This window comes from Enterobacter sp. BIDMC 26, from assembly GCF_000534435.1.
Classification (GTDB): domain Bacteria; phylum Pseudomonadota; class Gammaproteobacteria; order Enterobacterales; family Enterobacteriaceae; genus Enterobacter; species Enterobacter ludwigii.
In genome coordinates, this window is record NZ_KI973182.1 from 3,298,803 (window position 1) to 3,356,473 (window position 57,671).

General features: G+C 55.9%; 53 protein-coding genes and 1 other RNA gene (2 of these 54 cut by a window edge). 32 read left to right on the top strand and 22 right to left on the bottom strand.

Features of this window, described 5'->3' with window-relative positions; translation table 11 throughout:
• The 4 genes in view from lsrB to lsrA are tightly spaced (each overlapping or abutting the next) and all read right to left on the bottom strand, a layout consistent with a single transcriptional unit that may run on beyond the window.
• A protein-coding gene (lsrB, locus tag L462_RS07875) for an autoinducer 2 ABC transporter substrate-binding protein LsrB (RefSeq protein WP_032679011.1) crosses the window boundary here: on the bottom strand, positions 1-65 show its start. Its footprint begins 937 nt before the window's first position; the window shows 65 of its 1,002 coding nt (coding positions 1-65); the start codon lies at positions 63-65; its stop codon lies off the left edge, out of view.
• Positions 62-1,045 (bottom strand): autoinducer 2 ABC transporter permease LsrD, encoded by a 984-nt coding sequence (gene lsrD, locus L462_RS07870; protein WP_014171712.1) that lies wholly within the window; start codon positions 1,043-1,045, stop codon positions 62-64. The genes lsrB and lsrD overlap by 4 nt, the downstream gene beginning before the upstream one ends.
• A complete protein-coding gene (gene lsrC / locus L462_RS07865) occupies positions 1,046-2,077 on the bottom strand; it encodes an autoinducer 2 ABC transporter permease LsrC (protein ID WP_014171713.1) in 1,032 nt (343 codons plus the stop codon).
• Positions 2,074-3,561: an autoinducer 2 ABC transporter ATP-binding protein LsrA gene (gene lsrA, locus L462_RS07860; RefSeq protein WP_032679012.1), complete on the bottom strand. Its 1,488-nt coding sequence runs from the start codon at positions 3,559-3,561 to the stop codon at positions 2,074-2,076. Before lsrA ends, lsrC begins: the two co-directional genes overlap by 4 nt.
• 215 nt (positions 3,562-3,776) lie before the next feature.
• On the opposite strand from lsrA, the gene lsrR reads away from it, so the two are divergent.
• From lsrR to L462_RS07845, 3 genes are all read left to right on the top strand, one after another.
• Positions 3,777-4,748 (top strand): transcriptional regulator LsrR, encoded by a 972-nt coding sequence (gene lsrR / locus L462_RS07855; RefSeq protein WP_020883581.1) that lies wholly within the window; start codon positions 3,777-3,779, stop codon positions 4,746-4,748.
• 33 nt (positions 4,749-4,781) lie between these two features.
• Positions 4,782-6,362, top strand: coding sequence for an autoinducer-2 kinase (gene lsrK, locus L462_RS07850; protein ID WP_032679013.1), 1,581 nt, complete (start codon positions 4,782-4,784; stop codon positions 6,360-6,362).
• A 160-nt stretch (positions 6,363-6,522) separates the two neighbouring features.
• A complete protein-coding gene (locus L462_RS07845; RefSeq protein WP_032679014.1) occupies positions 6,523-8,544 on the top strand; it encodes an NADPH-dependent 2,4-dienoyl-CoA reductase in 2,022 nt (673 codons plus the stop codon).
• A 61-nt stretch (positions 8,545-8,605) separates the two neighbouring features.
• Here L462_RS07845 and rlmG read toward each other — a convergent pair whose 3' ends face one another.
• Positions 8,606-9,742 (bottom strand): 23S rRNA (guanine(1835)-N(2))-methyltransferase RlmG, encoded by a 1,137-nt coding sequence (rlmG, locus tag L462_RS07840; RefSeq protein WP_014171718.1) that lies wholly within the window; start codon positions 9,740-9,742, stop codon positions 8,606-8,608.
• Positions 9,743-9,827: 85 nt separating this feature from the next.
• Here rlmG and L462_RS07835 point away from each other — a divergent pair, with 85 nt between their 5' ends.
• The 4 genes from L462_RS07835 to sstT all read left to right on the top strand — a co-directional run bounded on the left by L462_RS07835 (position 9,828) and on the right by sstT (position 14,109).
• Positions 9,828-10,331 carry a YgjP-like metallopeptidase domain-containing protein gene (locus L462_RS07835; protein WP_032679016.1) on the top strand — a complete coding sequence of 168 codons (504 nt, stop codon included), beginning with the start codon at positions 9,828-9,830 and terminating at the stop codon, positions 10,329-10,331.
• A gap of 70 nt (positions 10,332-10,401) precedes the next feature.
• Complete coding sequence (locus tag L462_RS07830) at positions 10,402-11,400, top strand: Gfo/Idh/MocA family protein (RefSeq protein WP_032679018.1); 999 nt, start codon at positions 10,402-10,404, stop codon at positions 11,398-11,400.
• 263 nt (positions 11,401-11,663) lie between these two features.
• Positions 11,664-12,632 (top strand): TerC family protein, encoded by a 969-nt coding sequence (locus L462_RS07825; protein ID WP_025202952.1) that lies wholly within the window; start codon positions 11,664-11,666, stop codon positions 12,630-12,632.
• 235 nt (positions 12,633-12,867) lie between these two features.
• Positions 12,868-14,109 (top strand): serine/threonine transporter SstT, encoded by a 1,242-nt coding sequence (gene sstT / locus L462_RS07820; RefSeq protein ID WP_014171722.1) that lies wholly within the window; start codon positions 12,868-12,870, stop codon positions 14,107-14,109.
• Positions 14,110-14,211: 102 nt separating this feature from the next.
• Here the strand turns inward: sstT and L462_RS07815 are convergent, their stop codons facing one another.
• Both L462_RS07815 and uxaC read right to left on the bottom strand, forming a co-directional pair.
• A complete protein-coding gene (locus L462_RS07815; RefSeq protein WP_032679020.1) occupies positions 14,212-15,699 on the bottom strand; it encodes a UxaA family hydrolase in 1,488 nt (495 codons plus the stop codon).
• A gap of 17 nt (positions 15,700-15,716) precedes the next feature.
• Positions 15,717-17,129 (bottom strand): glucuronate isomerase, encoded by a 1,413-nt coding sequence (gene uxaC / locus L462_RS07810; protein ID WP_014171724.1) that lies wholly within the window; start codon positions 17,127-17,129, stop codon positions 15,717-15,719.
• A 473-nt stretch (positions 17,130-17,602) separates the two neighbouring features.
• On the opposite strand from uxaC, the gene L462_RS07805 reads away from it, so the two are divergent.
• The 11 genes from L462_RS07805 to L462_RS07755 all read left to right on the top strand — a co-directional run bounded on the left by L462_RS07805 (position 17,603) and on the right by L462_RS07755 (position 24,861).
• A complete protein-coding gene (locus tag L462_RS07805; protein WP_014171725.1) occupies positions 17,603-18,901 on the top strand; it encodes an MFS transporter in 1,299 nt (432 codons plus the stop codon).
• A gap of 117 nt (positions 18,902-19,018) precedes the next feature.
• A complete protein-coding gene (exuR, locus tag L462_RS07800) occupies positions 19,019-19,795 on the top strand; it encodes a transcriptional regulator ExuR (protein WP_014171726.1) in 777 nt (258 codons plus the stop codon).
• Positions 19,796-20,139: 344 nt separating this feature from the next.
• Positions 20,140-20,802 carry a DedA family general envelope maintenance protein YqjA gene (yqjA, locus tag L462_RS07795; protein ID WP_014171727.1) on the top strand — a complete coding sequence of 221 codons (663 nt, stop codon included), beginning with the start codon at positions 20,140-20,142 and terminating at the stop codon, positions 20,800-20,802.
• 2 nt (positions 20,803-20,804) lie between these two features.
• Positions 20,805-21,188 carry an EnvZ/OmpR regulon moderator MzrA gene (mzrA, locus tag L462_RS07790; RefSeq protein ID WP_020883575.1) on the top strand — a complete coding sequence of 128 codons (384 nt, stop codon included), beginning with the start codon at positions 20,805-20,807 and terminating at the stop codon, positions 21,186-21,188.
• Between the two features lie 143 nt (positions 21,189-21,331).
• Entirely contained in the window at positions 21,332-21,700 is a 369-nt protein-coding gene (locus L462_RS07785; RefSeq protein ID WP_032679023.1) for a DUF1090 domain-containing protein, read from the top strand.
• Between the two features lie 29 nt (positions 21,701-21,729).
• Positions 21,730-22,035: an ElaB/YgaM/YqjD family protein gene (locus tag L462_RS07780; RefSeq protein WP_003862645.1), complete on the top strand. Its 306-nt coding sequence runs from the start codon at positions 21,730-21,732 to the stop codon at positions 22,033-22,035.
• Between the two features lies 1 nt (position 22,036).
• Complete coding sequence (locus tag L462_RS07775) at positions 22,037-22,435, top strand: phage holin family protein (RefSeq protein ID WP_013098867.1); 399 nt, start codon at positions 22,037-22,039, stop codon at positions 22,433-22,435.
• A complete protein-coding gene (locus L462_RS07770; protein WP_020883574.1) occupies positions 22,432-22,728 on the top strand; it encodes a YqjK-like family protein in 297 nt (98 codons plus the stop codon). The genes L462_RS07775 and L462_RS07770 overlap by 4 nt, the downstream gene beginning before the upstream one ends.
• Positions 22,729-22,937: 209 nt before the next feature.
• Positions 22,938-23,330 (top strand): DoxX family protein, encoded by a 393-nt coding sequence (locus L462_RS07765; RefSeq protein ID WP_006178691.1) that lies wholly within the window; start codon positions 22,938-22,940, stop codon positions 23,328-23,330.
• 72 nt (positions 23,331-23,402) lie between these two features.
• Complete coding sequence (locus L462_RS07760) at positions 23,403-24,389, top strand: glutathione S-transferase family protein (RefSeq protein WP_020883573.1); 987 nt, start codon at positions 23,403-23,405, stop codon at positions 24,387-24,389.
• Positions 24,390-24,495: 106 nt separating this feature from the next.
• Entirely contained in the window at positions 24,496-24,861 is a 366-nt protein-coding gene (locus L462_RS07755; RefSeq protein ID WP_014171733.1) for a DUF805 domain-containing protein, read from the top strand.
• A 40-nt stretch (positions 24,862-24,901) separates the two neighbouring features.
• On the opposite strand, the gene L462_RS07750 is transcribed toward L462_RS07755, so the two are convergent.
• Entirely contained in the window at positions 24,902-25,804 is a 903-nt protein-coding gene (locus L462_RS07750) for a LysR family transcriptional regulator (protein WP_014171734.1), read from the bottom strand.
• A gap of 103 nt (positions 25,805-25,907) precedes the next feature.
• Between L462_RS07750 and L462_RS07745 the strand changes: the two genes are divergently transcribed.
• Complete coding sequence (locus L462_RS07745; protein ID WP_020883572.1) at positions 25,908-26,609, top strand: pirin family protein; 702 nt, start codon at positions 25,908-25,910, stop codon at positions 26,607-26,609.
• Positions 26,610-26,651: 42 nt separating this feature from the next.
• Here the strand turns inward: L462_RS07745 and L462_RS07740 are convergent, their stop codons facing one another.
• The 12 genes from L462_RS07740 to garL form a co-directional block, all read right to left on the bottom strand.
• A complete protein-coding gene (locus L462_RS07740) occupies positions 26,652-27,953 on the bottom strand; it encodes an L-cysteine desulfidase family protein (RefSeq protein ID WP_032679024.1) in 1,302 nt (433 codons plus the stop codon).
• Between the two features lie 20 nt (positions 27,954-27,973).
• The gene (locus L462_RS07735) at positions 27,974-29,305 is read right to left on the bottom strand and encodes an SLC5/6 family protein (protein WP_032679025.1); all 1,332 of its coding nucleotides are present in this window, start codon (positions 29,303-29,305) and stop codon (positions 27,974-27,976) included.
• A gap of 262 nt (positions 29,306-29,567) precedes the next feature.
• Positions 29,568-29,978: a Spy/CpxP family protein refolding chaperone gene (locus L462_RS07730; RefSeq protein WP_014171738.1), complete on the bottom strand. Its 411-nt coding sequence runs from the start codon at positions 29,976-29,978 to the stop codon at positions 29,568-29,570.
• 151 nt (positions 29,979-30,129) lie between these two features.
• Positions 30,130-32,424 carry a formate C-acetyltransferase gene (gene pflB / locus L462_RS07725; RefSeq protein ID WP_032679026.1) on the bottom strand — a complete coding sequence of 765 codons (2,295 nt, stop codon included), beginning with the start codon at positions 32,422-32,424 and terminating at the stop codon, positions 30,130-30,132.
• Positions 32,425-32,439: 15 nt separating this feature from the next.
• A complete protein-coding gene (gene tdcD, locus L462_RS07720; protein ID WP_032679027.1) occupies positions 32,440-33,648 on the bottom strand; it encodes a propionate kinase in 1,209 nt (402 codons plus the stop codon).
• 30 nt (positions 33,649-33,678) lie between these two features.
• Positions 33,679-35,010 (bottom strand): threonine/serine transporter TdcC, encoded by a 1,332-nt coding sequence (gene tdcC, locus L462_RS07715; protein WP_014171741.1) that lies wholly within the window; start codon positions 35,008-35,010, stop codon positions 33,679-33,681.
• Between the two features lie 10 nt (positions 35,011-35,020).
• Complete coding sequence (gene tdcB / locus L462_RS07710) at positions 35,021-36,010, bottom strand: bifunctional threonine ammonia-lyase/L-serine ammonia-lyase TdcB (protein ID WP_032679736.1); 990 nt, start codon at positions 36,008-36,010, stop codon at positions 35,021-35,023.
• Positions 36,011-36,126: 116 nt separating this feature from the next.
• A complete protein-coding gene (gene tdcA, locus L462_RS07705; RefSeq protein WP_014171743.1) occupies positions 36,127-37,047 on the bottom strand; it encodes a transcriptional regulator TdcA in 921 nt (306 codons plus the stop codon).
• A gap of 685 nt (positions 37,048-37,732) precedes the next feature.
• Positions 37,733-38,111, bottom strand: an RNA gene (gene rnpB, locus L462_RS24050) — RNase P RNA component class A.
• A gap of 32 nt (positions 38,112-38,143) precedes the next feature.
• Entirely contained in the window at positions 38,144-39,289 is a 1,146-nt protein-coding gene (gene garK, locus L462_RS07700) for a glycerate 2-kinase (protein ID WP_032679028.1), read from the bottom strand.
• A gap of 60 nt (positions 39,290-39,349) precedes the next feature.
• Complete coding sequence (gene garR / locus L462_RS07695) at positions 39,350-40,240, bottom strand: 2-hydroxy-3-oxopropionate reductase (protein ID WP_020883565.1); 891 nt, start codon at positions 40,238-40,240, stop codon at positions 39,350-39,352.
• Positions 40,241-40,261: 21 nt separating this feature from the next.
• Complete coding sequence (gene garL, locus L462_RS07690; RefSeq protein ID WP_032679029.1) at positions 40,262-41,032, bottom strand: 2-dehydro-3-deoxyglucarate aldolase; 771 nt, start codon at positions 41,030-41,032, stop codon at positions 40,262-40,264.
• A gap of 407 nt (positions 41,033-41,439) precedes the next feature.
• Between garL and garD the strand changes: the two genes are divergently transcribed.
• Positions 41,440-43,011 carry a galactarate dehydratase gene (gene garD, locus L462_RS07685; protein WP_032679030.1) on the top strand — a complete coding sequence of 524 codons (1,572 nt, stop codon included), beginning with the start codon at positions 41,440-41,442 and terminating at the stop codon, positions 43,009-43,011.
• A gap of 34 nt (positions 43,012-43,045) precedes the next feature.
• Here garD and L462_RS07680 read toward each other — a convergent pair whose 3' ends face one another.
• The gene (locus L462_RS07680) at positions 43,046-43,855 is read right to left on the bottom strand and encodes a DeoR family transcriptional regulator (protein WP_020883561.1); all 810 of its coding nucleotides are present in this window, start codon (positions 43,853-43,855) and stop codon (positions 43,046-43,048) included.
• Positions 43,856-44,106: 251 nt separating this feature from the next.
• Here L462_RS07680 and kbaZ point away from each other — a divergent pair, with 251 nt between their 5' ends.
• The 11 genes from kbaZ to L462_RS07625 all read left to right on the top strand — a co-directional run bounded on the left by kbaZ (position 44,107) and on the right by L462_RS07625 (position 56,194).
• Positions 44,107-45,402 (top strand): tagatose-bisphosphate aldolase subunit KbaZ, encoded by a 1,296-nt coding sequence (gene kbaZ / locus L462_RS07675; protein ID WP_254067903.1) that lies wholly within the window; start codon positions 44,107-44,109, stop codon positions 45,400-45,402.
• Between the two features lie 19 nt (positions 45,403-45,421).
• A complete protein-coding gene (gene agaV / locus L462_RS07670; RefSeq protein ID WP_014171751.1) occupies positions 45,422-45,895 on the top strand; it encodes a PTS N-acetylgalactosamine transporter subunit IIB in 474 nt (157 codons plus the stop codon).
• Positions 45,896-45,905: 10 nt separating this feature from the next.
• Entirely contained in the window at positions 45,906-46,685 is a 780-nt protein-coding gene (agaW, locus tag L462_RS07665) for a PTS N-acetylgalactosamine transporter subunit IIC (RefSeq protein ID WP_020883559.1), read from the top strand.
• Positions 46,675-47,553 carry a PTS N-acetylgalactosamine transporter subunit IID gene (gene agaE, locus L462_RS07660; RefSeq protein WP_020883558.1) on the top strand — a complete coding sequence of 293 codons (879 nt, stop codon included), beginning with the start codon at positions 46,675-46,677 and terminating at the stop codon, positions 47,551-47,553. Before agaW ends, agaE begins: the two co-directional genes overlap by 11 nt.
• Before the next feature lie 15 nt (positions 47,554-47,568).
• Complete coding sequence (gene agaF, locus L462_RS07655) at positions 47,569-48,003, top strand: PTS galactosamine/N-acetylgalactosamine transporter subunit IIA (RefSeq protein WP_020883557.1); 435 nt, start codon at positions 47,569-47,571, stop codon at positions 48,001-48,003.
• A complete protein-coding gene (gene nagA, locus L462_RS07650) occupies positions 48,000-49,133 on the top strand; it encodes an N-acetylglucosamine-6-phosphate deacetylase (protein WP_032679033.1) in 1,134 nt (377 codons plus the stop codon). Before agaF ends, nagA begins: the two co-directional genes overlap by 4 nt.
• Positions 49,134-49,379: 246 nt before the next feature.
• On the top strand, positions 49,380-50,528 hold the full coding sequence (locus tag L462_RS07645; protein ID WP_032679034.1) for an SIS domain-containing protein: 1,149 nt from the start codon (positions 49,380-49,382) through the stop codon (positions 50,526-50,528).
• Positions 50,529-50,540: 12 nt separating this feature from the next.
• The gene (kbaY, locus tag L462_RS07640) at positions 50,541-51,413 is read left to right on the top strand and encodes a tagatose-bisphosphate aldolase subunit KbaY (protein ID WP_014171757.1); all 873 of its coding nucleotides are present in this window, start codon (positions 50,541-50,543) and stop codon (positions 51,411-51,413) included.
• A 118-nt stretch (positions 51,414-51,531) separates the two neighbouring features.
• Positions 51,532-53,103 (top strand): maltose/glucose-specific PTS transporter subunit IIBC, encoded by a 1,572-nt coding sequence (gene malX, locus L462_RS07635; RefSeq protein WP_032679035.1) that lies wholly within the window; start codon positions 51,532-51,534, stop codon positions 53,101-53,103.
• A 12-nt stretch (positions 53,104-53,115) separates the two neighbouring features.
• Positions 53,116-54,288, top strand: coding sequence for a MalY/PatB family protein (locus tag L462_RS07630; RefSeq protein ID WP_032679036.1), 1,173 nt, complete (start codon positions 53,116-53,118; stop codon positions 54,286-54,288).
• Between the two features lie 16 nt (positions 54,289-54,304).
• A complete protein-coding gene (locus L462_RS07625; RefSeq protein WP_032679037.1) occupies positions 54,305-56,194 on the top strand; it encodes an alpha-galactosidase in 1,890 nt (629 codons plus the stop codon).
• Between the two features lie 36 nt (positions 56,195-56,230).
• Here the strand turns inward: L462_RS07625 and rsmI are convergent, their stop codons facing one another.
• Positions 56,231-57,091 carry a 16S rRNA (cytidine(1402)-2'-O)-methyltransferase gene (rsmI, locus tag L462_RS07620; RefSeq protein ID WP_032679038.1) on the bottom strand — a complete coding sequence of 287 codons (861 nt, stop codon included), beginning with the start codon at positions 57,089-57,091 and terminating at the stop codon, positions 56,231-56,233.
• A 62-nt stretch (positions 57,092-57,153) separates the two neighbouring features.
• Here rsmI and L462_RS07615 point away from each other — a divergent pair, with 62 nt between their 5' ends.
• Positions 57,154-57,671 carry the beginning of a penicillin-binding protein activator gene (locus L462_RS07615; RefSeq protein WP_032679039.1) on the top strand. The gene runs 1,714 nt beyond the window's last position, so only the first 518 of its 2,232 coding nucleotides appear in the window; it begins with the start codon at positions 57,154-57,156; its stop codon lies off the right edge, out of view.

The window sequence follows — 57,671 nt, forward strand, 5'->3', positions numbered from 1 at the left end:
CGGTCCGCGGCCTGTGCCGACGCGAAGCTGAGTGCCATCGCCAGGACTATCAGTTTTGTTTTCATCTTACGCTCCGGGTATGTTTTGTGAGGAGAGAGCGCACCCATTCACGGTGCAAACTCAGTGAACGTCCCATCACCACCACAACCAACAGCGCCCCTGACAGCGCGCTCGACACCTGGTTGGGGATGCCGACCATCTGTAAACCCTGCTGCAGATACCCCACCAGCAGCGCCGCCAGGGCCGTACCGATTACCGACCCCGAACCGCCATAGATATTGGCGCCGCCGAGGACCGCTGCGGTCAGTGCAGGCATCAGTAAATCGCGTCCCAAATCCGAACGCGCCGAACCGAAATAGGAGACCATCACCAGCGCAGCAATGGCCGAAGCGACGCCCACCAGGCCATACAGGGCGTAGGGCATCCCGTTGACCGAGAGCGCCGCATAGCGCGCCGCGCGCGGGTTCTGCCCAATCAAAAACAGATGGCGGCCAAAGCGTCCGCGATGGGTAATCAGCCAGAAAAAGACGGTAATCACGGCGAACAGCACCAGCGGGATTGGCAACCCCAGGAACGTGAGGTTAGCGAACGCGGTAAAGCTGTCCGGGAAGCCACCGATACCTTCGTAACCGGTCGCCCCCGCCATGCCGGAGAGCAGCAGTGCGCCGCCGCCGTAGAGATAGAGCGTGCCGAGGGTGATAACCAGTGGGCTGATGCCGGTGTAGTGGATCAGCGCAGCGTTGACCAGACCGCACAGCAGGCCGAGCAGCAGCGTCAACGGTATGGCCAGCGCCATCGGCCAGCCCGCCTGCATCATCACCCCCAGCGCGATGGCACACAGGCCGATGGTCGAACCGAGAGAAATATCAATGCCGCCGCTGATGATCACCAGGGTGAGCGGCAGCGCCACAATGCCAATGCAGATAAAATCACTGGTGCTGAACAGCAGCATGTTGATATCGAGCATGCGCGGATTGATGGCCCCAAAGAGCAGGATTTCCAGCACCAGTAATATCAGCAGCGCGCTTTCCCAGTTAAGCTTCATTTACGCCACCTCTTTTTTGTGTTTCGTAAACGGGGTGACATGCTTCCCCCCTTTGTTACCGGGCTGGAAGCGGCTGTACTTAAGTGCCCGTTGATGCCGGGCCAGCGCCTGGCGCAAGCGCCCGTCGAGCACCAGCACACCGAGCAGCACCAGCCCGGCGATAAAGTCATTCCACCACGCGGGCAGCCTGAACAGCACCAGCACGGTGTCGATTTGAGTCAGGAAAAAAGCCCCCAGTAAGGCGCCAATAAGCGTCCCGGTACCGCCCAGCAGAGAGATCCCCCCGAGTACGCAGGCGGCAATGGCTTTCATCTCCAGCCCGCTGCCGGTCTGGTTTGGTACAAAGCCAATCTGCGAAGCGAAGACAATCCCCGCACACGCGGCCAGCATGCCGTTCAGCGTAAAAGCGATCATTCGCGTCCGGTTCACCGCCACGCCCAGCTGGCGTGCGGCGGTAAGGTTATCGCCCACGGCGTAGAAATCGCGTCCGAAGGCGGTGCGCGACAACGTCCATGCGCCGACCGCGGCTAAAAACACCACGCCCATTCCGAGCGGTGAAATACCCATAGCGGCAGGTTCAGAGAGCGATTTCAGGCTCGGCGGTAGCCCTTCAATCCACTTTCCTCCCGTCCACAGCAGCATCGCCCCGCGATAGAGGCCCAGCGTGCCGAGGGTGGCCACAATTGCCGGAATACGCAGCCCCACCACCAGAAAACCGTTAAATGCTCCCGCCAGTGCGCCAATCGACAGCGCAAAGAGGATCGATACCGGCAGGGTGTAGCCGCTGTTCAGGGCCACCCCCACGGCAATGGCAGACAGCCCGACGGTAGAGCCGACGGAAACATCAATATTGCGGGTCAACATCACCAGCGCGGCGCCGAGCGCCAGCAGGATCAGGATTTGCGAACTGGCGAAGATCATCCCCAGCGTTTGCAGGCTGAAATAGGCCGGATTGAGCCCCACCAGCACCGCGAACAACGCCAGAATGGCGATGAACGCACTCAGTTCGCGATTTTTCAGTAAGGTCTTCATGACTGCCCTCCGAATGCCAGCGCCATCATTCTGTCGAGACTGACCGCGTGCCGGGACAGCTCGCCGCTGAGCACGCCCTGGTGCATCACCAGCACGCGATCGGCAAGCCCGGGGAACTCATCCAGATCGCTTGAGATCATCAGCACCGCCACGTTCTGCGCCGCCACGCTTTTGATGAGCTGATAGATATCGGCCCGCGCCGACACATCCACTCCGCGTGTCGGTTCATCGACGATCAACAGCAGCGGATTCGCCTCCAGACAGCGCGCCAGCAACACCTTCTGCTGGTTGCCGCCGGAGAGCGTGCGCACGGTTTGATCCGCATGGTTAAGCTTGATCCCCAGCGCCCGGTGATAGCGCTCCACCACCGCCGACTCCCGTTTGCGCTGCTGCCAGACCGAGGGCTCATTCAGCGCCACGGTGTTCCAGCGAATCGGCGCATCCAGGAACAAGCCGGAAACCTGTCGGTCCTCTGGCAGGTAGACCAGCCCTTTCTCCAGCCGTGCCGCCACGGGTTCGCCGGTTATCTCCTGATTTTCCAGCCAGACTCGCCCACCGCGCACCGGGCGCAGCCCATACAGCGTTTCCGCAAACTCGGTACGCCCGGAGCCGACCAGCCCGGCGAGGCCAACTATTTCCCCGGCATAGATTTCCATGCTGAGATCGATAAACCCCTCACCGGTAAGCTCTTCCACCCGCAGCACCGGGAAATCCTGCGGCTGCGTGCGGCGATTGCCCGGCAGCGCCAGCCACAGTTTTTGTGCATCACTTAATCCTTTTTCGCGGCTCACCGGCGTCATGGCCGCAATCAGGGCGTTATCGTCGAACTGTGCAGTTTCACCGCTGAGCACAATCGCGCCGTCGCGCATTACCGAAACGTGGCTCGCCAGCTGGCGGATCTCCGGTAATTTGTGTGAGATAAAAACAATGCCGACGCCCAGCGCCTGCAACGCGCGGATCTGGCGGAACAGCCGTTCGGTTTCCCCCGGGGTGAGCGACGCCGTGGGTTCATCAAGGATCAGGATCTTCGCGTTACGCATCAGGCCACGTAGGATCTCCACCATCTGTTGATCCGCCACTTCCAGGGTGCTGGCGGTGGCATCAAGATTGAGCTGACACTGCAGCTGCTGGAGTTTCTCCGCCAGCCGTTCCCCCATACCGGCCTCACGCGGCAGGCGGAAAAGGATGTTTTCCCGCACCGTCAGGTTGGGGAAAAGCAGGGGTTCCTGCGGCACCAGATAAATCCCCAGCCTGTGGGCCTGCGCGGGCGAAAGCCGCGCAAACGCGTGGCCGTCAATCGAAAGTTCACCGCTGTCCGGCGTTTCCACCCCGGCGATGATTTTCATCAGCGTTGATTTTCCCGCGCCGTTACCGCCCATCAGCGCATGCACCTGACCCGCAAGCAGCGTGAAATGAATACCTTTCAGGACCGGTATACCGGAGAACTGCTTGCTGATATCACGTGCTTCGATAAGTGGCGTCATTATCGCTCCGCTATTGAACAAATGATTTTTAGATTTAATAATGTTCAAAAGCGTAGACGGTGAACTATATTTAGAACCGTGCAGGGATCACAAATTTATCGATTAAGATCCACACAGACACAAATCAATCTAAAAGATCTGTTTTGTCGCGTGGTTCACACTTTCTTTCTGCGCGATCACGAACATATGATCTAAATTTTTATAAGAGTTCAATTATGAGCGATAAACGCACTGCGGAAGAAGGTCGTTTTGCCGGGCTGGCGCTGGCGGAAGAAGAGCTGGTTGCCCGCGTCGCCTGGTGCTACTACCACGACGGATTAACCCAGAACGACATCGGCGAGCGGCTCGGACTGCCGCGCCTGAAGATCTCGCGTCTGCTGGAGAAAGGACGCCAGTCCGGGGTGATCCGCGTGCAGATCAACTCCCGCTATGAGGGGTGTCTGGCGCTGGAAACCGAGCTGCAGCAGCGCTTCGGGCTCAAGCTGGTTCGCGTGTTGCCGGCCCTGAATACCCCGCCCATGAATGTCCGGCTGGGCATTGGCGCAGCGCAATCGCTGATGGGCGTGCTGGAACCCGGCCAGCTGCTGGCGGTGGGATTTGGTGAAACCACCATGAGCAGCCTGCAGCACTTAAGCGGTTTTATCAGCTCGCAACAGATCCGCCTGGTGACGCTCTCCGGCGGCGTTGGGCCGTATATGACGGGCATCGGTCAGCTTGATGCCGCCTGCAGCGTCAGCATGATCCCCGCCCCGCTTCGCGTTTCCTCCGCCGAAGTGGCCGGGATCCTAAAACGTGAATCCAGCGTGCGGGACGTGATCCTCGCCGCCGCCGCGGCCGATGTGGCGGTGGTAGGCATTGGTTCAGTAAACCAGCGCCGGGACGCCACCATATTGCGCTCCGGCTATATCAGCGAAGGTGAACAGCTGATGTACGCCCGCAAAGGGGCGGTGGGCGATATCCTCGGCTATTTCCTGAACGCCGAAGGGGAATGCGTGCACGAGCTGGAGATCCACCGGGAGTTACTGGGCGTCACGCTCGATGAACTGGCGCAGTTGCCCACCATCGTTGGCGTGGCCGGAGGTGAAGAGAAAGCCGATGCGATTTATGCCGCACTCAAAGGCCGCCGTATTAATGGCCTGGTGACGGAGGAGACGACAGCCCGCGCGGTGCTGGCTCTGGCGAGCTAAGAGCCTGTCCTGCGCCTGACACGAGGCATGCTCATGAGTTACCTTTTAGCGTTAGATGCAGGGACAGGCAGCGTTCGCGCCGTAATTTTCGATTTGCAGGGCAACCAGGTTGCCGTTGGCCAGGCCGAGTGGAAACACCTGAGCGTGGAGAATGTGCCGGGCTCGATGGAGTTTGATCTCGACATTAACTGGCAGCTCACCTGCCAGTGTATTCATCAGGCGCTGGAGCGCGCCCACCTGAGCGCAGCGGATATCCAGTCCGTGGCCTGCTGCTCAATGCGCGAGGGGATCGTGCTGTATGACCGCAACGGCGACGCCATCTGGGCGTGCGCCAACGTCGATGCCCGCGCCAGCCGCGAGGTAGCCGAACTCAAAGAGATCCACGACTACCGTTTTGAATCCGAAGTGTATGACGTCTCAGGCCAGACCCTGGCCCTGAGCGCCATGCCGCGCCTGCTGTGGCTGGCGCACCATCGTCCGGACATCTACCGCAAAGCCGCCACGATCACCATGATAAGCGACTGGCTGGCGGCAAAACTGTCCGGCGAGCTGGCCGTTGACCCGTCCAATGCCGGGACTACCGGTATGCTGGATCTCTTCTCCCGCGACTGGCGTCCGGCGCTGCTCGACATGGCCGGGCTGCGTGCCGATATCCTCTCTCCGGTGAAGGAGACCGGTACCGTGCTCGGTGCGATCACCAAAGATGCCGCACAGCAGAGCGGCCTGCGCGAAGGCACGCCGGTGGTGATGGGCGGTGGCGATGTGCAGCTTGGCTGTCTTGGGTTAGGCGTCGTGCGGGCCGGGCAAACGGCCGTGCTGGGCGGTACCTTCTGGCAGCAGGTGGTCAACCTGCCGCAGGTACGCACCGACCCGGAGATGAACATCCGCGTGAATCCGCATGTGATCCCCGGCATGGCGCAGGCTGAGTCGATCAGCTTCTTTACCGGCCTGACCATGCGCTGGTTCCGTGACGCCTTCTGCGCGGAAGAGAAACTCATCGCGGAGCGGATGGGAATGGACACTTACTCCCTGCTTGAGGAGATGGCCAGCCGCGTGCCTGCCGGTTCACACGGTGTGATGCCGATCTTCTCAGATGCTATGCACTTCAAGCAGTGGTATCACGCCGCGCCGTCTTTTATTAACCTCTCCATCGACCCGGAAAAATGCAACAAAGCCACGCTGTTCCGTGCGCTGGAAGAGAACGCGGCGATTGTCTCGGCGTGTAACCTGACGCAGATCTCACGGTTCTCAGGGGTAACGTTCTACGGTCTGGTGTTTGCAGGCGGTGGCTCGAAAGGCGCGTTGTGGAGCCAGATTTTAAGCGACGTGACCGGTCTGCCGGTGCGCGTTCCGCAAGTGAAAGAGGCGACAGCGCTGGGCTGTGCGATTGCTGCCGGAACGGGAGCCGGGCTGTTTTCGGATATGGCGGCGACAGGCGAACGGCTGGTGAAATGGAGCCGCGAGTTCACGCCAAACCCGGCGCACCGGGAGTTGTACGACGGTATGATGCAGAAGTGGCAGGCCGTTTATGCCGACCAGCTTGGGCTGGTGGACAGCGGACTGACGACATCGATGTGGCAGGCACCGGGTTTAGTGCGTGCCCCCTCTCCCTGAGAGCTATAACGCCCCCTCTCCCTCAGGGAGAGGGGGTCAGGCCACACCAATATTTGAATCCCATCACAATCGCCGCATTCCCCTTTTCCCTTTTACTCATCGCTGGCTAAATTAGTAACTCATCCGACCACATAACAATAATTTTACACTGGAAGAGACTATGAGCCACTACCCGTCGTTATTTGCCCCCCTCGATCTGGGGTTCACCACCCTTAAAAACCGCGTGCTGATGGGCTCAATGCATACCGGGCTTGAAGAACATCCGGACGGGGCCGAACGTCTGGCGGCCTTCTATGCCGAGCGCGCACGTCACGGGGTAGCGCTGATTGTTACCGGCGGGGTGGCCCCTGCGCCTTCTGGCGTGGGGATGGAAGGCGGTGCGGTGCTGAACGACGCCAGCCAGCTGCCGCATCATCGCGTGGTCACTGACGCCGTTCACCGGGAAGGCGGGAAAATTGCCCTGCAGATCCTGCACACCGGGCGTTACAGCTATCAACCGAATCTGGTCGCACCGTCGGCCATTCAGGCCCCGATTAACCGCTTTACGCCCCATGCCCTCAGCCACGATGAGATCCTGACGCTGATTGACGACTTCGCCCGCTGTGCGGCACTGGCGCGTGAAGCGGGCTATGACGGTGTTGAGGTGATGGGCTCGGAAGGCTACCTGATCAACGAATTCCTCGCGGCCCGCACAAACCAGCGCGACGATGAATGGGGTGGCGATTACGCGCGCCGCATGCGCTTTGCAGTGGAAGTGGTGCGTGCCGTGCGTGAACGTGCCGGGGCGGATTTTATTATTATCTACCGCCTGTCGATGCTCGACCTTGTGGAAGGCGGCGGGACGTTCGACGAAACCGTGCAACTGGCGCAGGCGATTGAAGCCGCCGGCGCGACCATCATCAATACCGGCATCGGCTGGCACGAGGCGCGTATTCCGACCATCGCCACGCCGGTGCCACGCGCGGCGTTCAGCTGGGTCACGCGCAAGCTGAAAGGGAAAGTGTCTGTCCCGCTGGTGACCACTAACCGCATTAACGACCCGCAGGTGGCGGAAAATGTGATCGCCGCCGGTGATGCCGACATAGTCTCCATGGCGCGTCCGTTCCTTGCGGATGCCGAGCTGCTTTCCAAAGCGCAGAGCGGGCGTGCAGATGAGATTAACACCTGCATCGGCTGTAATCAGGCCTGTCTGGATCAGATTTTTGTTGGCAAGGTCACTTCGTGTCTGGTCAACCCCCGCGCCTGCCACGAAACCAAAATGCCGATTTTCCCGGCGGTGCATAAAAAACGCCTGGCCGTGGTCGGTGCCGGCCCGGCGGGTCTGGCGTTTGCGGTGAATGCTGCCTCACGCGGCCACAGCGTGACGTTGTTCGATGCTGCCGCTGAGATCGGCGGGCAGTTCAATATCGCCAAACAGATCCCGGGCAAAGAAGAATTCTACGAAACCCTGCGTTATTACCGCCGAATGATCGACCTGACGGGCGTGGATCTGCGCCTCAACCAGTTTGTAAACCCGGCGGATGTAATGGATTACGATGAGGTGATCCTTGCAAGCGGGATCGCACCACGCAGGCCTGCGATCGAGGGCATCGATCATCCTAACGTCCTGAGCTATCTGGACGTTTTGCGTGACAAAGCGCCGGTGGGGGCAAAAGTGGCGATCATCGGCTGCGGCGGGATCGGGTTCGATACCGCAATGTACTTAAGTCAGCCCGGCGAACCCACCAGCCAGAACATTGCCGACTTCTGCGTGGAATGGGGTATCGACACCAGCCTTAACCAGTCCGGCGGCTTGCGACCGGAAGGACCCCAGCTGCCGAAAAGCCCGCGTCAGATCGTCATGCTGCAGCGTAAAGCCAGCAAACCCGGTGAAGGACTGGGCAAAACCACGGGCTGGATCCATCGCGCAACCCTGCTCTCTCGCGGGGTGAAGATGATACCGTCGGTGAGCTATCAGAAGATCGATGACGCGGGGCTGCACGTGCTGATCGGCGGTGAGCCGCAGCTGCTGCAGGTGGATCATGTGATTTTATGTGCGGGTCAGGAGCCGAAGCGCGATCTGGTGGATCCGCTGCGTGAGGCGGGAAAAACGGTACACCTGATCGGCGGATGCGACGTGGCGATGGAGCTGGATGCGCGACGCGCCATTGCGCAGGGCACAACGCTGGCCTTGAGTCTCTGAGTGACGCAACGCTCACCGGGCCTGCACGCGAGGCAGGCCGGTGTAAACTCAGCGCCCCGCGTTAGCGGCGGCGACCCAGCTTGACGGATTTCAGCACCACGAACTTGTTGTTGGTGGCAACCGTGGTGCAGTTACCGAAGATCTTCTTCAGCTTGTGGAAGTAGTCCAGGTGACGGTTCGCCACGATATACAGCTCGCCGTTAATTTTCAGGCAGCGGCGTGCATGGTGGAACATCTCCCAGGCGACGTTATCCGTCAGGGCGTGTTTCTGGTGGAACGGGGGATTACAGAACACGGCATTAAAGCGGAACGGCTCAACGCCCGACAGCGCGTTATTAATCATAAACTCGCAGCGATCCAGCGCGTCCGGCATGTTGGTTTCAACGTTCAGACGACTGGAGGCCACCGCCATCGGCGACTCATCACTAAATACAACGCTCGCGTCAGGGTTCTTCGCCAGCAGCGTCAGGCCAATCACACCGTTACCACAGCCCAGATCGACGATTTCGCCTTCCAGGTTATCCGGCAGATTTTCAATAAAGAAACGCGCCCCGATATCAAGGCCGGTGCGGGAGAAGACGTTCGCGTGGTTGTGGATTGTCCAGTCAGTGCCTTCCAGCGTCCAGCTCAGGGTTTCTGGCGCGTCGGCCAGTTCGGGGGCACTGAAAGTACAGTTAATGAGACGCGCTTTTTTCCAGGCCAGCGTCGTGGTGGTTGGGCCGAGCACTTTCTCGAACAGTTCCAGCGTTGAGGTATGGATATCACGCGCCTTGGCCCCCGCGATAATACGCGTTTGTGGGGTAACGACGTTGCGCAGTGCGCGCAATTGTTGTTCCAGCAGCGCCATTGTTTTCGGCACTTTGATCAGCACCACGCCCGGCGCCTGCGGGTAGTCCGCGGTGCTGTCGAGGAACTTAACGCTGGATTCGTCGATGTCGTTGTGGCGCAGGTTTTCCCGCGTCGCCAGCTCGCTCAAGTAGGAATCACCGATGCTGTAAGGCGTGTGTTCTGCCAGAGCACAGCCCAGCGCGCCAAATGCGTCATTCAGGATCAAAACCGGGCCGCTGATTTCAGTGTCATCCAACTGTTGCAGCAGATATTCATCCGCCGCTTCCCACGCCTGAAGCGGGTTAACGTCGTCCGTTTCCGGGAAACGTTTAAGGTTGAGTGAACGGAAACCGTTGTCTAAGTGGCTCATCGGCCCTCCTGAATGGTAAAATTTCGGCGTTATCCCTGAAAAGGGTGCGTGAGTATACCCGTTTTATTGTCAAATTGGGGCGTTGATGAACCAACTAACTTATCTCCAGGGCTACCCGGAGAACTTACTTTCTCAGGTTCGCAGCTTAATTGCCGAGCAAAAGCTGGGCACGGTGCTGGAAAAACGCTATCCGGGGACGCATGACTTCGCGACCGATAAGGCGCTCTGGCAGTATACCCAGGATCTGAAAAACACCTATCTGAAGAGCGCGCCACCCATCAATAAGGTGATGTACGACAACAAGATCCATGTGCTGAAAAACGCGCTCGGCCTGCACACTGCCGTTTCCCGAGTTCAGGGCGGCAAGCTAAAAGCGAAAGCGGAGATCCGCGTTGCTACCGTGTTTCGTCACGCGCCGGAAGCGTTCTTGCGGATGATCGTGGTGCATGAGCTGGCACACCTGAAGGAAAAAGAGCACGACAAGGCCTTCTACTCCCTGTGCTGCCATATGGAGCCGCAGTACCACCAGCTGGAGTTCGATACCCGTTTATGGCTTACGCATTTATCGTTAAAGAGTAATGCGCAGTAGCGCACTGGTTTTGCAATAATCACGTGCTACAGTGGCTAAAGGTTCCCTGCTACGGAGTACGTAAACGTTTATGATACGTTTCGCAGTTATTGGCACGAACTGGATCACCCGCCAGTTCGTCGACGCCGCCCATGAAACCGGCAAATTTAAGCTCACCGCAGTCTATTCCCGCAGCCTGGAGCAGGCGCAGAGTTTCGCGAACGACTATCTGGTTGAACATCTGTTCACGTCGCTCGATGAGATGGCGCAAAGTGACGCCATTGACGCGGTCTACATCGCCAGCCCAAACTCCCTGCACTTTGCGCAAACGTCGCTGTTTCTCAGCCATAAAAAACATGTGATTTGCGAGAAGCCGCTGGCCTCGAACATTCAGGAAGTGGAAGCCGCGATTCAGCTTGCCCGCGACAATCAGGTGGTGCTGTTCGAAGCGTTCAAAACCGCCAGCCTGCCAAACTTCCTGCTGTTACAGCAGTCTCTGCCGAAGATTGGCAAAGTGCGTAAAGCGTTTATTAATTACTGCCAGTACTCGTCGCGCTATCAACGTTATCTGGACGGTGAAAACCCGAACACCTTTAACCCTGCCTTCTCTAACGGCTCGATTATGGACATCGGTTTTTACTGTCTGGCCTCTGCCGTTGCGCTGTGGGGCGAGCCGCACGGCGTCACCGCCACGGCCAGCCTGCTGGAAAGCGGTGTGGATGCGCACGGTATTGTGGTGCTGGATTACGGTGATTTCAGCGTTACGCTGCAGCACTCCAAGGTGAGCGATTCCGTTCTGCCCAGCGAAATTCAGGGCGAAGCGGGCTCACTGGTTATCGAGAAGATTTCCGAGTGTCAGAAGCTGAGCATTGTCCCACGCGGCGGCAAAGCGCAGGAGCTGACACAGCCTCAGCATATTAACACTATGCTCTATGAGGCAGAGGTCTTCGCCCGTCTGGTGGAAGACAACGAAGTGAATCACCCTGGGCTGGCGGTCAGCCGCACCACGGCGAAACTGCAAACCGAGATCCGCCGTCAAACCGGCGTGGTCTTCCCTGCAGATGGCGTGGGCGCAGAAGCTATCGCGTAAAGCTGTGTAATGAAACGGTGCAGACCATTGACGAAATCACTGGTCTGACATATTTTGTTACCTGCAAAGGGGAGTAACTTCCTTGCCGGTGGATCGTCATTACGATGCGTGCAAAACCGCATCCGGTCGCCGGGCAATCAAAAAGCCCGTCTTTTTGGTTGTAAGTGAGACCTTGCCGGAAGGCGAGGTCTATGCATAAAAAGCTAACGGCTATCGTCTTCTGACCATGGCCGTTTTTGTTTTTTATGTGTAAGGAAAATAGTATGCATTCTGTCGGCACTCCCATGTTGTGGGGCGGATTCGCGGTTGTCGTGCTCATCATGCTGGCGATCGACCTCTTTTTGCAGGGGCGTCGCGGCGCACATGGCATGACCATGAAACAGGCTGCGGCCTGGTCACTGGTGTGGGTCACCCTCTCCCTGCTCTTCTGTGCTGCCTTCTGGTGGTACCTGGCCTCAACGGAAGGCCGCGCGGTTGCCGATCCTCAGGCGCTCGCGTTCCTCACCGGCTATCTGATTGAAAAAGCCCTGGCGGTCGATAACGTCTTCGTCTGGCTGATGCTGTTCAGCTACTTTGCCGTGCCTGCGGCCCTGCAGCGTCGCGTGCTGGTGTACGGCGTGCTGGGTGCGATTATCCTGCGTACGATTATGATCTTCGCCGGAAGCTGGCTGATTACGCAGTTCGAATGGCTGCTGTATGTCTTCGGCGCATTCCTGCTGTTCACCGGGATCAAAATGGCGCTGGCAAAAGAAGATGGCTCCGCCATTGGCGACCGTCCGCTGGTGAAGTGGATCCGTGGTCATCTGCGCATGACCGACAAGATCGAGAGCGAGCACTTCTTCGTGCGTAAGAACGGCCTGCTTTTTGCCACGCCGCTGCTGCTGGTGCTGATTTTGGTTGAGCTGAGCGATGTGATTTTCGCGGTAGACAGCATTCCGGCTATCTTCGCGGTCACCACTGACCCGTTCATTGTGCTGACATCTAACCTGTTCGCCATCCTCGGTCTGCGTGCCATGTACTTCCTGTTGGCAGGCGCGGCTGAGCGCTTCTCAATGCTGAAATATGGTCTGTCGGTGATCCTGGTGTTTATCGGTATCAAGATGCTGATTGTCGATTTCTACCACATCCCTATCGCTATCTCGCTCGGTGTGGTGTTTGGCATTCTGATCGTGACGTTGCTTATCAATACCTGGGTTAATCGTCAGCACGATAAGAAGCAACAGGTGGAGTAATTACGGTCCTTCCTGCTGCCTTTACGTTGGCCCTCTTCCCCCCAGGGAGAGGGCCAACACACTTTTGTAAATGAATAGTTAAAAACTATGACGCAACACGTAAAATGCAGCATTTTACGCTTCCCTCCGCATCCGGTTTCCCTATACTCAACCAGGCAAACATTTTCTTACATCCGGACATAAATGTGACTTAGAGCACATAAAGGATGGAACGCAATTTCACTTAGGAATTTTTATGAGCACACAATCAACTGGTCTCTTTGCGCGCCTGGCGCAAGGCAGTCTCGTTAAACAAATTCTGGTAGGGCTGGTACTGGGGATTCTGCTGGCAATGGTGTCAAAACCGGCTGCGGAAGCGACGGGGCTGCTTGGCACCATTTTCGTTGGCGCACTGAAAGCCGTCGCACCGGTGCTGGTGCTGATGCTGGTCATGGCGTCAATTGCCAATCATCAACACGGACAAAAAACCAACATTCGCCCTATCTTGTTCCTGTATCTGCTGGGCACCTTCTCTGCAGCCTTAACAGCCGTCGTTTTCAGCTTCCTGTTCCCGTCCTCGCTGCACCTGACCAGCGCTGCGGGTGATATCACCCCGCCATCCGGTATTGTGGAAGTGCTGCGCGGCCTGCTGATGAGCATGGTCTCTAACCCGATTACGGCACTGATGAACGCTAACTACATCGGCATCCTGGTCTGGGCGATCGGTCTTGGTTTTGCCCTGCGTCACGGCAACGAAACAACGAAAAACCTGGTCAACGACGTGTCGAACGCCGTGACCTTTATGGTCAAAATTGTGATTCGCTTTGCGCCAATCGGCATCTTCGGTCTGGTCTCTTCCACACTGGCGACCACCGGCTTTGGCGCACTGCTGGGCTATGCGCAGTTGCTGGTGGTACTGATTGGTTGCATGCTGCTGGTTGCGCTGGTGATTAACCCACTGCTGGTGTTCTGGCAGATCCGCCGTAACCCGTATCCGCTGGTGTTAACCTGCCTGCGCGAGAGCGGTGTGTATGCATTCTTCACCCGCAGCTCTGCGGCAAACATTCCGGTTAACATGGCGCTGGCGGAGAAGCTGAATCTGGATCGCGACACCTACTCGGTTTCCATCCCGCTGGGTGCGACCGTGAATATGGCGGGTGCGGCAATTACCATTACCGTGCTGACGCTGGCGGCTGTGCATACGCTGGGCATTCCGGTCGATCTGCCCACGGCGCTGTTGCTGAGCGTGGTGGCGTCGCTGTGTGCGTGTGGTGCATCGGGTGTGGCGGGTGGTTCGCTGCTGCTGATCCCACTGGCGTGCAATATGTTCGGTATCCCGAATGAGATTGCCATGCAGGTAGTGGCCGTCGGCTTTATCATCGGTGTATTGCAGGACTCCTGCGAAACCGCGCTGAACTCCTCAACGGACGTGCTGTTCACCGCAGCGGCATGCCAGGCGGAAGACGCGCGTTTAGCGAAGAACGCGTTACGCGGGTAAACAAAAACCCGGTGACAAAACGTAAAGCAAAACGGCAACCGAAGGTTGCCGTTTTAGTATTTGACCCTCTCCACAGCGGTGAGGGCATCAACCGCACCACACTTACAGCGTCACGCCACTCTTGAAGATCGCCAGTTCGCGGAAGTCATTCTTCTCGTTACAGGTCTGTCTGCCGTTGGCAAACTCCACAATGGTATCCACGAATTCCGTCAGCAACTGCGGCATCCCTTTGCCGTGGATTAACTGGCCTGCATCAAAGTCGATCCAGTGTTTTTTCTTCACTGCCAGCTCGCTGTTGGTCGCGATTTTGACCGTCGGCACAAAGCCACCGTACGGTGTCCCGCGCCCGGTGCTGAACAGCACCATGTGGCAGCCGGCGCCGGCCAGCGCGCTGGTCGCAACCGCATCGTTACCCGGTGCGCTGAGCAAATTCAGACCGTGCGTTTTCAGACGTTCACCGTAGCGCAGAACATCAACCACCGGGCTGGCACCCGCTTTTTGCGTGCAGCCGAGAGACTTCTCTTCAAGCGTGGTGATCCCGCCCGCTTTGTTACCCGGAGACGGGTTTTCATAAATCGGCTGGTTGTGGGCGATAAAGTACTGTTTGAAGTCGTTCACCATCGTGACGGTCTTCTCAAACGTCTCTTCGTCGCGACAGTGGCTCATCAGAATACGTTCAGCGCCGAACATTTCCGGCACTTCTGTCAGCACCGTCGTACCGCCGTTGGCGATCACATAATCTGAGAAGCGGCCCAGCATCGGGTTCGCGGTGATCCCGGACAGGCCATCAGACCCGCCGCACTCCAGGCCAAACTTCAGCTCGCTCAGCTTGCCCGGCTCACGCCTGTCGTGACGCATCACCTCATACAGCTGGTGAAGGTGCTCAATGCCCGCTTCCACTTCATCATCCTGGTGCTGACACACCATAAAGTGCACGCGCTCGGGGTCAAACTCACCCAGCGTGTCGCGAAACGCATCCACCTGATTGTTCTCGCAGCCCAGGCCAATCACCAGCACCGCGCCCGCGTTCGGGTGGCGGACCATGTTTTGCAGCATGGTGCGGGTGTTGATGTGGTCGTCGCCAAGCTGAGAACAGCCGTAGGTGTGGCTGAACAGGTGCACACCGTCCGTACCTTCGGCGTCGTGGGTCTCTTTCAGGAAACGCGTCTGGATTTGACGCGCGATCCCATTCACGCAGCCGACGGTGGGAAGGATCCACAGCTCGTTGCGGATCCCCACCTCACCGTTCGCCCGGCGGTAGATCTGTACCTCGCGATCCGCCGCCTGCGCTTCTTCCGCCGCTAAATCAGGTTGATAGCTGTACTCGTCCAGATCGCTCAGATTGGTGCGGGTGTTGTGGGAATGAATATGCTCACCCGGCGCAATATCCGCCAGCGCATGACCAATCGGGAGACCGTATTTAACAACGTTGTCTCCTTGGGCGATCGGCTTCACGGCAAACTTATGCCCGCGAGTCACCGCCTGACGCAGGGTTACCGTCTGGTTATCAACGGTGACAACTTCACCTTCGGCCAGATCCGCCAGCGCGACGGCAACGTTATCCAGCGAATGGATTTTGATGTATTGCATATCAACCTCAAACGGCCTTAGTTCAGTTCAATGGCGAAGTAGTCGCGCGCATTGTTAAAGCAGATGTTTCTCACCATTTCGCCCAGCAGCTGAATATCGGCAGGGGCCTCACCCGCGGTCACCCAGCGGCCAATCATCTGGCACAGAATGCGGCGGAAATATTCGTGGCGCGTGTAAGAAAGGAAGCTACGGCTGTCGGTCAGCATGCCCACAAAGCGGCTTAACAGACCCAGCTGTGCCAGCTGCGTCATTTGACGCTCCATCCCGTCTTTCTGGTCATTGAACCACCAGCCGGAACCGAACTGCATCTTGCCTGGCATACCTTCACCCTGGAAGTTACCGATCATGGTACCCAGCACTTCGTTATCGCGCGGGTTCAGGCAGTAGAGGATGGTTTTTGGCAGCAGATTTTGCTCGTTCTGTTTGCTCAGCAGCTTAGAAAGTTCTTCCGCAAGCGGGCGATCGTTGATGGAGTCGAAGCCCACGTCCGCGCCCAGCAGTTTAAACTGACGCTGGTTGTTATTGCGCAGGGCACCAATGTGGTATTGCTGCACCCAACCGCGACGAGCATATTCCGCACCGAGGAAGACCAGCACCGCCGTTTTGAACTGTGCCACTTCGTGCTCGCTCAGGGATTCACCGGACAGGCGACGTGCCAGAATGCTATCAAGCTCGGCTTCATTCGATTCCGCAAACATCACCACATCCAGCGCGTGGTCAGAGACTTTACAGCCGTGTGCCGCGAAGTGGTCCAGACGTTTGATCAGCGCGCTCTGCAGGTCTGCAAAACGACGAATGTCGGTGTCAGACACTTCCGCCAGCTTCGCCATGTAATCATTGAACGTTGCCTGTTCGATATTAAAGGCTTTATCCGGACGCCAGCTTGGCAGCACTTTAATATCAAACGAGGTATCGCGGGCGACCACCGCGTGATGTTCCAGGGAGTCAATCGGATCGTCAGTGGTCCCCACCATCTTCACGTTCATCTGCTTCATGATGCCGCGGGCGGAGAAGGTATCCTGCGCCAGTAATTCATTGCACCGATCCCAGATTTCATCGGCGGTAGCCGGGGAGAGCAGCTTTCCGGTGATGCCGAACGGACGGCGCAGCTCAAGGTGCGTCCAGTGATATAACGGGTTGCCGATGGTGTGCGGAACGGTCGCCGCCCAGGCGTCAAACTTCTCGCGGTCGCTTGCATCACCGGTACACAGGCGCTCAGCCACGCCGTTGGTGCGCATCGCACGCCATTTGTAGTGGTCACCTTTCAGCCAGATGTCATACAGGTTTTTGAAACGGTAATTTTCGGCAACCTGCTGCGGCGGTAAATGGCAGTGGTAGTCGAAAATTGGCTGGTCTTTGGCGTAGTCGTGGTACAGGCGGCGAGCAAATTCGGTATCTAACAGAAAATCTTCGGTCATAAACGGTGTCATTATCGTCTTCCTCGTAACGAGAGCGTCAGAAAGCTTATGCTCAGATGCTGCAAAGTTATCACACCAATTTCCAGAGACAGAACATTTTTTCGTGAGTTAGATCAATAAACGCAGACAAATTAATTACCTCAAATGAGGTAAACCCTTCGCCAGGCCGCGCCAGAACTGGCTTTATCCGTAACACATAATGTCCCTACAAATAATCATGCATTTGTGATGTCACTCACCTTTTAAAGTTGTATGACAAGTTATCTTTTCGCCGTCGCAAACACTAAGCCGACGGAATGCATTCCCGGTGTGAAAACATCGGTTTTAACGGTACGGATACCGACTTATGCACGCTTACTTATGGCAAGGTTCGGGCCGTTCCGGGACATCTCCCGGTTAAGCCCCTCCCGTTACACAACCGCTCCCGGACACGGTCGAGAGGTTGCCGTGCAAGGCACGGAATTAACATAACGATGAGGTTTTAGATGCGTAAAATTAAAGGGTTACGTTGGTATATGATCGCACTGGTGACGTTAGGCACCGTGCTGGGCTACCTGACACGTAACACCGTGGCAGCCGCAGCCCCGACGTTGATGGAAGAGCTGCATATCTCCACTCAGCAATATTCCTACATCATTGCTGCTTATTCCGCGGCTTACACCATCATGCAGCCTGTTGCAGGCTATGTTCTGGATATTCTCGGGACCAAAATCGGCTACGCCTTCTTCGCCATCGCCTGGGCTATTTTCTGCGGCGCCACGGCGCTGGCAGGCAGCTGGGGCGGTCTGGCGCTGGCACGTGGTGCGGTAGGTGCAGCGGAAGCGGCAATGATCCCGGCCGGGCTGAAAGCCAGCTCTGAGTGGTTCCCGGCGAAAGAGCGTTCTATTGCCGTCGGCTATTTCAACGTCGGTTCTTCCATCGGTGCGATGATTGCACCACCGCTGGTGGTGTGGGCTATCGTGATGCACAGCTGGCAGATGGCGTTCATTATCTCTGGTGTACTGAGTTTTGCGTGGGCCATGGCGTGGCTGATTTTCTATAAACACCCGCGCGATCAGAAAAAACTGTCTGAAGACGAACGCGAATACATCATTGGGGGTCAGGAAGCTCAGCATCAGACCAACAACGGCAAAAAAATGACGGTCTGGCAGATTCTGGGTACCCGTCAGTTCTGGGGTATCGCCCTGCCGCGCTTCCTCGCCGAACCCGCCTGGGGGACCTTCAACGCCTGGATCCCGCTGTTCATGTTTAAGGTCTACGGCTTTAACCTGAAAGAGATTGCGATGTTCGCGTGGATGCCAATGCTGTTTGCCGATCTGGGCTGTATCGTTGGCGGTTATCTGCCACCGCTGTTCCAGCGCTGGTTTGGCGTGAACCTGATCGTTTCCCGTAAAATGGTCGTGACGATGGGCGCAGTGCTGATGATTGGCCCGGGCATGATCGGCCTCTTCACCAGCCCGTATGTGGCAATCGCCCTGCTGTGCGTCGGTGGTTTTGCCCACCAGTCACTGTCCGGTGCGCTGATTACACTCTCTTCTGACGTCTTTGGGCGTAACGAAGTGGCTACCGCTAACGGCCTGACCGGTATGGCTGCCTGGACGGCGAGCACCCTGTTTGCTCTGGTGGTCGGTGCACTGGCGGACACCATCGGCTTCAGCCCGCTGTTTGCCGTACTGGCTATCTTCGACCTGATGGGTGCAGTGGTTATCTGGACGGTGCTGAAAAGTAAGTCGGCAGAAGAGGTGCTAAAAGAGTCCCTGGGGGGACCGGCAACGCAAAGTTAGCGCCCCTCCTGATGTCACAGAAGCCGCCTCCGGGCGGCTTTTTTCATGGCAAAATCTGGAGACTGGCACGCAAAAGTGGTATAACAAATAATCCGCCGTACCCTGCCTGGAGCGCATATGGAAATCACCGAACCACGTCGTTTATATCAACAACTTGCTGCCGAGCTGAAAGATCGCATCGAGCAAGGTGTCTACCTTGTCGGTGATAAACTCCCCGCTGAGCGCTTTATCGCTGATGAAAAAAGTGTAAGCCGCACCGTGGTGCGTGAAGCGATTATCATGCTGGAAGTGGAAGGCTACGTTGAAGTTCGCAAAGGCTCCGGCATTCACGTGATTTCTAATCAGCCGAAACACTCCCCGGTCGCCGACGAAAGTCTCGAATTCGCCAGCTACGGTCCGTTTGAACTGCTCCAGGCGCGCCAGCTTATCGAAAGCAATATTGCGGAATTTGCAGCGACTCAGGTGACCAAGCAGGACATCATGAAGCTGATGGAAATCCAGGAAAACGCGCGCAAGGAAAAATGTTTCCGTGATTCAGAGTGGGACCTGCAGTTCCACGTTCAGGTCGCGCTGGCAACGCAAAACACCGCGCTGGCGGCAATCGTGGAAAAAATGTGGACTCAGCGCGTTCACAACCCGTACTGGAAAAAACTGCACGATCACATCGATTCCCGCACCGTGGATAACTGGTGCGACGATCACGATCAGATCCTTAAAGCGCTGATTCGCAAAGATCCCCATGCGGCAAAACTGGCCATGTGGCAGCACCTGGAAAACACCAAGCAGATGCTGTTCAATGAAACCAGCGATGACTTCGAATTTAACGCTGACCGCTATCTTTTTGCCGATAATCCTGTCGTTCATCTCGATACGGCAGCCAGTGCGGCAAAATAGTTTACCTTTTCGCTGGCAGGCGCTTCGCTGCGCCTTCTGGCAGAGGTGGGTAAGCAAAACATATATAGTGTCAGCCTTTGTAAATCCCCTCGCTCCCCTCCATGGCTTACGCCAAAATCATCTCACCCCTGCAAATTCTGTGACGCAGAACCTTGGGCTTTGTTACAATTGGATTCAATTCGTTATTTTGTAAGTTAGTGCTTGCTAACCAGCCAATTAACAGGGAACAGTGTTGGCCACACCTCAATGTGTCCGCGAGCGACCATAATGAAATCACAACAATGTCGCCGTGCTGTTTGTCCCGGATAACAGGCGTGACGTTAACCGATTTCCAGGAACACTGAATGGAACTTTTGACCCAACTACTGCATGCCCTCTGGGCGCAGGATTTTGAAACGCTGGCCAACCCTTCCATGATTGGCATGCTCTACTTCGTCTTATTTATGATTCTGTTCCTTGAGAACGGTTTACTGCCTGCCGCCTTTTTACCTGGCGACAGCTTACTGGTGCTCGTCGGCGTGCTGTGTGCCAAAGGGGCAATGGCCTTTCCGCAAACCATTTTATTACTGACCATCGCCGCCAGCCTTGGCTGCTGGGTGAGCTATATCCAGGGACGATGGCTGGGCAATACGCGTCTGGTGCAGAACTGGCTCTCTCACCTTCCTGCGCATTATCACCAGCGGGCGCACCATCTTTTCCATAAGCACGGGCTTTCCGCGCTCCTGATCGGCCGCTTTATCGCCTTTGTACGCACCCTGCTGCCTACCATTGCGGGTCTTTCCGGATTAAGCAGCACCCGCTTCCAGTTCTTCAACTGGATGAGCGGCCTGCTGTGGGTTCTGATCCTGACCACGCTGGGCTATGCGCTGGGCAAAACACCGGTCTTCATGAAATATGAAGATCAGCTCATGTCCTGCCTGATGCTGTTACCGGTGGTTCTGCTGGTCTTTGGTCTGGTCGGTTCGCTGGTGGTGCTGTGGAAGAAGAAATACGGAGCCAGAGGTTAACGATGGTTATCTCACCGCTTGCCGTGCGCCGTTTTGCCGTGGCCATGATTGCCCTGGGGTTGCTCAGCCTCATGTTCCTGGCCTGGACGACGCTTTCGCATCAGGAATCGACGCTGGCCATTCGCCCGGTGAGTCAGGGTGTCAGCGTGCCTGACGGTTTTTCGGTGTGGCATCATCTTGATGCCAACGGCATCCGCTTTAAGAGCATCACTCCGCAGGACGATGTTTTACTGATTAAGTTTGATTCCCGTGCGCAGAGTGCCGCCGCGAAAGTGGTGCTCGACCGTACGCTGCCGCACGGTTATATCATTGCCCAGCAGGAAGATGACAACCAGCCTGCAGCCTGGCTGTCACTGATTCGCGATTCGTCGCATAGATTTGGATAATTACCAGGATTCCGAATCTTTTCACTCACTTTGGTGAATCCCCCGTTTACTTACTATGCTTAAGTACGCGGAGCACCCCATGTATGTACTCCGCTTGACTCTGGATAGCGGCTCACGCCGCAACACAATGGAAGGTTTCGATAATGAAATTCCGCATTACTCTGGCTCTGGCCCTTTTTTCTTTAAGCACAGCGTCCTTCGCCAACTCTCTCTGTCAGGAGAAAGAACAGGATATTCAGCGTGAGATCAGTTATGCCGAAAAGCATAACAATCAGCATCGTGTTGAGGGTCTCAAAAAAGCGCTGATCGAAGTGAAAGCGAACTGTTCTGACAGCAAGCTACGTGCCGATCACCAGAAAAAAATCGCTGAACAGAAGGACGAGATAGCCGAGCGCCGTCACGACCTGCAGGAAGCGAAAGAGAAAGGGGATGCGGAAAAAATTGCTAAGCGCGAGAAGAAGTTGAAAGAAGCGCAGGACGACCTGAAAGCGCTGGAAGCTCGCGATTATTGAGTTAACGGAAATCTCAACAGGAGAGAATCATGTCAAAAGATACGACGTCTGAAAATCTGCGCGCTGAACTGAAATCCCTGGCCGATACCCTGGAAGAGGTGCTGAACTCCTCTGCAGATAAGTCAAAAGAAGAGGTCAGCAAACTGCGCAGCAAAGCTGAGCAGGCGCTGAAAGAGAGCCGTTATCGCCTGGGTGAAACCGGTGATGCACTGGCGAAACAGACCCGCGAAGCGGCAGCTCGCGCGGACGAATATGTTCGCGATAATCCGTGGACGGGTGTAGGGATTGGTGCCGCGGTAGGTGTGGTACTGGGTGTCCTGCTGACGCGTCGTTAATATGGAAGATCCTCGTCACGCACAAGGGCCTGCTAACAACGTCCTCGGCATCGGCCAGCGTATTCTGACGACGCTGGTCGGGATTGCCGAAACGCGCGTCCGACTGGCAGTGGTTGAACTGGAAGAGGAGAAAGCGAACCTTTTCCAGATGCTGCTGATGCTCGGGCTTACCATGCTCTTCGCCGCGTTTGGTCTGATGAGCCTGATGGTGTTAATCATCTGGGCCATTGACCCGCAATATCGACTCAACGCGATGATTGCCACCACCGTTGTTCTGCTGGTTGCGGCATTGATTGGCGGCATATGGACGATGCGTAAAGCACGCAAATCCACTTTCCTGCGCCATACGCGCCAGGAACTGGCCAACGATCGCGCCCTGCTGGAGGATGACAAGCCGTGAGCGATAAAGCCGAACGTCAGAAGCGAAAAGCATTCCTGCTCAGTCAGATCCAGCAGCAACGGCTGGATTTGTCTGCCAGTCGTCGCGACTGGGTTGACGCGACGCGTCGTTTTGACCGGGGCTGGAATACCTTCCTGAGCCTGCGCTCATGGGCGCTGGTCGGAAGCAGCGTGATGGCTATCTGGACGGTTCGTCATCCAAATATGCTGATCCGCTGGGCCCGCCGCGGCTTTGGTGCCTGGAGCGCCTGGCGTCTGGTGAAAGCGACGATTCGTCAACAACAGCTGCGTTAGTTCTTATGCCGGGTAGCGTTTCGCTTACCCGGCACACTTTCCCCCTTCCCCGTTACTCAATATCTTTGAAGAAGATTGACAGTTTTCCTTGCTAACAATTCCCATCTGCCCCGTTTACACTCCTCTCCATCGACAGCAAAGACGCGGTATCTACCCGAATTTGCACACAAATAAAGTTCAGCCGCTGATGTGGTTTCCTGGAGAGTAAAATGAAAAAATTAGAAGATGTTGGTGTTCTGGTAGCGCGTATTCTGATGCCGGTTCTGTTTATCACCGCAGGCTGGGGCAAAATCACCGGTTATGCGGGCACGCAGCAATACATGGAAGCCATGGGTGTTCCCGGGTTCCTGCTGCCACTGACTATTCTCCTTGAGTTCGGCGGCGGCCTGGCGGTACTGTTCGGCTTCCTGACCCGCACCACGGCACTGTTTACCGCAGGCTTCACCCTGCTGACGGCGTTCATCTTCCACAGCAACTTTGCGGAAGGCGTGAACTCTCTTATGTTCATGAAAAACCTGACCATCGCGGGTGGCTTCCTGCTGCTGGCCATCACTGGCCCTGGCGCATACAGCATCGACCGCGTTCTGAATAAGAAGTGGTAAGCACGCTATACTGAATGAACACAAAGCGAGGAGATATCTCCTCGCTTTTGCTTATTGACGGAGGAGTAAAAAATGGGACAACTCGTAGACGGCGTCTGGCAGGATGTCTGGTATGACACCAAATCCACCGGGGGACGCTTCAAGCGCTCTGTTTCGGCCTTCCGTAACTGGCTAACCGCCGATGGCGCACCGGGCCCAAGCGGCGAAGGCGGCTTTGCGGCTGAGAAAGACCGTTATCATCTCTATGTTTCTCTGGCCTGCCCGTGGGCGCACCGCACGCTGATTGTGCGCAAGCTGAAAGGACTCGAATCCTTAATTCCGGTTTCGGTGGTCAACCCCCTGATGCTGGAAAACGGCTGGACGTTTGACAGTGATTTCCCGGCCGCCACCGGTGATGACCTCTACCACCACGATTTTCTCTACCAGCTCTATCTGCGCGCCGATCCGCACTACACCGGACGCGTGACCGTACCCGTGCTGTGGGACAAGAAAAACCAGACCATTGTCAGCAATGAGTCCGCAGAGATCATCCGCATGTTCAACACCGCGTTTGATGCCCACGGGGCCCGCGCCGGGGATTACTATCCGGTTGAGCTGCGCGATAAGATTGATGAGCTGAACAGCTGGATTTACGACAACGTGAATAACGGTGTCTACAAGGCCGGCTTTGCCACCAGCCAGGAAGCGTATGACGACGCGGTGGGAAAAGTATTTGAATCGCTGGAGCGTCTTGAGCAGATCCTCGGTCAGCATCGCTACCTGACGGGCGACCGCCTGACGGAAGCAGACATTCGTCTGTGGACAACGCTGGTTCGCTTTGATCCTGTTTATGTCACCCACTTCAAGTGTGATAAACACCGCATCAGCGATTACCTGAACCTGTACGGTTTCCTGCGCGATATTTATCAGATGCCGGGCATTGCTGAAACGGTCGATTTCAACCATATCCGCACCCACTATTTCCGCAGCCATAAGACCATCAACCCGACGGGTATTATCTCGGTGGGTCCGTGGCAGGACCTGGATGAACCGCACGGTCGCGACGTGCGTTTCGGATAAATATCAAGGGCATCAATTGATGCCCTTTTTTAATTCATAATCTCCATCTATCCTTACCTCGATCGCTTAAAAAACAAGTGATTGACTGACTAATGAGGCAAGGAAAATGGACTGGTATTTAAAAGTACTGCGCAACTACATTGGATTTGGTGGCCGCGCTCGCCGTAAAGAGTACTGGATGTTCGTTCTGGTGAACTTCATCCTCATCATGGTGCTGGGCATTATCGATAAAATTCTTGGCTGGGAACGAGCCGGCGGTGAAGGTGTTCTCACCACGATTTACGGCCTGCTGGTCCTGCTTCCCTCATGGGCCGTACTGTTCCGACGGCTACACGATACCGATCGTTCAGCCTGGTGGTTACTGTTGCTGCTGATCCCGATTGTGGGCTGGCTGGTCATTCTGGTCTTCAACTGCCAGGCCGGCACGCCGGGCGAAAACCGCTTCGGGCCCGATCCAAAACTCAACGCATAAAACAAAGCCCGGTGGCGTTTCGCGTACCGGGCTCGATTCTTTATTTGTTGTGATGGGCAAAGAGCTTAGGTATTTCGCGCAGGCACCACGATTTGGCCTCACCCATGCTGTCGCGCCGCCACGCCATAATGATGTCCACTTCGCTGGTGTACTCCGGGCTGACCACGCGTAGCCGCCCTTCTGCAATATCTTTTTCGACAAACGGATACGGCATTGTTGCCACGCCCAGGCCCGCCAGCAACGCCTGACGTTTGTCTTCAAGCGATGTGACGGTCAGACGAGGTTGTTTATCCAGCAACTGCACCGTTAACACCGGACGCTCGCGTGCGGTGTCTGCGACCGCGACCCCGCGGTATTTCACCCGCGTCACTTCCGAGAGCGGCTCCGGCTCCTGGTGAATCGGGTGATCCGGTGCGGCGACATAGACGTTCATCACGCTGTAGAGTTTGCGGGAGTTGATTTCAGATGAGGAACGGAAGTGCATATCCGGGGCAATGACGATATCCGCCCTGCCCGTCTCCAGTCGCTCCCAGGCCCCGGCCAGCACCTCGGTGATGATCGATAACTGGGTGTTTGCTTTATCGGCCAGCCGGTTCACCAGCGGGAACAGCGCCTCGGTGGGCACCAGCGCTTCCGTCACCAGCGTCAGATGGGTTTCCCAGCCGCGCGCCAGCGCTTCGGCGTCCGTCGTCAGCTTGTCCGCCGCTTCCAGCAGGACGCGACCACGCTCCAGCAGCATCCGTCCAACGTTAGTGAATTTTGTTCGATGACCGGAGCGGTCAAAGAGCACCACGTCCAGCTCTTCCTCCAGCTTCTGCATGGTATAGCTGAGCGCAGACGGAACGCGCCCCAGTTCATCTGCCGCCGCGGCAAAACTGCCACGCCGATCAATTGCGTCCATGACGCGAAGCGCCTCAAGCGTCAATGCTCTCTCTTTAGCCATCTCGTTCTCATTCAGGAAATTTGAACATACCGGGCAGAATATCTGGCTAACAATGAAGCGTCCATACCTTTACCATTGTTTAGTGTAAAGAGAGGTCAAGTTTATGATTACGACAAGAACAGCTAAACAGTGCGGACAAGCCGATTTCGGTTGGCTGCAGGCCCGCTACACCTTTTCCTTTGGACACTACTTTGACCCTAAACTGCTCGGTTACGCTTCATTGCGCGTATTGAATCAGGAAGTGCTTGCACCAGGCGCGTCCTTCCAGCCGCGTACGTACCCGAAAGTCGATATCCTGAACCTGATCCTGGAAGGCGAAGCAGAATACCGCGACAGCGAGGGCAATCATGTCCAGGCGAAGGCCGGCGAAGCATTATTAATCTCCACGCAGCCGGGCATCAGTTACAGCGAGCATAACCTCAGCAAAGATAAAACGCTGACCCGTATGCAGCTGTGGCTGGATGCCTGCCCTGAGCGGGAAAACCCGCTGGTACAGAAGTTAGATTTGACGGGCGACAGGCAGCAGTTGATGGCCTCCCCGGACGGCAGTCAAGGCAGCCTGCAGTTGCGCCAGCAGGTGTGGCTGCACCATATCGAACTGAAGAAAGGGGAACAGGCGAGCTTCCAGCTTCATGGTCCGCGCGCCTATCTGCAATCGATTCACGGTACGGTGCATGCGGTGACGCATACGGAAGAGAAAGAAGCGCTCACCTGCGGTGACGGGGCGTTTATTCGCGACGAAGCGAATATCACGCTGGTTGCTGATTCGCCGCTGCGCGCGCTGTTAATTGATTTACCGGTTTAACACCCGATAATCCTCTCTCCCCGGCGGGGAGAGAGGAAACCGTTACACTTTACGTGCCATAATCTCAATAATCTGCCGGTCCGTCGCCTGCATGGAGCGGCACGCCAGCGAACACAGGTTCGCGATCGACTGCTCCACATCGTGCGCCACAATCCCTTCATTGCCCGTTACAGCCGAATCATCCAGCGCCATCATCACCGCTTTCCAGGCACTGCCGACGCTGGTTGAGACCTTCATGGCGCAGCTGTTGGACGCGCCATCGCAGATCATCCCGCTGACATCGCCAATCATGCTGCTGATTGCCATTGAGAGCGTCTGATAGCTTCCGCCCATCAGCCAGGCCATGCCTGCCGCCGCCCCCATCGCCGCCGTGGTAGCCGCACACAGCGCCGACAGGCGCGGAAGCTGGGCGTGGATATAAATAGCCGAAAGGTGTGAAAGCATCAGCGCCCGGGCAAGGCGTTCATCATCCGCCTGGACATGTTCCGCCACCACCACAACCGGCATGGTGGCCGTGATCCCCTGGTTGCCCGATCCGGAATTGCTCATTGCTGGCAGCGTCGCCCCGCCCATTCGGGCGTCCGAGGCCGCGCTGGTGCGAATGACAATATCCGAGCCCAGGTCCTGCGCTATCCATCCGCGAGCGCGCTGCTTATTGAGCGTCGCGCCAATGTGCAGCCCCCATTTTCCGCTTAAACCTTCACGGGAGAGCGCATCATTTAATTGTCCGGCAGCCAGGATAAAGCGGATCGCGTCAAACGGCACCTGCTCCACAAACTCAAGGATCTGCGATAGCGTGGCGTTTGAAAGTACCGCCAGCGGGTCGTCATTCCTCTCATCGGGTTGAGAATCAAGCGTAAAGCGGGTTTCGCCCTGACAGACAATCTCCACCACCCGCGTATGCCCACCGGCGATGGTCACCATCGCCGAGGCCTGTCCGGCGTGAACGCAGGCGCGGGAGTAGAGGATGTCATCGCACGGCTCCTGCAGCTTGACCTGCACCTGTCCGGCGTCCAGCAGCGCTTTGGCACGCACCAGCGCATCGGCAGTGGCATCCTTCAGTACCTCCAGCCCGGCGTGCGCGTTGCCGCCAATGGCCCCCAGTGCCGCCGCAATCGGCAACCCGACCATCCCGGTGCCAGGTACCGTCACGCCAAGGCCATTTTTCATCAGATTCGGTGAAACCCACGCCTCAATCTGTGTGACGTCACCCGGCAGAAGCTCCGCGGCCATCGCACAAGCCAGCGCCAGAGAGATCGGCTCGGTACACCCCAGTGCAGGTTTAACTTCCTCCTGCACCGCCCGAATAAATTGATTCCATAAAGATTGAGTTTGCTCTGACATCGTTACGACCTTGTTTGCCCTTAAGAAAACGCGAGGAAAGGAGAAACACACAGCAGCAGACCGGTGATGATAATGATCACCAGCGACACGCCTTTATATTTGTGCAGCGCCGGCACTTTGTAGACCAGCCACGCCGGAATCAAACACCCCACCATGCCGAAGATTGGGCTGCAAATAGAGGTGAAGCTCAGTACCGGCGCGTTTAACACAATCGCGCTCCATGCCAGCAGAATGGCAAACAGCATGATGCCGCGCTGTACGCTGTTTTCGTTGATTTTCTCTGCCGGCATTTTGCGGCGCAGAATGTTCATTACAATGCCCTGCGTCGCTTCACGAAAGCCCAGGTACACGCCGAAGAACGCGGTCATGACGGCAAAAATATTCAGGATAACGCTGACAATTTTGACCCAGCCGGCACCGTCGCCACTGATAAACTGCGCGGCAATTGCCAGTGCGGAAATATTCTGTTCGTAGGCTTTGACCGCCTCATCATGCCCCATTGCCAGGGTGAACGAGACCGCGTAGAAAAAGACCGTCACGAAGAGGATCGCGAAGGCGATGTTCATCGCCCGCAGCGCTTTATGGCGCGCCACTTCAACCGATTTTTCGCGTGAACGATAGGAGATCACCATCGGGCTTAATGTCTGAATAAACAGAATCGACGTTAAGGTAAACGGCAACGTGATAATCGCGTTTTTAATGAGTAGCCCCACGGGTGGCAGCATGCCCACGTTGGCTAAATGCCAGAGGCCAATCATCGACAACCCGAGCGCCGCCACCACAAATAACTTGGTCAGCACCATCAGGCTGGAGACTTTAAACAGCAATTTCTCGCCACGGGAGGAGATCGCCACCAGGATGCAGATCAGGAACAGACCGTAGAACGGATTTTCAGAGAGCAGCCCCTCCGTCACGCCGAAGGTGTGTAAATAGGAGGCGCTGTCGTTGGTGATGGCGGTGGAGTAGACGAACATCCAGATAACCAGCATCACGAAATAGAGTGCACCCAATAAGATGCCCCAGTTCTTACCGAGGTAACCGCTGATGACGCTCGGATAATCTTTGCACTCCGGCGATTCTGCCAGCGTGTTAATAAACAGCCGCTGAAACAGGTACATGGCCGGATAGCCAATCACTGACGAAAGCAGAAACACCCACAGTCCCATCAGCCCCACCTGTACCGGGAGAAAAACAATCCCCGCGCCGATGGCCATTCCGATACTCATGATGACCCAGCCCGTATCGGTGCTGTCGAATTTAATGGCCTCCTGCCACTCGCTTTCACTCATCCCTGCCCGCTTTGCCGCGGGTGAATCGTTCACAATCACACTGCTGTTTGTTGCCGTATCCATAAGGCACTCGCTTATTTTGTAGGGTAACCAGTTGTTTTTATGGGATTCTGACCACCAGCGATAATGAGCCAGACTGCTGCAGGTGTGTGTTATTGGAATGGACAAATCATACGTGGAGAGCGGGAGAAAAAAGTCACAATATTTATAAGGCTTTTCGCAAGCGAGAGAAATAAATACTCTGATATGATGAATAATCGATGTGTTTTTCTAAAAGTGATGCCGATCAAGAAATAAAAAACCCGCGACATGCGCGGGTGTGTCATCAGTTAGCCAGCGCGTTCGCCATATCGGTTTTCACCTGTTTACGCTGCTCCGCTGTCAGAACCTGGCTGACATCAAAGTAGTATTTGACGCGGTAATAGCGGGTCTGCTCTTCAATTTTGCTGAATGCGGCAAGCTGGTTTTTCACCGTGCTTTCATCCCATTTCCCGGTCTGGAACATCTCGATCAGCGCACCGTCTTTCACGCCGGTCATCGGGATCTTGCTGACATTTTGTTCCAGCGTCTGATGCAGCGCGTCGATCTTCTTAATCTGATCGTTGCTCAGCTTGAGGTGTTGCACCAGCGGATCCTGCGCCGGAGAGGGGGCAGCTTCAACGTCAGCGGCCTGTGCGGCAAAACTGCACGCCACCAGCGAGGCAGCAACCAGGGTGATACGGGTCATTTTCATCATCTTACTGTCCTTACATACTGTTTCAGGGAAAAAGCAGGCGCATTGTTTTTCAGAAGCGGATGAAGATGTGTGAGTAATTATATAAACATTTTTGTATGTTCCGCGGACAAAAAAGCCCCCTTAACCAAAGGGGGCCTGTTTCAGACGACGATCACAGTGCCTGGGTAAACGTCCTTGAGATCACGTCCTGCTGCTGCTCGCGCGTCAGCGCATTAAAGCGCACCGCATACCCTGAGACGCGAATGGTCAGGTTGGGATAGTTCTCCGGGTGCTCAATCGCCTCCATCAGCATCTCCCGGTTCATGACGTTAACGTTGAGGTGCTGTCCCCCCTCGATGGCCGCTTCGTGGTGGAAATACCCGTCCAGCAGCCCGACAAGGTTGGTTTTGCGCACTCTCTCATCCTTGCCCAGCGCCTGAGGCACGATGGAGAAGGTGTAAGAGATCCCGTCTTTCGCATAGGTAAAGGGCAGCTTAGCGACGGAGGTTAACGAGGCCACCGCCCCTTTCCTGTCTCGTCCGTGCATCGGGTTCGCGCCCGGTGCGAATGGCGTACCGCCGCGGCGTCCGTCCGGCGTATTGCCGGTCTTCTGACCGTAGACCACATTCGACGTAATGGTCAGGATCGACTGGGTCGGCACCGCGTTGCGGTAGGTCGGCAGCGCCTGAATTTTCTTCATAAAGCGTTCCACCAGGTCACAGGCAATGCTGTCCACGCGGTCATCATTGTTACCGTACTGCGGGTAGTCCCCTTCAATCACAAAATCGACCGCCAGGCCGGTATGGTCGCGTACGGGTTTTACCGTGGCATATTTGATGGCGGACAGCGAGTCCGCCGCCACCGACAGCCCGGCGATACCGCAGGCCATGGTGCGGTAAACGTCCCGGTCGTGCAGCGCCATCAGCGAGGCTTCGTAGCTGTACTTATCGTGCATGTAATGGATGAGATTCAGCGCGCTAATGTACTGCACCGCCAGCCAGTCCATAAAGTGATCCAGACTCGCCATCACGGTGTCGTAATCCAGCACCTCATCCAGCAGCGGCGCGGTTTTCGGCCCGACCTGGATCTTCAGCTTCTCATCCACCCCGCCGTTGATCGCATACAGCAGCGTTTTCGCCAGGTTAGCGCGGGCGCCAAAGAACTGCATTTGCTTGCCGATCACCATCGGGCTGACGCAGCAGGCAATGGCGTAGTCGTCGCTGTTGAAATCCACGCGCATCAGGTCGTCGTTCTCATACTGCAGCGACGAGGTGTCGATCGACATCTGTGCAGCGTACTTCTTGAATGCGACGGGCAGTTGTTCGGACCACAGGATCGTCAGGTTTGGCTCCGGTGCAGGTCCCATCGTGTGCAGGGTATGCAGGTAACGGAAGCTGTTTTTGGTGACCAGCGTGCGGCCATCCAGCCCCATTCCGCCAATCACTTCGGTGGCCCAGACAGGATCGCCGGAGAAGAGCGTGTCGAACTCCGGAGTACGCAGGAAGCGCACCATGCGGATCTTCATGATGAAATGATCGATCAGTTCCTGCGCCTGGATCTCACTCAGGCGACCCGCCTGCATATCGCGCTCGAGATAAATATCCAGGAACGAGGCCGTGCGTCCCAGCGACATCGCCCCGCCGTTCTGGGATTTCACCGCGGCCAGATAGGCAAAGTAAACCCACTGTACCGCTTCCTGCGCATTCATCGCCGGGCGAGAAATATCGAAGCCATAGTTCGCTGCCATCTGCTGGATCTGCAGCAGTGCGCGTTTGTGTTCCGCCAGCTCTTCACGCAGGCGGATCGTCGCCTCCAGATCTTCACCCCTTTCGAGTTTGCCCTGCAGATCCGCGAACTGGCGCTCACGCTCGTGCACCAGATAGCGGATGCCGTACAGCGCCACGCGGCGGTAATCGCCGATGATGCGCCCGCGTCCGTAGCCGTCCGGTAGCCCGGTCAGCACGCCTGATTTACGACAGCGCATCATCTCGGGGGAGTAAACGTCAAAGACACCCTGATTATGGGTTTTGCGCAGTTCGGTAAAGAGATATTCGAACTGCGGATCCATCTCGCGGCCATAGGCTTCGAATGAACTGCGGATCATATTGATCCCGCCGTACGGATGCAGCGCGCGTTTGAGCGGCTTATCGGTTTGCAGGCCGACGATCGTCTCCAGCTGCTGGTCAATATAGCCCGGTCCGTGGGCCGTGATGGTGGTGGCAATGTTGGTGTCAAAATCCACCGGCGCATGGGTGGCATTCTCCTGACGAATGCCCACCATTACCTTCTCCCAGAGCGCCGTCGTTGCTGGCGTCGCCTGCGCGAGGAAAGTTTCGTCGCCTTCATAAGGGGTATAGTTATGCTGAATAAAATCGCGCACGTTGACGGTGTCTTTCCATTCTTCACCGCGAAACCCGGCCCATGCGTCGCTGTAAGGGGCAACGCGCGTATCGATTGCTACTTTCATGAATTTCTCGCTCTGTCAGGCATAAGCCGCAGCCGGAGTGACCTTCCCAAGACGGAGGGCATCCAGCGCGATCATTTTTTCTTCGTTGGTTGGGATCACCGCGCAGGCCACGCGGGACGAATCGGTGGTGATCACACGCTCACCTGCGCTGCCCGGCAGGGCATTTTTGGCTTCATCGAGGGTGATGCCAAAGACGGCCAGGTGTTCCGCCACCAGCGTGCGGATCAGTCTGGAGTTCTCACCAATCCCGCCGGTGAACACCACACCGTCCAGGCGGTGTAACGACGCCGCGTGCCCGGCAATATGCCGTGCGATACGGTGAACAAAGGTCTGGATCGCCAGCTGTGCCCGCTGATGTCCCTCATGCCAGGCCTTTTCGAGGGCTCGCAGATCGGAGGATATTCCCGAGATCCCCAGCAGGCCGGACTCTTTATTGACGACGCGTTCCAGATCCTCAAATGACTGTCCGGTCTGTTGGGCTATCCAGGCCATGGCGCCGAAATCAACGTCGCCACAGCGGGTCCCCATGATCAGCCCTTCCAGCGGCGTCATGCCCATGGAGGTATCCACGCTCTCACCATTGCGTACCGCGCAGATGGATGCCCCGTTGCCGAGATGGGCAATCACCAGCCCGCTGTCCTCAGGCGAAATCCCGAGCAAGGCATGCGCCTGCCCGGCAACGTAGCGGTGGGACGTCCCGTGGAAGCCATAGCGCCGCACGCCAAGCTCTTCAAAATAGCGGTACGGCAGCCCGTACAGATAGGCCTGCGGGGCCAGCGTCTGGTGGAAGCTGGTGTCAAACACCGCCACCTGCTGTATGCCCGGAAACAGGCGTTCGGCTGCCTCGACGCCGCTTAAGTTGGCGTAGTTATGCAGCGGCGCCAGCGAGGAAACCTGACGGATCTGCTCAATAACCTGTTCCGTGATAAGGGTCGACTCGCTGAAGAGGTCGCCGCCGTGCGCAATACGATGGCCAATCAGGGCCACGCTGCTCATCAGGTCACGCTTCTCCAGCTCCAGGGCGATGGCTGCCAGCGCCCCTTCGTAGTCATGGTGAGCCAGTCTGGCTGGCTCACCCCCATTCACGGAAATAAAGGCTTTTTCAGTGTTAATCCCGTCTGCAATGCCCGTCATCAGGGCATCACAGCTGCTGGCATCGAGTACTGAAAACTTAACAGAGGACGATCCGCAGTTAATAACCAATACAACCGGAAACTCAATCATGGTGTTACTCCGCTCTTCCTGAGCCAGGGTTTAGAACAGTTTGTAGACGATGTTCAGGATGGTCAGCAGGCCCACAACCGTGACGAAGATGTTCTCGGGTCTGCCCTTATATTTCGCCATTGCCGGCGCTTTACGAATGGCATACATCGGCAACAGGCACAGCAGAGAGGCGATGATTGGCGCCCCCATGGCTTCGATAAGGTCAAGAATGTTCGGGTTGGCATAGGCAACGACCCAGGTCGACCCCATGATGAATACCATGCTGATGGTGTTCAGTTTGCCCACGGAGACTTTCTTCTTATCGCCTTTATAACCGAACTTCAGGATCAGGCCGTTCAGCCCTTCCAGCGTGCCCAGATAGTGGCCGAAGAAGGATTTGAAGATAGCGACCAGCGCAATGATGGAGGCACCGTATTCCAGCACCGTAGCAAACGTTGATTTAGTGCCTGACATGGTCGCAAAGTGGTTCGCCAGGTAAGAAAGCACGGGAATATTCTGCGCTTTGGCATCGGCCATGTTCTGCGGCGAGAGCGTGAACAGACAGCTAAAGGCGAAGAACATCACCACCGCGACCATCAGCAAGCTGGCGCGACCGATGATTTTGGAACATTTCTGCTCGGTAAACGCTTTACCGAACTCGGGTTCGTACTCTTCACGTTTCGAGACCACAAACGAGGAGACGATGGGCGAGAAGTTGAAGGAGAAGACCATGATGGAGATCCCCAGCCAGACCGTCACCAGAATGCCGTCATGCCCGGTAAACGCAATATCACTCAGATTGACCTGGTCAATCACCGACGAGTTCCAGTAAGGGATCAGCGACAGGGAAATCAGCACCAGGCTGGCGATAAACGGGAACACCAGGAAGCTCATCACCTTCACCATCAGGTCTTTACCAAACCAGATAACAAAGGCCATCAGCAGCAGCAGGAACAGCGCCACCACGCCGCGGTTAAGCGCGGGCAGCTGGAGCTGGTTTTCCCAGAAGGTCATAAAGGTGTTCGTAATGGTGACGCCGTAAATCCACAGCAGCGGGCAAATGGCGAAGAAGTAGAGGAACGTAATCACCACCCCACCGGTCTTACCAAAATGCTCTTCCACCGTTTCGGTGATGTTGCCAGACACGTTACTGCCGGACAGACACAGGCGTGCCAGCGCCCGGTGGCAATAAAACGCAATCGGGAAAGCGAGAACCAGCATCAGCAGGATAGGAATCAAGCCGCCGAAGCCTGCGCGAATCGGGAAGAACAGCACACCTGCGCCAATGGCGGTTCCAAACAGGCCAAGCGTCCAGGTGGTATCAGACTTACGCCAGGAGGACGTTTTTGTCTGGCCAACGATAATGCTTTCTGTGTTGCTCATAGGTCATCCTTTATGCGTCAACGAAGCCGGTAATTTGGGATACGCGGGAGAGATCGATATTGCCACCGGAAATAATGCAAACGGTTTTACGACCCTGAATATAGTGATCAAGCTTGCCGCTTAATAACGCCGCACAGGCCAGTGCGCCAGCACCTTCTGTAACCACTTTATTTCGCTGAATGAGGGCAATCATGCTGTTACGAATATCGTCTTCGCTGACCAGCACAATGTCATCGACTAATTCGCGAACAATCTCGAAGGTTAATTTACCCGGGCGAGACACATCACATCCGTCGGCTAGTGTACCGGTAACGCGGTGGTTAATGATTTCTCCTGCCTGATACGATGCGGCCATTCCATGTACGTTTTCAGACTGCACGCCGATAATATTAATGGTCGGGTTGATGGATTTAATGGCCGTTGCAATTCCGGCAATTAAACCGCCACCGCCGATGGGTACAATCACGTTATCCACATCATACAAATCTTCGAGAATTTCCAGACCAATGGTGCCCTGGCCGGCAATCACTTTCGGATCGTCATACGGTGGGATAAAAATGCGCCCTTCCAGCTCCACGATTTCGCTGACTTTGGCGATGGTGTCGTTGAAGTTTTCGCCGTGCAGCACCACTTCAGCCGAGTAGTCACGGGTGGCGGCGACTTTAGATTTCGGCGCGCCCATCGGCATGACCACTTTGCCGTCGATACCGAGCATTGCACAGGAGAGCGACACGCCCTGCGCGTGGTTGCCTGCAGAACAGGCGACCACGCCTTTACGTTTTTCAGCTTCGGTCAGCGAACTTAATTTATTAAACGCACCGCGGATCTTGAAGGAGCCAGTACGCTGCATATTTTCAAACTTCAGGAATATCTCACCTTTACAGCGTTCGCTGAGATAATTTGAGCGCGGCATGCCGGTTTTATATATTTTGCCTGCCAGTCGTTTTCTGGCGTCCTGAATATCTTCAATGGTCACCGGGAGATCGTAGGTAATATGCATAATATCCTCGTTATAATAATTCATTTTCTTCAGGCAAAGTCAGGGTATCAGAGCACGGATAAAATAAGCTCTGGGTGTTTTTAAACAGGTTAACGCGTTATCAGAGGGTTATTTAATCATCGTCGTCTTTCACTGGTCAGTGACGCGTATTGTTTTGCCAGTTCGACTAATACTGACGCCGATTTCTTAATTCTGTAATTTTTTGACCACACGGCGGCATAACGCGCTATGGGTAATTCATCTTCCACCGGCAGTACAATAAACTGGTCGGAACCGAATGGCGCAATCATGTCGCGGGGAATAACCGTCAGGTAATCGGCATTCAGGACAAGGTTATAAATGGTCACGACGGAATCGGTCTGGACGATGTTTTCAATGCTGATGTGATTGTCTTGCAGGGTGGTTAGAAGTTCTTTGTAGTAGCCCATATCGGTTTGCGGCATCACCCATTGTTCATCCGTGAGTGATGCCAGTGTAGTCGAGCCGGTGCACGTTCGTGATTTGTTGGCTACCAGGACAAACTCAGACTCAAACAGCGGCTCGACATGAAGATCCTGCAGCAGCATTTCATCACTTAAGGTGCCGATGGCAAAATCCAGCCGACCGTCGCGAATGGCCGGCAGGAAAGAGGACAGCTGAGCTTCGTACATCGAGACGCGCGCTTTCGGGAACACTTCCTTGAATTTTTTGATCATTTCGGACAGGAAGGTGAAGCCAATGAGCGACGGGTAACCAAAGGAGACATCCATGACGGTACTGAAACTGAGGCTGTTAATCTCGCTCACCATGTTTTTCATCTCGCGGGTGATCGACTCAGAATACGAGAGTAATACCTGGCCTGCCGCAGTCAGTTTAACGCCGGTGTTTTTGCGCACCATGACTTCAACGCCAAAGTAAGATTCGATATCACTGATAATTTTGCTGACGGCAGGTTGCGTCAGGCCCAGTTGTCTTGCAGCAGAACCAATGGAGCCACTTTTAATGACTTCCTGAAATACCACGAGGTGCTGTGTTTTCGGTAGAATAATAGTGTTCATAATATTCTGCGCTTATTTCCCTATGACGGGGTGGATTCTACTCAATATGGCTGACGGGGGTATGTGCTGTTACTCACAATTTGCTTTTTCACCCCCTTAATCAGCATAACGATAATCCTTTAAAACACCTTATTATCAATAAGTTACATTAGAATAAATACGCCATAACGCTGATATTGATCAACAAAAAGAGCAGTAATAAATTTATTTTATGGCGATAACACAGGTAAATTTTTCGGCGCTAAAAAAATCGATAAAGACTATCTTTCAGGCAATTAAAGATTAATAAATAACCGTAATTCGTTTAAAACATTCTTTCAATTTATCAAAATTGTCAGGGGTGATTTTGCTGACTTTCGGGAAACAGTGGAATGCATCACACATTCATGAGCTAAATGTTTTTGAATTCAATATACATATATCAAATAAGAAAACATTCACGATCATAAAAGCAACATTCATAACAAATTAACAATACTGCAGAATCAGGATTCTTTAGCGCGAAATTTTGTGATTACGATCGCCAGCAGATGCGAAAAAGAGGCTGAAGGGGTGAAAGCAGTGAAATGTGCTTAATGTCGCAAATATGATAATTGATGTCGTTTGAGCGATGCATCGGGTGGCACTTGCTTGCAATTTCTAAGGCCGATAAAAAAAAAGCCCGCCGAAGCGGGGTTTTGTAAGAAGTTGAAGCTGACCGATAAGCCGGGTTCTGTCGTGGACAGTCATTCATCTAGGCCAGCAATCGCTCACTGGCTCAAGCAGCCTACCCGGGTTCAGTACGGGCCGTACCATGTGAACCCCTATTTGGCCTTGCTCCGGGTGGAGTTTACCGTGCCACGGACTGTTGCCAGCCGCGCGGTGCGCTCTTACCGCACCCTTTCACCCTTACCTGATCCCGCTTGCGCGGGCCATCGGCGGTTTGCTCTCTGTTGCACTGGTCGTGGGTTTCCCCCCCAGGCGTTACCTGGCACCCTGCCCTATGGAGCCCGGACTTTCCTCCCCTCCGCCCGTCTCCCCCCGAAAGGGGACGACGACGAAGCGGCGACTGTCTGGTCAGCTTCGGCGCGCAGTATAGAGGGTTTGTGCCCTGCTGTCACCCTTGGGTGTGCATCCCTATCTGCAAAGTGGCGGCGATATTGCGCGAGGCGCGGTAAATATTGTCAAACGCCCCACGGTAAGCCTCTTCCAGCGACTCGACGCAGCTCAGCACGCTGAATACCGCGTCGATGCCATACTGATGCACGACCCCCACATCCCGGGACAGACTGCCGGCAATGCCGATCACCGGCTTATGGTATTTTTTGGCGATACGGGCGATACCGACGGGCACTTTGCCCTGAATGCTCTGGCTGTCAATGCGCCCTTCGCCCGTCAGTACCAGCGTGCAGTCGTGAATATGTTCTTCGAGGTTAAGTGCCTGGGTGACAATCTCAATACCGCTCTTCAGTTCCGCGCCGAGGAAGGCCATCAGGGCCGCCCCCATGCCTCCCGCGGCACCCGCACCGGGAACCTGTTTCACGTCAATTCGCAGAGATTTTTTTATCACATCGGCATAGTGGCTGAGGTTAGCGTCGAGAGTGAGGATCATCTCCTCTGTCGCCCCTTTTTGCGGGCCAAAGATACGGGAAGCGCCTCTCTCGCCAACCAGCGGATTCGTGACGTCGCACGCGACGTGGATTGTGCAATCTTTTAGCCTGGCGTCGAGGCCGGAGAGATCGACGCTGTTGAGCGCCATCAGGCTGCCGCCGCCATAACCCATTTCAGTGCCGTTGGCATCGCGGAGCGTGGCCCCTAGCGCCTGCATCATTCCGGCGCCGCCGTCGTTGGTGGCACTGCCGCCAATGCCGATAATGATATGTCGGGCACCTTTATCCAGCGCGCTGAGAATAAGCTCCCCGGTACCCCGGGACGTGGTGACGAGCGGGTTACGTTGGGTGGCCGGGACCAGTGACAGACCGCTGGCGGCGGCCATCTCAATAAATGCCGTGCGGCCATCGCCGGACATGCCCCAGCGGGCGTTTACCTGTTCACCCAACGGGCCCGTGACCCTGGCATACTGTTCTGTGCCCTGGGTGGCGGCGATCATCGCGTCAACCGTACCTTCCCCGCCGTCAGCAACCGGCACCGAAACATAAAGTGCGTCGGGGAAAATTTCCCGAAATCCTTTTTCAATCGCCTGAGCAACCCCGGAGGCAGAAAGGCTTTCTTTCCAGGAATCTGGCGCGATTACGATTTTCATAGTTGTCGCCTGTTACCGCACTCGGCAAAAATAGCGGACGCGTTCCCGCGTCCGTTTTTATTAGCGAGAGACTTCCACCTTCGCCAGTTTTTCGTAGTAGCACGCAATCGCGCTGTGGTCGGCAGTGCCCAGACCATCCGCGCGCAGGGCCTGCATCATCTCCATGACGGCGGCGGTCAGCGGCAGCTGCGCGCCCACGCCGTGGGAGGTATCCAGGGCATTCGCCAGATCTTTAATGTGCAGGTCGATTCTAAAGCCGGGCTTGAAGTTACGATCCATCACCATGGGCGCTTTGGCATCCAGCACGGTGCTGCCCGCCAGGCCGCCACGGATCGCCTGATACACCAGATCAGGGTTAACGCCCGCTTTGGTGGCCAGCGTCAGCGCTTCCGACATTGCGGCAATGTTCAGCGCCACAATCACCTGGTTTGCCAGCTTGGTGACGTTACCCGCCCCGATATCGCCGGTATGCACCACGGATCCCGCCATGGCTTTCATCAGGTCGTAGTATTTGTCGAAAACAGCTTTATCGCCGCCAACCATCACCGACAGGGTGCCGTCGATGGCTTTGGGCTCTCCGCCGCTGACCGGGGCATCCAGCATATCGACGCCCTTCGCGTTTAGCGCCTCACTGATTTCACGGCTTGCCAGCGGCGCGATAGAACTCATGTCAATTACCACCAGGCCGGGTTTGGCACCGTCAATGATGCCGTTCTCCCCCAGGGCCACCTCTTTCACATGCGGGGAGTTTGGCAGCATGGTGATAATGACATCGCACTGCTCAGCAATCGCTTTGGCGTTTGCTGCGGTTTCTGCGCCTGCGGCAATCACCTCGGCCACGGCTTGCGGATTATGGTCTGCAACCACCAGGGAGTAACCTGCTTTGATGAGGTTTTTACTCATGGGTTTACCCATGATCCCAAGGCCAATAAAACCCACTTTCAGCGTCATAATTCGTTTCCTCAATGATGGTTATTTTTTAAAGGCGTCCGCTAACTTCTGCGTGGCCGAGCGGAATACGCCGAGGTCGCTACCGACGGCAACGAAGGTCGCTCCCCACTCCAGATAGCGGCGGGCATCAGCCTCAACCGGCGCCAGAATGCCGCACGGTTTGCCGTGCGCGTTGGCACGGGCAAAGATGTGCTGAATAGCGCGCTGCACCTCCGGATGACCCGCATTGCCCAGATGGCCGAATGCCGCAGCAAGATCGCTTGGGCCAACGAAGATGCCATCCACACCGTCGGTGGCAGCGATAGCGTCGACGTTATCGACCCCCTGCTGGCTCTCAATCTGTACCAGGATGGTGATGTTGCTGTTGGACTGTGTGAAGTAGTCCGGGACGGTGCCAAACATATTGGCACGATGGGAAACGGAGACCCCGCGGATCCCTTCCGGCGGATAACGTGTTGACGCCACGGCCTGCACCGCCTCCTCTTCCGTTTCCACAAACGGGATCAGGAAGTTGTAGAACCCAATATCCAGCAGACGTTTGATGATTACCGGCTCGTTGGTCGGGACGCGAACCACCGGCGCGCTATAGCTCCCTTTGAGCGCCATTAACTGCGGAATAAAGGTGCTGATATCGTTCGGCGCATGTTCGCCGTCCAGCACCAGCCAGTCGAAACCGGCCAGGCCCAGTACTTCGGTGCTGATGGGGCTTGCCAGCGCGGACCAGCAGCCAATCTGGATCTGGTGCGCCGCGAGGGCCGCTTTAAACTTATTCGGGAAGATATCATTATTCATCACGTTTACCTTTTTAATTCCGCAGTCTTATTCAGGTTCATATTTATATTTTCAGACGCAGCGTCAGCGTTATATTTATTTCCTGACATAATTTAGGCGTTATAAAATCGTCATTCAGTATAATCTTCACGTCATGGCAGCACATTGTTTTAATGCTCAAGCATTGCGACGTATTTTGATAATATTTTGAGCATATGCACAACGCGATGGGCGCTGATGCACAGAATCAGGCATTGCTGGCCGGGTGGCATCTGCGCCGGTTTTAAGGAGCGATCGGGATCACATTTTGATATCTCGTCTCCTGACATTCTTTATTGACTCAAGCCGCGTCTTTATTTCTGCGATAAGAAAATAAACATCCCCTGGCTGCATTTACTATCAGACATTTTGCTGGAGAATATTGAACAATGGCCGACATTGAAATTCGACAAGCGTCGCCGACGGCGTTCTATATCAAAGTTCACGACACGGATAATGTGGCGATAATTGTTAACGACAACGGTCTAAAAGCGGGCACCCGTTTCCCGGATGGGCTGGAGCTGACTGAACATATTCCGCAGGGGCATAAAGTCGCTCTGGTGGATATCCCGGCCCACGGTGAAATCGTGCGGTATGGCGAAGTTATCGGGTATGCGGTTCGCGCTATTCCTCAGGGGAGCTGGATTGAGGAGTCGCTGGTTGAGCTACCCGAAGCGCCGCCGCTGAACACGCTACCCCTGGCCACCCGGGTTCCTGAGCCACTGCCCCCACTGGAAGGGTACACATTCGAAGGGTACAGGAATGCGGACGGCAGCGTAGGCACCAAGAATCTACTCGGTATCACCACCAGCGTGCACTGTGTGGCAGGCGTGGTGGATTACGTGGTGAAAATCATTGAGCGCGACCTGCTGCCGAAATACCCGAATGTCGACGGCGTGGTAGGTCTGAACCATTTGTACGGCTGCGGCGTGGCCATCAATGCTCCGGCGGCCGTGGTACCGATTCGTACCATCCATAATATCGCCCTGAACCCGAATTTCGGTGGCGAAGTGATGGTCATTGGTCTGGGTTGCGAAAAGCTGCAGCCAGAGCGTCTGTTGCAGGGAACCGAAGATGTGAATGCCATTCCGGTCGACGAGGCCAGCATTGTTCGTTTGCAGGATGCGCATCACGTCGGATTCCGTTCAATGGTTGACGATATCCTTCAGGTGGCGGAGCGCCATCTGGAAAAACTGAACCAGCGCCAGCGCGAGACCTGCCCGGCATCAGAGCTGGTGATAGGCACCCAGTGCGGCGGCAGCGATGCGTTTTCAGGCGTCACGGCGAACCCGGCGGTGGGCTATGCCTCGGATCTGTTTGTCCGCTGTGGCGCCACGGTGATGTTCTCCGAAGTGACCGAAGTGCGTGATGCCATCCATCTGCTCACCCCACGCGCCATCAATGAAGAGGTGGGCAAACGCCTGCTTGAGGAGATGGCCTGGTACGATAACTATCTCGACATGGGACAAACCGATCGCAGCGCCAACCCCTCTCCGGGCAATAAAAAAGGCGGTCTGGCGAACGTGGTGGAAAAAGCCCTCGGCTCGATTGCCAAATCCGGCCAGAGCGCCATTGTTGAAGTGCTCTCCCCGGGCCAGCGCCCCACCAGACGCGGCCTGATTTACGCAGCGACCCCGGCCAGCGACTTTGTCTGTGGCACACAGCAGGTGGCGTCCGGCATTACGGTACAGGTCTTTACCACCGGGCGCGGCACGCCGTACGGGCTGATGGCGGTACCGGTGATTAAAATGGCCACCCGTACCGAGCTGGCAAACCGCTGGTATGACCTAATTGACATCAACGCGGGCACCATTGCCACTGGCGAAGAGAGTATCGAGGATGTCGGCTGGAAGCTGTTCCACTTCATTCTGAACGTGGCAAGCGGCCGTAAGAAGACGTTCTCCGATCAATGGGGATTACATAACCAGCTGGCGGTGTTTAACCCGGCACCGGTGACGTGACCGTTTTCCCCCTCTCCCGAAGAGAGGGGGCAACTTATCCCTTCACCAACACCACATCTATCCCACTCTTACGCAACCCTTCCAGGCTCTCAGGCGGAATCCCTTCATCGACGATAATCATATCGATTCTCTGGGTATCGATGATTTTATGCAGGCTCGAACGGTTAAATTTGCTGGAGTCAGTGACCACGATAATACGTTCTGCCACCTCGCACATCCGTCGGTTCAGTCGGGCTTCATCTTCATTGTGGGTACTGACGCCGCGATCGAGGTCGATGGCGTCGACCCCCAGAAAAAGCAGATCAAAGTGGTAATTCTGTAAGGACTGCTCTGCCTGGTCGCCGTAAAAGGATTGCGACTGGCGGCGCAAGTGCCCACCGGTCATCAGCAGCTCCACCCCTTCCGCTTCCAGTAATGCATTCGCCACGTTCATTCCGTTGGTCATGGCAATCACATCCGTATGCTGACGCAGCATACGGGCGATTTCAAACGTCGTGGTTCCGGAATCCAGAATAATGCGATGACCCGGCTTCACCAGCGCGGCGGCCGCCTGCGCGATACTGCGCTTAACTGCAGTATTGAGCGAACTTTTATCCTCCACGGAGGGTTCGGTGCCAGGCGCATTGCCTTCACAAATCAGCGCTCCGCCATAAGCACGAACGGCAATGCCCTGCTTCTCAAGAAACGCCAGGTCGTTACGGATCGTCACCGTGGAAACGCCATATAAATGAGAAAGATCGTTAACCTGCACGCTTCCCTGTGCCCGCAACCGCTGAATGATCTGCTCTCGCCTTTCACTGGTGCCGGTGACGCGCTTCTCCGCGGATGAATCGGTGCTGCTCATGCGAGCTCCTTAATAAATGGTCTTTCGTTTCATTTCGTTTTGTCTATTAACGCCTTTCTTTTATGGGAATGCAAGCCCTGCCTGCTTCCAGTCAGCGCACTCCCTCGTCGCTGAAACCTTTCATTATGTTTCTTTTGTGAAACAGATCGGAAAACTATTATCTTTCGTTTTATTTTTATACCACCATGATGCAGGATTAAATGAAACAAAACGAAAGATGAAAACCATCACCATCCGAAATGGAGAGGAAAGTGAAACATCTGACAGAAATAGTGGAACAACATAAACGGGGGAATGCGAACGGGATTTATGCCGTTTGTTCCGCACATCCACTGGTACTTGAAGCCGCAATTCGTTACGCCCAACTGCATCACACGCCGCTGCTGATTGAAGCCACCTCTAATCAGGTGGATCAATTTGGCGGTTACACCGGTATGACGCCCGCCGATTTTCACGGGTTCGTCTGTAAGCTGGCGGAATCCCTTGGTTTCCCGACATCGCAACTGATCCTCGGTGGCGATCATTTAGGGCCAAACCGCTGGCAAAACCTGCCTGCCCGGCAGGCGATGGCGAATGCCGAAGATCTGATCAGAAGCTATGTCGCCGCCGGGTTTAAAAAGATCCACCTCGACTGCAGCATGTCCTGCGAAGACGATCCAGTACCGTTAACCGACGCCATCGTTGCCGAGCGCGCGGCGCGCCTGGCGAAAATTGCGGAGAAAACCAGCCTGGCGCACGCTGATGTCGCTGACCTGGTCTATGTCATCGGTACGGAAGTGCCGGTTCCGGGCGGCGCGCATGAAACGCTCACCGAGCTTGCCGTCACGACCCCAGAAGCCGCGCGTGCCACCCTTGAAGCTCACCGCCACGCGTTCGAGAAAGAAGGGTTAAGCGACATCTGGCCACGCATTATTGGCCTGGTGGTTCAGCCTGGCGTTGAGTTTGACCACGCACATGTGTGTGACTATCAACCCCAAAACGCCGTCGCCCTGAGCCATATGGTTGAAGCTTACGACACGCTGATATTTGAAGCGCACTCTACCGACTACCAGACACCGCAGGCGCTGCGCCAGCTGGTGAAAGATCACTTCGCCATCCTCAAAGTTGGCCCGGCACTGACCTTTGCCCTGCGTGAAGCGTTGTTCTCGCTGGCCGCCATTGAAGAAGAGTTGCTGCCTGCAAAAGCCTGTTCGGGCCTGCGTCATGTCCTGGAAAACGTGATGCTCGATCGCCCCGAATACTGGCAAAGCCATTATCACGGTGATGGCAATGCGCGACGCCTGGCACGCGGGTATAGCTACTCCGATCGGGTGCGCTATTACTGGCCGGACAGCCAGATTGACGAAGCCTTTGCGCGACTGGTACGCAACCTGGCAGACGAACCGATCCCGCTGCCGCTGATCAGCCAGTACCTGCCGTTGCAGTACAGCAAAGTTCGCGAGGGTGCTCTCAAGTCGACACCACGGGACCTCATCCTCGACCACATTCAGGACATACTCCAGCAGTACCATGCCGCCTGCGAAGGCGTAACGACTCAAAACGCATAATTAAAAAGAGGAAAGCGCTATGCCAAACATTGTCTTATGCCGCATCGATGAACGCCTGATCCACGGTCAGGTAGGTGTGCAATGGGTTGGGTTTGCGGGGGCCAACCTGGTGCTGGTCGCTAATGATGAAGTCGCTGAGGATCCGGTTCAACAAAACCTGATGGAGATGGTGCTCGCAGAAGGGATCGCCGTGCGTTTCTGGTCGCTGCAAAAAGTGATCGACAACATTCATCGCGCTGCCGAGCGCCAGAAAATTCTGCTGGTCTGCAAATCACCCGCGGATTTTCTGACGCTGGTCGAAGGCGGCGTGCCCATCACCCGTATCAACGTAGGAAACCTGCATTACGCCAGTGGCAAAAAACAAATTGCCAAAACGGTCTCTGTCGATGCGAACGATATCGCCGCATTTAACGGCCTGAAAGCCGCCGGAGTGGAATGCTTCGTTCAGGGTGTTCCGACTGAGACTGCTTTGGATCTCTTTAAACTGCTCTGAGGGATTCACAATGGAAATTAGTCTCTTGCAGGCATTCGCGCTGGGCATTCTCGCCTTTATCGCGGGCCTGGATATGTTTAACGGGTTAACACACATGCACCGCCCGGTGGTGCTCGGGCCGCTGGTTGGCCTCATTCTGGGCGATCTGCACACCGGTATTTTAACGGGCGGTACGCTGGAGCTGGTCTGGATGGGGCTGGCTCCGCTGGCCGGCGCGCAACCGCCAAACGTCATTATTGGCACGATTGTCGGCACTACTTTCGCGATCAGCACCGGTGTGAAGCCGGATGTCGCCGTTGGGGTCGCAGTCCCGTTTGCGGTTGCGGTACAGATGGGGATCACTTTCCTGTTCTCCGTCATGTCCGGGGTGATGTCCCGCTGTGACCGCATGGCAGCCAATGCGGACACGAACGGCATCGAAAGGGTCAACTATCTGGCACTGCTGGCGCTCGGTATCTTCTATTTTCTGTGTGCCTTCCTGCCGATCTACTTTGGCGCTGAACACGCGAAAACCGCCATTGATGTGCTGCCGGAACGTCTGATTGACGGCCTCGGCGTCGCCGGCGGCATCATGCCCGCAATTGGCTTCGCCGTATTGCTGAAAATCATGATGAAAAACGTCTATATCCCTTACTTTATCATCGGCTTTGTTGCCGCAGCCTGGTTGAAACTGCCGGTGCTGGCGATTGCCGCGGCCGCGCTGGCAATGGCGCTGATTGACCTGATGCGTAAATCGCCTGAACCGGCGACACCTGCAGCCCAGAAAGAGGAATTCGAAGATGGCATCTAATCAAACTACGCTGCCTGGCGTTTCTGAACACGAAGAGACGCTGCTCACGGGCGTGAATGAAAACGTCTATGAAGATCAACATATTGGTGCCGAGCTGACGAAAAAGGATATTAACCGTGTCGCCTGGCGTTCGATGCTGCTGCAGGCCTCGTTTAACTATGAACGTATGCAGGCTTCCGGCTGGCTGTATGGCCTCCTGCCCGCGCTGAAAAAGATCCATACCAACAAGCGGGATCTGGCCCGCGCCATGAAAGGCCATATGGGCTTCTTCAATACGCATCCGTTTCTGGTGACATTTGTCATTGGCATCATCCTGGCGATGGAGCGCTCCAAGCAGGATGTCAACAGTATCCAGAGCACCAAGATTGCCGTGGGGGCACCGCTTGGCGGCATTGGCGATGCCATGTTCTGGCTTACGCTATTGCCAATTTGCGGCGGGATCGGCGCAAGCCTTGCCCTGCAAGGCTCCATACTGGGTGCGGTGGTCTTTATTGTGCTGTTTAACGTAGTGCATCTTGGCCTGCGTTTTGGCCTGGCACATTACGCCTACCGGATGGGTGTGGCAGCCATCCCGCTGATTAAAGCCAATACCAAAAAGGTCGGCCATGCGGCTTCCATCGTGGGGATGACGGTCATTGGCGCGCTGGTGGCAACCTACGTACGTCTCAACACCACGCTTGAAATCAAGGCCGGGGATGCGGTGGTCAAGCTGCAAGCCGACGTTATCGACAAACTGATGCCCGCTTTCCTGCCGCTGGTCTATACCCTGACCATGTTCTGGCTGGTTCGTCGCGGCTGGACCCCACTGCGCCTGATCGGTATCACCGTGGTGCTGGGGGTTGTCGGTAAGTTCTGTCACTTCCTGTAAAGCAAAGAGGTCGCAATGTTAGGCATTATTTTGACGGGTCACGGCGGGTTTGCCAGCGGGCTTGAACAGGCGATGAAACAAATCCTCGGCGAGCAGCCGCAGTTTATCGCCATCGATTTTCCTGAAAGCTCCACCACCGCGCGGCTGACTGCGCAGCTTGAACAGGCAGTCAGTGAACTGGACGGGCAGCACGATATTGTGTTTCTCACCGATCTACTCGGGGGGACGCCGTTTCGGGTGGCATCAACGCTCGCCATGAAAAGACCCGGCAGCGAAGTGATTACCGGTACAAACCTGCAGCTGTTACTTGAGATGGTACTGGAGCGCGACGGGTTAAGCAGCGAAGCCTTTCGCCTGCAGGCCCTGGAATGCGGGCATCGCGGCCTGACCAGCCTGGTGGATGAGCTGGGGCGCTGTCGTGAGGAAGCCCCCGCTGAGGAAGGGATATGAGTCAGGTGCTGCGCGCGCGTCGTCTGCTGACCGAGCAGGGCTGGCTGGAGGATCACCAGCTACGCATGGAGAGCGGAATTATCACCGCCATCGAGCCGATCCCAGCTGGCGTGCATGCCCGGGATGCCGACCAGCTTTGCCCGGCGTATATCGATACCCACGTTCACGGTGGCGCGGGTGTGGACGTGATGGATGATGCCCCAGAGGTGCTGGACACGCTGGCGATGCATAAAGCGCGTGAAGGCACAGGGGTTTTTTTACCGACGACCGTCACCGCACCGCTGGAGACTGTCCACCGGGCGCTCGCACGCATCGCCCGGCGCTGTATGTCCGGGGGTCCTGGCGCGCAGATACTGGGCAGCTATCTTGAAGGTCCCTACTTTACGCCACAGAACAAAGGAGCACATCCGCCAGCGCTGTTTCGTGAGCTGGATGTCAGCGAACTGGACTCGCTGATTGAAGTATCGCAACACACCCTCAGGGTTGTCGCTCTGGCACCGGAGAAACCCGGTGCGTTGCAGGCCATTCGCCACCTTAAGCAGCGTGGGATACGGGTCATGCTCGGCCACAGCGCCGCGACGTACGATCAAACGCTTGCCGCTTTTGAGGCGGGCGCTGATGGGTTAGTGCACTGTTATAACGGCATGACGGGGCTCCATCATCGTGAACCCGGTATGGTCGGTGCAGGCTTGACGGACCCGCGGGCATGGCTGGAACTGATTGCCGACGGGCATCACGTTCACCCGGGTGCTTTGCGGTTGTGCGCCTGCTGTGCCAAAGAGCGGATCGTTCTGATTACCGATGCCATGCAGGCCGCAGGGATGCCCGACGGACGTTACAGGCTGTGTGGCGACGAGGTCAACATGCACGGTGGGGTGGTACGCACCGCTTCCGGTGGGCTTGCAGGCAGTACGCTGTCTCTCGATGCCGCCGTGCGCAATATGGTGGCGCAGGCGGGAATAACGCCAGCGGATGCGATCCATATGGCCTCGCTGCACCCTGCCCGCTTGCTGGGTATTGATCACCAGCTCGGTTCCTTAAAACCGGGCAAGCGTGCCAATATTATTGCGCTGGATGAAGGTTTCCACCTTCAGCAGATCTGGATCCAGGGTTTGGCTCTCCCCCTTTAGACCTTTCATTGTCCCGTTTTTGGGCCTTGCGGCAAGCGATCGCAAGGTCTTTCTTTTTCTTTCCGTAATCATTGCCTTTTCTTTGCCGATCACACTTTTCGTTTTATTTCTTTTCTTTCATTGAACTTTCGATTTCTTTTCTATAGATTTTATTTAACTGCTTAAGTGAACAAGTGAAACGAAACGAAAGATAGCGACACGTTTGCCAGCGTCTGATGTGGAATTCACACGACTAAGGACTGAGTTATGTCAGAAACCAACACTACCGCCACCACCGGCACATGGACCGAAGAAGAGATCCGCCAGCAACCTGCCAGCTGGATCCGCTCACTCAACAATATCGATAACCTGCGCGCGTCGATCGATAACTTCCTGGCGCCGCTGCTGCGCAAGCACGAGCTACGGATCGTGTTGACGGGGGCAGGCACCTCGGCCTTTATCGGCGACATCATTGCGCCCTGGCTCGCCAGCCACACCGAGAAAAACATTACCGCCGTACCGACGACCGATCTGGTCACGAATCCGATGGACTACCTGAGCGCCGCACACCCGCTGCTGCTGGTGTCGTTTGCCCGTTCCGGCAATAGTCCGGAAAGCGTAGCCGCCGTTGAACTGGCAAACCAGTGTGTGCCGGAGTGCTACCACCTGTCGATCACCTGTAATGAGGCGGGAAGCCTTTATCAGACCGCGGTAAACAGCGATAACGCATATGCGCTGCTGATGCCTGCCGAAACACACGATCGCGGGTTCGCGATGACCAGCAGCATTACCACCATGATGGCAAGCTGCCTGGCAGTCTTCGCCCCGGAAACGATCAACAGCCACACCTTCCGCGATGTGGCCGATCGCTGCCAGACGATCCTCACGTCACTGGGCGATTTCAGCCAGAGCGTCTTTGGCAACGATCCGTGGAAAAGGATCGTCTATCTGGGAAGCGGGGGGCTGCAGGGGGCCGCTCGTGAATCGGCGCTGAAGGTGCTGGAGCTGACGGCAGGCAAGCTGGCGGCGTTCTACGATTCCCCAACCGGTTTCCGTCATGGCCCTAAATCGCTGGTGGATCGCGAAACACTGGTGGTGGTGTTTGTCTCCAGCCACCCCTATACGCGGCAGTACGATCTGGATCTGCTTGCTGAGCTGCGCCGCGATCGTCAGGCCATGCGCGTGGTGGCCATTGCCGCCGAAACCGATCCGGTCGTTGAGGCTGGCCCGCATATCCTGCTGCCCCCTGCCCGCACGTTTATCGATATGGAGCAGGCCTTCTGCTTCCTGATGTACGCCCAGGTCTTTGCCCTGTCCCAGTCACTTCGTGTGGGCAATACCCCGGATACACCGTCCGCCAGCGGCACGGTTAACCGTGTCGTGCAGGGCGTCGTTATTCATCCGTGGCAGGCTTGAGAGGATCCGATCATGAGTATTATTTCGACAAAATATCTTCTGCTGGACGCCCAGGCGAAAGGCTACGCCGTACCGGCGTTCAATATCCATAACGCGGAGACGATCCAGGCGATCCTCGAAGTGTGTAGTGAAATGCGATCGCCGGTGATCCTCGCGGGCACGCCGGGCACCTTTAAGCACATTGCCCTGGAAGAGATCTACGCCCTGTGCAGCGCGTACTCCACCACTTACGACATGCCGCTGGCGCTGCACCTCGATCATCACGAATCGCTCGACGACATTCGTCGCAAAGTTAACGCGGGTGTGCGCAGCGCGATGATCGACGGCAGCCACTATCCGTTTGAGCAAAACGTAAAGCTGGTGAAATCAGTGGTCGACTTCTGCCACCTCAACGATTGCAGCGTTGAAGCCGAACTGGGCCGCCTGGGCGGCGTGGAAGATGACATGAGCGTGGACGCTGAAAGCGCGTTCCTGACCGACCCGCAGGAAGCAAAACGCTTCGTTGCGCTGACCGGCGTCGACAGCCTGGCTGTGGCCATCGGAACCGCTCACGGTCTTTATACCAAACGGCCAAAAATCGACTTTCGACGGCTGGCTGAAATCCGCGACGTGGTGAGCGTACCGCTGGTGCTGCACGGGGCGAGTGATGTGCCGGATGACGATGTTCGCCGCACCATAGAGCTGGGCGTCTGCAAAGTGAACGTGGCAACCGAGCTAAAAATTGCGTTCTCTGGCGCCGTTAAGGCCTGGTTTGCTGAGAACCCGCAGGGCAACGATCCGCGTTTCTACATGCGGGTTGGCATGGATGCCATGAAAGACGTGGTCAGAAGCAAAATCACCGTGTGCGGCTCGGCGAACCGATTGCTGCTCCCGGCGGAAGCCTGATCTCATCGCATAGAACATCAATAACTCAAAAATAACTATAAGCCTCGCAAATATGAAGGCGCGTCCTTAAGCCAGACAGCGCCTTCCATTACGATAAATAATTCCGAGGAGTCCCTACATGACACAGGAAAAGTCGTTTAAATCGAAAGCGTGGGAGTTTTTTCAGAGCCTGGGAAAGACCTTTATGTTCCCGGTCTCCCTTCTGGCCTTTATGGGGTTATTGCTGGGTATCGGTAGTTCTGTTACCAGCCCCTCCACCCTCAAAAGTTTCCCCTTTCTGGGCGGCGAATTAACTCAGCTCACCTTTGGCTTTATTGCCATGGTCGGCGGCTTCGCCTTTACCTATCTTCCCCTCATGTTTGCCATGGCGATCCCAATGGGGCTGGCCAGACGCAACAAAGCAGTGGGCGCTTTTTCCGGGTTTGTTGGCTATATGCTGATGAACATGAGCATCAATTATTACCTGATTGCGACCCACCAGCTTGCCGATGCCGCCTCCATGAGACAAGTCGGGCAATCGATGGTGCTGGGCATTCAAACCCTGGAGATGGGTGTGCTGGGCGGTATCGTGGTTGGGGTCATTACCTTTTTCCTGCACGAACGTTTTCAGGACACCGTTTTACACGACGCGTTCGCCTTCTTTAGCGGCATTCGTTTTGTGCCGATTATCACCGCCCTCACCCTCTCACTGGTGGGGCTGTTTATTCCCCTGCTGTGGGAGTACGTTGCGCTGGGCATTACCGGGATTGGCCATATTATCCAGAGCACCAGCGTGTTCGGCCCGTTCCTCTACGGCGTGGGGGTACTACTGCTCAAACCCTTTGGCCTGCACCATATTTTGCTGGCGATGGTGCGCTTCACGCCCGCGGGCGGTATTGAGATGGTCAATGGTCATGAAGTCGCCGGGGCGCTGAACATTTTCTACGCCGAACTGAAAGCGGGTCTGCCGTTCAGCCCGCACGTTACCGCGTTCCTGTCGCAGGGCTTTATGCCGACCTTTATCTTCGGCTTACCGGCGGTGGCATACGCCATCTATCGCACGGCCCGCCCGGAAAACCGCCCGGTGATTAAAGGCCTGCTGCTCTCCGGCGTGCTGGTCTCTGTCGTCACCGGGATCTCCGAGCCAATTGAATTCCTGTTCCTGTTTATCGCCCCTGCCCTTTACGCCTTCCATATTGTGATGTCGGGCCTGGCGCTGATGGTCATGGCTCTGCTGGGGGTGACCATCGGCAACACCGACGGCGGCATTCTGGACCTGCTTATCTTCGGGGTCATGCAAGGGATGTCGACCAAATGGTATCTGGTATTCCCGGTAGGCATTGCCTGGTTTGCCCTCTACTTCTTCGTCTTCCGCTGGTACATCCTCAAACACGATATTAAAACGCCGGGCCGTGAAGTGGACACCCAGGGTGCACAGCAAGCCGTCGAGGCCAATACCCGGGCACGCGGAAAATCGAAATACGATCATGGGCTTATCCTGCGTGCGCTCGGCGGTAAAGAGAACATCGAGTCGCTTGATAATTGCATTACCCGGCTGCGTCTGGTGGTGAAAGACATGAGTCTCATCGACCAGCAGGCGTTAAAAGAGGCCGGTGCATTGTCGGTTGTGGTGCTGGATGCGCACAGCGTCCAGGTGATCATCGGCCCGCAGGTGCAAAGCGTAAAAACCGGCATTGAAGCCTTAATTTAACAGGGGGTGGTGGTGTTTAATTTTGACGAAATCATTGAGCGTAAAAGCGACCGGTGTCGAAAATGGGATCACGCCTTTGTCCGCTCGCGCTTTGGTGATGTGCCTGAAGGTTTTATCCCGCTGTGGATTGCCGATATGGATTTCACCTCCCCACCTGCCGTGACAGAAGGTTTCCAGCGCATCGTGGAGCATGGCACCTTCGGCTACACCTGGTGCTTTGACGAATTTTACGATGCGGTTATCGCCTTCCAGCACGAACGTCATCAGGTTGACGTCGATAAATCGTGGATCACGCTGACGTACGGTACCGTCTCCACGCTGCATTATACGGTTCAGGCGTTTTGTAAACCTGGCGACACGGTGATGATGAACACACCGGTGTACGATCCGTTTGCCATGGCCGCCCAGCGTCAGGGGGTAGCGATACTGGCAAACCCGCTGTGCGTGAGGGAAAATCGCTACCAGCTTGATTTTAATCTGGTGGAAGAACAGCTCAGAACGCACCGTCCAAAACTGTGGTTCTTCTGCTCGCCGCATAACCCTTCCGGCAGGATCTGGCACGCCGATGAGATACGCCAGGTGTCAGACCTCTGTCAACGCTACGGCACCCTTCTGGTGGTTGATGAGGTCCACGCCGAACATATTCTGGACGGTCATTTCGTCAGCTGTCTGGCATCCGGCTGCGCGGCGCAGGACAATCTGATCCTGCTGACCTCCCCGAATAAAGCGTTCAACCTTGGCGGGCTGAAAACCTCCTACGCCATCATTCCGGATGCCACCCTGCGCCAGCGCTTTCGCCACCAGCTTGAGAAGAACGCCATCACCTCACCCAATATATTCGGGATATGGGGAATTATTCTTGCCTACCAGCATGGTTTGCCGTGGCTCGACGCGCTGAACGGCTATCTGCGCCGTAACGCTTGCTATCTGGCAGAGGCCATCCAGACCCACTTCCCGGCCTGGAAAATGATGAACCCGGAATCATCGTATCTGGCCTGGGTTGACGTCAGCGCAGATGAACGTAGCGCCACTGAATTGACCCGACATTTCGCCCATCAGGCTGGCGTCGTCCTCGAAGATGGCAGCCACTACGTCCAAAACGGCGAACACTACCTGCGCATTAATTTCGGCACCCAGCGCTACTGGCTGGAGCAGTCCATCACCCGAATGCTGAAGCATTACTAATAAGGATCTTACCCTGATGAAAAAAGTGCTCACACTCTCGATGCTTGCCTTGTGTGTTTCTCATGGCGCGGCGGCAGCGCAATACGCGCTTGATAACGACTCCATTGCCCTCTCGTTTGATGACGCCAGTTCAACGGTGGTAGTGAAAGACAAAACGGCTAACCATCCGCTCACGCCGCAGGAGCTGTTCTTTCTGACCCTGCCGGATGAGACCAAAATTCACACCGCAGATTTTACAATTAAGCATGTAGAAAAACAGGCCAACGCGATTGTCATTGATTTCACCCGTCCGGATTTTAACGTGACGGTGAAGCTGAATCTGGTGAAGGGAAAATATGCCAGTATTGATTACACCATTGCGGCCGTCGGCCAGCCGCGAGAGGTGGCGAAAATCACCTTCTTCCCGACGAAAAAACAGTCTCAGGCACCGTACGTTGATGGCGCCATCAACAGCTCGCCCATTATTGCTGATTCGTTCTTTATCCTGCCGGATAAGCCCATCGTTAATACGTATGCCTATGAAGCGACGACCAATCTGAACGTGGAGCTGAAAACGCCGGTTCAGCCTGACGCGCCGGTCAGCTTTACCACCTACTTTGGTACGTTCCCGGAAACCAGCCAGCTGCGCCGTAGCGTAAACCAGTTTATCGACGCCGTGCGCCCACGGGCGTACAAACCCTATCTGCACTATAATAGCTGGATGGATATCGGCTTCTTTAACCCCTACACCGAACAGGATGTGCTGGGGCGGATGGATGAGTGGAATAAAGAATTTATCACCGGACGCGGCGTGGCGCTGGATGCATTCCTGCTGGACGATGGCTGGGACGATCGTACCGGACGCTGGCTGTTTGGCCCGGCCTTCAGCCACGGCTTTGGTAAGGTCAGGGAAAAAGCAGACAGTCTGCACAGCTCCGTCGGGCTGTGGCTCTCACCGTGGGGAGGTTATAATAAGCCGCGCGATATTCGCGTCTCCCATGCCAAAGAATACGGCTTTGAAACGGTAGACGGGAAGCTGGCTCTCTCGGGCCAGCGCTACTTCAAAAACTTCAATGAGCAGATCATCAAGCTGATTAAAAACGAACATATCACCTCGTTTAAGCTCGACGGGATGGGCAACGCCAACTCGCATATTACTGGCAGCCAGTTCGCGTCCGATTTTGATGCGTCTATCGCCCTGCTGCATAACATGCGCAGCGCAAACCCCAATCTGTTTATCAACCTGACGACCGGTACCGACGCCAGCCCGTCCTGGCTGTTCTATGCCGACTCCATCTGGCGTCAGGGGGATGACATCAACCTTTACGGCCCCGGCACGCCGGTACAGCAGTGGATGACCTACCGCGATGCTGAAACATACCGCTCTATTGTGCGTAAAGGCCCACTGTTCCCGCTGAACTCGCTGATGTACCACGGGATAGTTAGCGCGGAAAATGCCTATTACGGACTGGAGAAGGTGCAAACGGACAGCGATTTTGCCGATCAGGTCTGGAGCTACTTCGCCACAGGGACGCAACTGCAGGAGTTATATATCACGCCATCAATGCTGAATAAGGTGAAATGGGACACCCTGGCGCAGGCAGCAAAATGGGCGCGAAATAACGCCAGCGTGCTGGTGGATACGCATTGGATCGGTGGCGACCCGACGGCGCTTGAGGTTTACGGCTGGGCCTCCTGGAGCAAAGACAAAGCCATTCTGGGCTTGCGAAACCCGTCAGATAAGCCGCAAAGCTATTATCTGGATTTGGCAAAAGACTTTGAAATCCCGACAGGGGACATGGCGCAGTTCAGTCTGAACGCCGTGTACGGCAATAACACAAGCGTACCAGGAGAGTATCAAAAGGCCGTGGTGATTACGCTGCAGCCGCTGGAAACGCTGGTGTACGAGGCCATTCCCGCGAAGTAAAATAAACTGGCCCGGCGTGATTGCCGGGCCGATAAATTACCCCTGCTGCTCCAGCGCATATTTATACAGTGCGTTTTTCTTCACGCCGTGGATCTCTGCCGCCAGCGCAGCCGCTTTCTTGAGCGGCAGTTCAGCCTGCAGCAGCGCAAGTGTACGAAGCGCATCGGCAGGCAATGCGTCCTCCTGCGCCTTATGTCCTTCGACAATCAGCACCATCTCACCCTTGCGGCGGTTTTCGTCTTCCTTCACCCACGCCAGCAGTTCTCCTACCGATGCGCCGTGAATGGTTTCCCAGGTTTTGGTCAGCTCGCGTGCCAGCACCACGTAGCGGGCTTCACCCCAGACGGTCACCATATCTTCCAGGCTTTCCAGCAGGCGATGCGTAGATTCGTAGAAAATCAGGGTGCGCGGTTCAGCTTCCAGCGCTTTTAACACGTCGCGGCGGCCTTTGGATTTGGCAGGCAGGAAACCTTCATAGCAGAAGCGGTCGGAAGGCAGACCCGCAGCGCTCAGCGCCGCGATAGCCGCACATGGGCCAGGCAGCGGCACCACGCGGATCCCGGCTTCACGGCAGGTACGCACCAGATGGTAGCCAGGGTCGTTAATCAGCGGCGTACCCGCATCGGAGACCAGGGCAATGTTCTGCCCCTCTTTCAGCTTCGCCACCAGCGTTTCGGCTTTTTGTTGCTCATTGTGATCGTGTAACGCGAACAAACGCGCGCTAATGGCGAAGTGCTGGAGCAGTAAGCCTGTGTGTCGGGTATCTTCAGCGGCAATTAAATCAACAGCCTGCAATACGGTAAGCGCACGTTGGGTAATATCAGATAAATTCCCGATAGGAGTAGGTACAATATAGAGCTGGCCTTGAGAATTATCTGCCGTTTCGTGTTGTTTCATTGTTTCGTCCGTATTGCCGATTTAATATTGAGCATTGCGTAAAAAAAATCACTGGATACAGTATGGTACCGTTAACGTTTCTTCGAAAAAAAGCCACGCGCAGCGTGCCGCTCCTGCTGGCAGCCCTGATCTTTGCAGGCTGTGGCACCCAGGCACCCGACCAGAGCACCGCCCATTTGCAGGGTTCTGCTCAGGCTGACTCTGGCTTTTATCTGCAACAAATGTCGCAGAGCTCAAATGATACCAAGACCAACTGGCAATTACTCGCCATTCGTGCACTGCTGAAAGAGGGTAAAACCCAGCAGGCTGCCGAATTGTTCAACCAGTTGCCAAAAGATCTGAATGATGTTCAGCGTCGTGAGCAGAGCCTGCTCTCTGCCGAGCTGAAAGTCGCGCTGAAAGATTACGATGCCGCGAAAAAGATCCTCGGGGATATCGACGTGAGCGCGCTGGACAAAAATCAGCAGGCTCGCTTCTGGCAGGCGGGCATTACCGCTGAACAGGGCCGCCCTTCCCTGACGCTGCTCCGTGCGCTGATCGCCCAGGAGCCTCTGCTCGGCGGGGCTGATAAGCAGAAAAA

Coding starts and splice junctions, on each gene's coding strand:
- lsrA (WP_032679012.1), bottom strand. CDS start 3,561: ATGACGCCACTTATCGAAGCACGTGATATCAGCAAGCAGTTCTCCGGT.
- L462_RS07745 (WP_020883572.1), top strand. CDS start 25,908: ATGATTACGACAAGAACAGCTAAACAGTGCGGACAAGCCGATTTCGGT.
- lsrK (WP_032679013.1), top strand. CDS start 4,782: ATGAGTTACCTTTTAGCGTTAGATGCAGGGACAGGCAGCGTTCGCGCC.
- exuR (WP_014171726.1), top strand. CDS start 19,019: ATGGAAATCACCGAACCACGTCGTTTATATCAACAACTTGCTGCCGAG.
- rsmI (WP_032679038.1), bottom strand. CDS start 57,091: ATGAAACAACACGAAACGGCAGATAATTCTCAAGGCCAGCTCTATATT.
- L462_RS07825 (WP_025202952.1), top strand. CDS start 11,664: ATGCATTCTGTCGGCACTCCCATGTTGTGGGGCGGATTCGCGGTTGTC.
- pflB (WP_032679026.1), bottom strand. CDS start 32,424: ATGAAAGTAGCAATCGATACGCGCGTTGCCCCTTACAGCGACGCATGG.
- garR (WP_020883565.1), bottom strand. CDS start 40,240: ATGACGCTGAAAGTGGGTTTTATTGGCCTTGGGATCATGGGTAAACCC.
- agaF (WP_020883557.1), top strand. CDS start 47,569: ATGTTAGGCATTATTTTGACGGGTCACGGCGGGTTTGCCAGCGGGCTT.
- tdcA (WP_014171743.1), bottom strand. CDS start 37,047: ATGAACACTATTATTCTACCGAAAACACAGCACCTCGTGGTATTTCAG.
- lsrD (WP_014171712.1), bottom strand. CDS start 1,045: ATGAAGCTTAACTGGGAAAGCGCGCTGCTGATATTACTGGTGCTGGAA.
- agaE (WP_020883558.1), top strand. CDS start 46,675: ATGGCATCTAATCAAACTACGCTGCCTGGCGTTTCTGAACACGAAGAG.
- L462_RS07780 (WP_003862645.1), top strand. CDS start 21,730: ATGTCAAAAGATACGACGTCTGAAAATCTGCGCGCTGAACTGAAATCC.
- mzrA (WP_020883575.1), top strand. CDS start 20,805: ATGGTTATCTCACCGCTTGCCGTGCGCCGTTTTGCCGTGGCCATGATT.
- L462_RS07750 (WP_014171734.1), bottom strand. CDS start 25,804: ATGGCTAAAGAGAGAGCATTGACGCTTGAGGCGCTTCGCGTCATGGAC.
- malX (WP_032679035.1), top strand. CDS start 51,532: ATGACACAGGAAAAGTCGTTTAAATCGAAAGCGTGGGAGTTTTTTCAG.
- L462_RS07775 (WP_013098867.1), top strand. CDS start 22,037: ATGGAAGATCCTCGTCACGCACAAGGGCCTGCTAACAACGTCCTCGGC.
- tdcB (WP_032679736.1), bottom strand. CDS start 36,010: ATGCATATTACCTACGATCTCCCGGTGACCATTGAAGATATTCAGGAC.
- agaV (WP_014171751.1), top strand. CDS start 45,422: ATGCCAAACATTGTCTTATGCCGCATCGATGAACGCCTGATCCACGGT.
- L462_RS07765 (WP_006178691.1), top strand. CDS start 22,938: ATGAAAAAATTAGAAGATGTTGGTGTTCTGGTAGCGCGTATTCTGATG.
- L462_RS07785 (WP_032679023.1), top strand. CDS start 21,332: ATGAAATTCCGCATTACTCTGGCTCTGGCCCTTTTTTCTTTAAGCACA.
- lsrR (WP_020883581.1), top strand. CDS start 3,777: ATGAGCGATAAACGCACTGCGGAAGAAGGTCGTTTTGCCGGGCTGGCG.
- garK (WP_032679028.1), bottom strand. CDS start 39,289: ATGAAAATCGTAATCGCGCCAGATTCCTGGAAAGAAAGCCTTTCTGCC.
- L462_RS07830 (WP_032679018.1), top strand. CDS start 10,402: ATGATACGTTTCGCAGTTATTGGCACGAACTGGATCACCCGCCAGTTC.
- L462_RS07835 (WP_032679016.1), top strand. CDS start 9,828: ATGAACCAACTAACTTATCTCCAGGGCTACCCGGAGAACTTACTTTCT.
- uxaC (WP_014171724.1), bottom strand. CDS start 17,129: ATGACACCGTTTATGACCGAAGATTTTCTGTTAGATACCGAATTTGCT.
- sstT (WP_014171722.1), top strand. CDS start 12,868: ATGAGCACACAATCAACTGGTCTCTTTGCGCGCCTGGCGCAAGGCAGT.
- L462_RS07645 (WP_032679034.1), top strand. CDS start 49,380: ATGTCAGAAACCAACACTACCGCCACCACCGGCACATGGACCGAAGAA.
- L462_RS07680 (WP_020883561.1), bottom strand. CDS start 43,855: ATGAGCAGCACCGATTCATCCGCGGAGAAGCGCGTCACCGGCACCAGT.
- kbaY (WP_014171757.1), top strand. CDS start 50,541: ATGAGTATTATTTCGACAAAATATCTTCTGCTGGACGCCCAGGCGAAA.
- garD (WP_032679030.1), top strand. CDS start 41,440: ATGGCCGACATTGAAATTCGACAAGCGTCGCCGACGGCGTTCTATATC.
- lsrC (WP_014171713.1), bottom strand. CDS start 2,077: ATGAAGACCTTACTGAAAAATCGCGAACTGAGTGCGTTCATCGCCATT.
- L462_RS07755 (WP_014171733.1), top strand. CDS start 24,496: ATGGACTGGTATTTAAAAGTACTGCGCAACTACATTGGATTTGGTGGC.
- tdcD (WP_032679027.1), bottom strand. CDS start 33,648: ATGATTGAGTTTCCGGTTGTATTGGTTATTAACTGCGGATCGTCCTCT.
- L462_RS07625 (WP_032679037.1), top strand. CDS start 54,305: ATGAAAAAAGTGCTCACACTCTCGATGCTTGCCTTGTGTGTTTCTCAT.
- L462_RS07805 (WP_014171725.1), top strand. CDS start 17,603: ATGCGTAAAATTAAAGGGTTACGTTGGTATATGATCGCACTGGTGACG.
- L462_RS07760 (WP_020883573.1), top strand. CDS start 23,403: ATGGGACAACTCGTAGACGGCGTCTGGCAGGATGTCTGGTATGACACC.
- L462_RS07740 (WP_032679024.1), bottom strand. CDS start 27,953: ATGTCAGAGCAAACTCAATCTTTATGGAATCAATTTATTCGGGCGGTG.
- agaW (WP_020883559.1), top strand. CDS start 45,906: ATGGAAATTAGTCTCTTGCAGGCATTCGCGCTGGGCATTCTCGCCTTT.
- L462_RS07735 (WP_032679025.1), bottom strand. CDS start 29,305: ATGGATACGGCAACAAACAGCAGTGTGATTGTGAACGATTCACCCGCG.
- tdcC (WP_014171741.1), bottom strand. CDS start 35,010: ATGAGCAACACAGAAAGCATTATCGTTGGCCAGACAAAAACGTCCTCC.
- L462_RS07815 (WP_032679020.1), bottom strand. CDS start 15,699: ATGCAATACATCAAAATCCATTCGCTGGATAACGTTGCCGTCGCGCTG.
- L462_RS07730 (WP_014171738.1), bottom strand. CDS start 29,978: ATGATGAAAATGACCCGTATCACCCTGGTTGCTGCCTCGCTGGTGGCG.
- garL (WP_032679029.1), bottom strand. CDS start 41,032: ATGAATAATGATATCTTCCCGAATAAGTTTAAAGCGGCCCTCGCGGCG.
- nagA (WP_032679033.1), top strand. CDS start 48,000: ATGAGTCAGGTGCTGCGCGCGCGTCGTCTGCTGACCGAGCAGGGCTGG.
- rlmG (WP_014171718.1), bottom strand. CDS start 9,742: ATGAGCCACTTAGACAACGGTTTCCGTTCACTCAACCTTAAACGTTTC.
- yqjA (WP_014171727.1), top strand. CDS start 20,140: ATGGAACTTTTGACCCAACTACTGCATGCCCTCTGGGCGCAGGATTTT.
- L462_RS07845 (WP_032679014.1), top strand. CDS start 6,523: ATGAGCCACTACCCGTCGTTATTTGCCCCCCTCGATCTGGGGTTCACC.